Origin of the sequence: Reyranella sp., assembly GCF_030651995.1 — a bacterium.
Classification (GTDB): domain Bacteria; phylum Pseudomonadota; class Alphaproteobacteria; order Reyranellales; family Reyranellaceae; genus Reyranella.
The window spans coordinates 1-51,854 of record NZ_JAUSBN010000082.1 but is presented as its reverse complement, the minus strand read 5'-3'; the positions used below and the strand labels follow the sequence as shown (position 1 = coordinate 51,854).

Annotated in this window: 54 protein-coding genes, 1 tRNA gene and 1 pseudogene; 25 read left to right on the top strand and 31 right to left on the bottom strand. The window is 64.8% G+C overall.

Annotated features, from left to right (window positions below):
* Window positions 1–386: pseudogene (locus Q7V45_RS25315) on the bottom strand (hypothetical protein); the annotation flags it as partial.
* On the opposite strand from Q7V45_RS25315, the gene Q7V45_RS25310 reads away from it, so the two are divergent.
* Window positions 304–651, top strand: coding sequence for a peptidoglycan-binding protein (locus Q7V45_RS25310; RefSeq protein WP_304857123.1), 348 nt, complete (start codon window positions 304–306; stop codon window positions 649–651). The pseudogene Q7V45_RS25315 and the gene Q7V45_RS25310 overlap by 83 nt on opposite strands.
* On the opposite strand, the gene Q7V45_RS25305 is transcribed toward Q7V45_RS25310, so the two are convergent.
* The 3 genes from Q7V45_RS25305 to Q7V45_RS25295 are packed head-to-tail and all read right to left on the bottom strand — an operon-like array spanning window position 643 to window position 4,971.
* Window positions 643–1,479 (bottom strand): 4-(cytidine 5'-diphospho)-2-C-methyl-D-erythritol kinase, encoded by an 837-nt coding sequence (locus Q7V45_RS25305; protein ID WP_304857122.1) that lies wholly within the window; start codon window positions 1,477–1,479, stop codon window positions 643–645. The two genes, Q7V45_RS25310 and Q7V45_RS25305, sit on opposite strands and share 9 nt — an antisense overlap.
* A 16-nt stretch (window positions 1,480–1,495) precedes the next feature.
* Window positions 1,496–3,286 carry a tetratricopeptide repeat protein gene (locus Q7V45_RS25300; RefSeq protein ID WP_304857121.1) on the bottom strand — a complete coding sequence of 597 codons (1,791 nt, stop codon included), beginning with the start codon at window positions 3,284–3,286 and terminating at the stop codon, window positions 1,496–1,498.
* A gap of 5 nt (window positions 3,287–3,291) precedes the next feature.
* On the bottom strand, window positions 3,292–4,971 hold the full coding sequence (locus Q7V45_RS25295) for an electron transfer flavoprotein-ubiquinone oxidoreductase (RefSeq protein WP_304857120.1): 1,680 nt from the start codon (window positions 4,969–4,971) through the stop codon (window positions 3,292–3,294).
* A 94-nt stretch (window positions 4,972–5,065) separates the two neighbouring features.
* Here Q7V45_RS25295 and Q7V45_RS25290 point away from each other — a divergent pair, with 94 nt between their 5' ends.
* Together Q7V45_RS25290 and Q7V45_RS25285 are read left to right on the top strand one after the other, a co-directional pair.
* Window positions 5,066–6,094 (top strand): alpha/beta fold hydrolase family protein, encoded by a 1,029-nt coding sequence (locus Q7V45_RS25290; RefSeq protein WP_304857119.1) that lies wholly within the window; start codon window positions 5,066–5,068, stop codon window positions 6,092–6,094.
* Entirely contained in the window at window positions 6,091–6,951 is an 861-nt protein-coding gene (locus Q7V45_RS25285; RefSeq protein WP_304857118.1) for a uracil-DNA glycosylase family protein, read from the top strand. Before Q7V45_RS25290 ends, Q7V45_RS25285 begins: the two co-directional genes overlap by 4 nt.
* Before the next feature lie 285 nt (window positions 6,952–7,236).
* Here Q7V45_RS25285 and Q7V45_RS25280 read toward each other — a convergent pair whose 3' ends face one another.
* From Q7V45_RS25280 to aceB, 4 genes are all read right to left on the bottom strand, one after another.
* Complete coding sequence (locus tag Q7V45_RS25280) at window positions 7,237–7,656, bottom strand: N-acetyltransferase (protein WP_304857117.1); 420 nt, start codon at window positions 7,654–7,656, stop codon at window positions 7,237–7,239.
* Window positions 7,657–7,671: 15 nt separating this feature from the next.
* The gene (locus Q7V45_RS25275) at window positions 7,672–8,640 is read right to left on the bottom strand and encodes a 2-dehydropantoate 2-reductase (RefSeq protein ID WP_304857116.1); all 969 of its coding nucleotides are present in this window, start codon (window positions 8,638–8,640) and stop codon (window positions 7,672–7,674) included.
* A 10-nt stretch (window positions 8,641–8,650) separates the two neighbouring features.
* Window positions 8,651–10,183, bottom strand: a complete 1,533-nt coding sequence (locus tag Q7V45_RS25270) for an acyl--CoA ligase (RefSeq protein WP_304857115.1) — start codon at window positions 10,181–10,183, stop codon at window positions 8,651–8,653.
* A gap of 135 nt (window positions 10,184–10,318) precedes the next feature.
* The gene (aceB, locus tag Q7V45_RS25265; RefSeq protein WP_304857114.1) at window positions 10,319–11,938 is read right to left on the bottom strand and encodes a malate synthase A; all 1,620 of its coding nucleotides are present in this window, start codon (window positions 11,936–11,938) and stop codon (window positions 10,319–10,321) included.
* Window positions 11,939–12,026: 88 nt separating this feature from the next.
* Between aceB and Q7V45_RS25260 the strand changes: the two genes are divergently transcribed.
* The 6 genes from Q7V45_RS25260 to Q7V45_RS25235 are packed head-to-tail and all read left to right on the top strand — an operon-like array spanning window position 12,027 to window position 16,301.
* A complete protein-coding gene (locus tag Q7V45_RS25260) occupies window positions 12,027–13,214 on the top strand; it encodes a urate hydroxylase PuuD (protein WP_304857113.1) in 1,188 nt (395 codons plus the stop codon).
* Window positions 13,215–13,218: 4 nt separating this feature from the next.
* Window positions 13,219–13,680, top strand: a complete 462-nt coding sequence (locus tag Q7V45_RS25255; protein WP_304857112.1) for a hypothetical protein — start codon at window positions 13,219–13,221, stop codon at window positions 13,678–13,680.
* Window positions 13,677–14,057 carry a hypothetical protein gene (locus tag Q7V45_RS25250; protein ID WP_304857111.1) on the top strand — a complete coding sequence of 127 codons (381 nt, stop codon included), beginning with the start codon at window positions 13,677–13,679 and terminating at the stop codon, window positions 14,055–14,057. Before Q7V45_RS25255 ends, Q7V45_RS25250 begins: the two co-directional genes overlap by 4 nt.
* A gap of 9 nt (window positions 14,058–14,066) precedes the next feature.
* A complete protein-coding gene (locus tag Q7V45_RS25245; RefSeq protein WP_304857110.1) occupies window positions 14,067–14,834 on the top strand; it encodes a crotonase/enoyl-CoA hydratase family protein in 768 nt (255 codons plus the stop codon).
* 17 nt (window positions 14,835–14,851) lie between these two features.
* Complete coding sequence (locus Q7V45_RS25240; protein ID WP_304857109.1) at window positions 14,852–15,874, top strand: NADPH:quinone oxidoreductase family protein; 1,023 nt, start codon at window positions 14,852–14,854, stop codon at window positions 15,872–15,874.
* 49 nt (window positions 15,875–15,923) lie between these two features.
* Entirely contained in the window at window positions 15,924–16,301 is a 378-nt protein-coding gene (locus Q7V45_RS25235) for a hypothetical protein (RefSeq protein ID WP_304857108.1), read from the top strand.
* Between the two features lies 1 nt (window position 16,302).
* Here the strand turns inward: Q7V45_RS25235 and Q7V45_RS25230 are convergent, their stop codons facing one another.
* Genes Q7V45_RS25230 through Q7V45_RS27090 form a run of 3 tightly spaced genes read right to left on the bottom strand, consistent with a single transcriptional unit; the run spans window position 16,303 to window position 17,798 of the window.
* Window positions 16,303–17,112: a phytanoyl-CoA dioxygenase family protein gene (locus Q7V45_RS25230; protein ID WP_304857107.1), complete on the bottom strand. Its 810-nt coding sequence runs from the start codon at window positions 17,110–17,112 to the stop codon at window positions 16,303–16,305.
* Window positions 17,113–17,118: 6 nt separating this feature from the next.
* Entirely contained in the window at window positions 17,119–17,577 is a 459-nt protein-coding gene (locus Q7V45_RS25225; protein WP_304857106.1) for an acyl dehydratase, read from the bottom strand.
* Window positions 17,578–17,588: 11 nt separating this feature from the next.
* On the bottom strand, window positions 17,589–17,798 hold the full coding sequence (locus Q7V45_RS27090; RefSeq protein ID WP_370692659.1) for a zinc-finger domain-containing protein: 210 nt from the start codon (window positions 17,796–17,798) through the stop codon (window positions 17,589–17,591).
* Here Q7V45_RS27090 and Q7V45_RS25220 point away from each other — a divergent pair.
* Entirely contained in the window at window positions 17,797–18,816 is a 1,020-nt protein-coding gene (locus tag Q7V45_RS25220; protein WP_304857105.1) for an alpha/beta hydrolase, read from the top strand. The genes Q7V45_RS27090 and Q7V45_RS25220 overlap by 2 nt on opposite strands.
* Here Q7V45_RS25220 and Q7V45_RS25215 read toward each other — a convergent pair.
* From Q7V45_RS25215 to Q7V45_RS25200, 4 genes are all read right to left on the bottom strand, one after another.
* Window positions 18,797–19,114 carry a hypothetical protein gene (locus Q7V45_RS25215; protein WP_304857104.1) on the bottom strand — a complete coding sequence of 106 codons (318 nt, stop codon included), beginning with the start codon at window positions 19,112–19,114 and terminating at the stop codon, window positions 18,797–18,799. The two genes, Q7V45_RS25220 and Q7V45_RS25215, sit on opposite strands and share 20 nt — an antisense overlap.
* A gap of 142 nt (window positions 19,115–19,256) precedes the next feature.
* Window positions 19,257–19,784 carry a hypothetical protein gene (locus Q7V45_RS25210; protein WP_304857103.1) on the bottom strand — a complete coding sequence of 176 codons (528 nt, stop codon included), beginning with the start codon at window positions 19,782–19,784 and terminating at the stop codon, window positions 19,257–19,259.
* A gap of 8 nt (window positions 19,785–19,792) precedes the next feature.
* A complete protein-coding gene (locus tag Q7V45_RS25205; RefSeq protein WP_304857102.1) occupies window positions 19,793–20,257 on the bottom strand; it encodes a hypothetical protein in 465 nt (154 codons plus the stop codon).
* Between the two features lie 31 nt (window positions 20,258–20,288).
* The gene (locus Q7V45_RS25200; RefSeq protein ID WP_304857101.1) at window positions 20,289–20,669 is read right to left on the bottom strand and encodes a Rid family hydrolase; all 381 of its coding nucleotides are present in this window, start codon (window positions 20,667–20,669) and stop codon (window positions 20,289–20,291) included.
* A gap of 71 nt (window positions 20,670–20,740) precedes the next feature.
* Here Q7V45_RS25200 and Q7V45_RS25195 point away from each other — a divergent pair, with 71 nt between their 5' ends.
* Window positions 20,741–21,484, top strand: a complete 744-nt coding sequence (locus tag Q7V45_RS25195; protein WP_304857100.1) for an SDR family oxidoreductase — start codon at window positions 20,741–20,743, stop codon at window positions 21,482–21,484.
* A 51-nt stretch (window positions 21,485–21,535) separates the two neighbouring features.
* Window positions 21,536–23,047: a class I adenylate-forming enzyme family protein gene (locus Q7V45_RS25190; protein WP_304857099.1), complete on the top strand. Its 1,512-nt coding sequence runs from the start codon at window positions 21,536–21,538 to the stop codon at window positions 23,045–23,047.
* Between the two features lie 134 nt (window positions 23,048–23,181).
* Here the strand turns inward: Q7V45_RS25190 and Q7V45_RS25185 are convergent, their stop codons facing one another.
* Both Q7V45_RS25185 and Q7V45_RS25180 read right to left on the bottom strand, forming a co-directional pair.
* Complete coding sequence (locus tag Q7V45_RS25185) at window positions 23,182–24,189, bottom strand: Bug family tripartite tricarboxylate transporter substrate binding protein (protein WP_304857098.1); 1,008 nt, start codon at window positions 24,187–24,189, stop codon at window positions 23,182–23,184.
* A gap of 102 nt (window positions 24,190–24,291) precedes the next feature.
* On the bottom strand, window positions 24,292–24,915 hold the full coding sequence (locus Q7V45_RS25180) for a UbiX family flavin prenyltransferase (RefSeq protein WP_304857097.1): 624 nt from the start codon (window positions 24,913–24,915) through the stop codon (window positions 24,292–24,294).
* 569 nt (window positions 24,916–25,484) lie between these two features.
* Here Q7V45_RS25180 and Q7V45_RS25175 point away from each other — a divergent pair.
* Window positions 25,485–27,434: a potassium transporter Kup gene (locus tag Q7V45_RS25175; protein ID WP_370692658.1), complete on the top strand. Its 1,950-nt coding sequence runs from the start codon at window positions 25,485–25,487 to the stop codon at window positions 27,432–27,434.
* Between the two features lie 732 nt (window positions 27,435–28,166).
* A tRNA-Arg gene (locus tag Q7V45_RS25170) sits at window positions 28,167–28,243 on the top strand.
* A gap of 447 nt (window positions 28,244–28,690) precedes the next feature.
* Here the strand turns inward: Q7V45_RS25170 and Q7V45_RS25165 are convergent.
* Complete coding sequence (locus tag Q7V45_RS25165) at window positions 28,691–29,002, bottom strand: hypothetical protein (protein WP_304857096.1); 312 nt, start codon at window positions 29,000–29,002, stop codon at window positions 28,691–28,693.
* Window positions 29,003–29,120: 118 nt separating this feature from the next.
* Here Q7V45_RS25165 and Q7V45_RS25160 point away from each other — a divergent pair, with 118 nt between their 5' ends.
* Together Q7V45_RS25160 and Q7V45_RS25155 are read left to right on the top strand one after the other, a co-directional pair.
* Window positions 29,121–29,966, top strand: a complete 846-nt coding sequence (locus Q7V45_RS25160; RefSeq protein ID WP_304857095.1) for a hypothetical protein — start codon at window positions 29,121–29,123, stop codon at window positions 29,964–29,966.
* A 109-nt stretch (window positions 29,967–30,075) separates the two neighbouring features.
* Entirely contained in the window at window positions 30,076–30,246 is a 171-nt protein-coding gene (locus Q7V45_RS25155) for a hypothetical protein (protein WP_304857094.1), read from the top strand.
* 174 nt (window positions 30,247–30,420) lie between these two features.
* Here the strand turns inward: Q7V45_RS25155 and Q7V45_RS25150 are convergent, their stop codons facing one another.
* The 4 genes from Q7V45_RS25150 to Q7V45_RS25135 all read right to left on the bottom strand — a co-directional run bounded on the left by Q7V45_RS25150 (window position 30,421) and on the right by Q7V45_RS25135 (window position 35,243).
* Window positions 30,421–31,653 carry an acetyl-CoA C-acetyltransferase gene (locus tag Q7V45_RS25150; protein WP_304857093.1) on the bottom strand — a complete coding sequence of 411 codons (1,233 nt, stop codon included), beginning with the start codon at window positions 31,651–31,653 and terminating at the stop codon, window positions 30,421–30,423.
* Window positions 31,654–31,678: 25 nt separating this feature from the next.
* Window positions 31,679–32,464, bottom strand: coding sequence for an SDR family NAD(P)-dependent oxidoreductase (locus Q7V45_RS25145; protein ID WP_304857092.1), 786 nt, complete (start codon window positions 32,462–32,464; stop codon window positions 31,679–31,681).
* Window positions 32,465–32,683: 219 nt separating this feature from the next.
* A complete protein-coding gene (locus Q7V45_RS25140) occupies window positions 32,684–34,387 on the bottom strand; it encodes an ABC transporter substrate-binding protein (RefSeq protein WP_304857091.1) in 1,704 nt (567 codons plus the stop codon).
* The gene (locus Q7V45_RS25135; protein ID WP_304857090.1) at window positions 34,356–35,243 is read right to left on the bottom strand and encodes an IclR family transcriptional regulator; all 888 of its coding nucleotides are present in this window, start codon (window positions 35,241–35,243) and stop codon (window positions 34,356–34,358) included. The genes Q7V45_RS25140 and Q7V45_RS25135 overlap by 32 nt, the downstream gene beginning before the upstream one ends.
* A gap of 122 nt (window positions 35,244–35,365) precedes the next feature.
* Between Q7V45_RS25135 and Q7V45_RS25130 the strand changes: the two genes are divergently transcribed.
* From Q7V45_RS25130 to Q7V45_RS25120, 3 genes are read left to right on the top strand one after another with little or no spacing between them, the layout of a single operon-like run.
* Window positions 35,366–36,514, top strand: a complete 1,149-nt coding sequence (locus Q7V45_RS25130; protein ID WP_304857089.1) for a CaiB/BaiF CoA-transferase family protein — start codon at window positions 35,366–35,368, stop codon at window positions 36,512–36,514.
* A gap of 24 nt (window positions 36,515–36,538) precedes the next feature.
* Window positions 36,539–37,321, top strand: a complete 783-nt coding sequence (locus Q7V45_RS25125; protein ID WP_304857088.1) for an enoyl-CoA hydratase/isomerase family protein — start codon at window positions 36,539–36,541, stop codon at window positions 37,319–37,321.
* Window positions 37,322–37,324: 3 nt separating this feature from the next.
* Window positions 37,325–38,530: a CaiB/BaiF CoA-transferase family protein gene (locus Q7V45_RS25120; protein ID WP_304857087.1), complete on the top strand. Its 1,206-nt coding sequence runs from the start codon at window positions 37,325–37,327 to the stop codon at window positions 38,528–38,530.
* A gap of 58 nt (window positions 38,531–38,588) precedes the next feature.
* On the opposite strand, the gene Q7V45_RS25115 is transcribed toward Q7V45_RS25120, so the two are convergent.
* The 5 genes from Q7V45_RS25115 to Q7V45_RS25095 are packed head-to-tail and all read right to left on the bottom strand — an operon-like array spanning window position 38,589 to window position 44,501.
* The gene (locus Q7V45_RS25115) at window positions 38,589–39,083 is read right to left on the bottom strand and encodes a poly-beta-hydroxybutyrate polymerase N-terminal domain-containing protein (RefSeq protein ID WP_304857086.1); all 495 of its coding nucleotides are present in this window, start codon (window positions 39,081–39,083) and stop codon (window positions 38,589–38,591) included.
* A 59-nt stretch (window positions 39,084–39,142) separates the two neighbouring features.
* The gene (locus Q7V45_RS25110; RefSeq protein WP_304857085.1) at window positions 39,143–41,746 is read right to left on the bottom strand and encodes a cation-transporting P-type ATPase; all 2,604 of its coding nucleotides are present in this window, start codon (window positions 41,744–41,746) and stop codon (window positions 39,143–39,145) included.
* Window position 41,747: 1 nt separating this feature from the next.
* Entirely contained in the window at window positions 41,748–42,518 is a 771-nt protein-coding gene (locus tag Q7V45_RS25105; RefSeq protein ID WP_304857084.1) for an SDR family NAD(P)-dependent oxidoreductase, read from the bottom strand.
* Window positions 42,519–42,555: 37 nt separating this feature from the next.
* Window positions 42,556–44,274 carry a cation:proton antiporter gene (locus Q7V45_RS25100; protein ID WP_304857083.1) on the bottom strand — a complete coding sequence of 573 codons (1,719 nt, stop codon included), beginning with the start codon at window positions 44,272–44,274 and terminating at the stop codon, window positions 42,556–42,558.
* The gene (locus Q7V45_RS25095) at window positions 44,262–44,501 is read right to left on the bottom strand and encodes a helix-turn-helix domain-containing protein (protein WP_304857082.1); all 240 of its coding nucleotides are present in this window, start codon (window positions 44,499–44,501) and stop codon (window positions 44,262–44,264) included. Before Q7V45_RS25095 ends, Q7V45_RS25100 begins: the two co-directional genes overlap by 13 nt.
* Before the next feature lie 130 nt (window positions 44,502–44,631).
* Here Q7V45_RS25095 and Q7V45_RS25090 point away from each other — a divergent pair, with 130 nt between their 5' ends.
* The 3 genes from Q7V45_RS25090 to Q7V45_RS25080 all read left to right on the top strand — a co-directional run bounded on the left by Q7V45_RS25090 (window position 44,632) and on the right by Q7V45_RS25080 (window position 46,534).
* A complete protein-coding gene (locus Q7V45_RS25090; protein ID WP_304857081.1) occupies window positions 44,632–44,997 on the top strand; it encodes a universal stress protein in 366 nt (121 codons plus the stop codon).
* A gap of 21 nt (window positions 44,998–45,018) precedes the next feature.
* Complete coding sequence (locus Q7V45_RS25085; protein ID WP_304857080.1) at window positions 45,019–45,390, top strand: universal stress protein; 372 nt, start codon at window positions 45,019–45,021, stop codon at window positions 45,388–45,390.
* 454 nt (window positions 45,391–45,844) lie between these two features.
* Window positions 45,845–46,534: a superoxide dismutase gene (locus Q7V45_RS25080; protein WP_304857079.1), complete on the top strand. Its 690-nt coding sequence runs from the start codon at window positions 45,845–45,847 to the stop codon at window positions 46,532–46,534.
* A 90-nt stretch (window positions 46,535–46,624) separates the two neighbouring features.
* Here Q7V45_RS25080 and Q7V45_RS25075 read toward each other — a convergent pair whose 3' ends face one another.
* The 3 genes from Q7V45_RS25075 to Q7V45_RS25065 all read right to left on the bottom strand — a co-directional run bounded on the left by Q7V45_RS25075 (window position 46,625) and on the right by Q7V45_RS25065 (window position 47,947).
* Window positions 46,625–46,828 carry a hypothetical protein gene (locus tag Q7V45_RS25075; RefSeq protein WP_304857078.1) on the bottom strand — a complete coding sequence of 68 codons (204 nt, stop codon included), beginning with the start codon at window positions 46,826–46,828 and terminating at the stop codon, window positions 46,625–46,627.
* A 12-nt stretch (window positions 46,829–46,840) separates the two neighbouring features.
* Window positions 46,841–47,308 (bottom strand): copper chaperone PCu(A)C, encoded by a 468-nt coding sequence (locus Q7V45_RS25070; RefSeq protein WP_304857077.1) that lies wholly within the window; start codon window positions 47,306–47,308, stop codon window positions 46,841–46,843.
* A 228-nt stretch (window positions 47,309–47,536) separates the two neighbouring features.
* Window positions 47,537–47,947 carry a DUF2946 family protein gene (locus Q7V45_RS25065; RefSeq protein WP_304857076.1) on the bottom strand — a complete coding sequence of 137 codons (411 nt, stop codon included), beginning with the start codon at window positions 47,945–47,947 and terminating at the stop codon, window positions 47,537–47,539.
* Between the two features lie 293 nt (window positions 47,948–48,240).
* Between Q7V45_RS25065 and Q7V45_RS25060 the strand changes: the two genes are divergently transcribed.
* The gene (locus Q7V45_RS25060; protein ID WP_304857075.1) at window positions 48,241–48,960 is read left to right on the top strand and encodes a class I SAM-dependent methyltransferase; all 720 of its coding nucleotides are present in this window, start codon (window positions 48,241–48,243) and stop codon (window positions 48,958–48,960) included.
* Between the two features lie 6 nt (window positions 48,961–48,966).
* Here the strand turns inward: Q7V45_RS25060 and Q7V45_RS25055 are convergent, their stop codons facing one another.
* On the bottom strand, window positions 48,967–50,319 hold the full coding sequence (locus Q7V45_RS25055; RefSeq protein WP_304857074.1) for an MBL fold metallo-hydrolase: 1,353 nt from the start codon (window positions 50,317–50,319) through the stop codon (window positions 48,967–48,969).
* Between the two features lie 394 nt (window positions 50,320–50,713).
* On the opposite strand from Q7V45_RS25055, the gene Q7V45_RS25050 reads away from it, so the two are divergent.
* Together Q7V45_RS25050 and Q7V45_RS25045 are read left to right on the top strand one after the other, a co-directional pair.
* On the top strand, window positions 50,714–51,175 hold the full coding sequence (locus Q7V45_RS25050; RefSeq protein WP_304857073.1) for a hypothetical protein: 462 nt from the start codon (window positions 50,714–50,716) through the stop codon (window positions 51,173–51,175).
* A gap of 86 nt (window positions 51,176–51,261) precedes the next feature.
* On the top strand, window positions 51,262–51,854 hold a 593-nt coding region (locus tag Q7V45_RS25045), incomplete at its 3' end, for a MarC family protein (protein ID WP_304857072.1).

The window sequence follows — 51,854 nt, the reverse complement described above, 5'->3', positions numbered from 1 at the left end:
ACGTCCGCCGACATCCGGAAGTCGATGCCGCCACCGCCGGCACCGCCAAAGCCGATCCAGCTCGCCGCAACCGCGCCACCGCCGCCGCCGCCCACATCGGCCGACATCAGAAAGGCGATGCCGCCGCCGCCGGCGCCGCCGAAGCCGATCCAGCTCGCCGCAACCGCGCCACCGCCGCCGCCGCCCACGTCCGCCGACATCCGGAAGGCGATGCCGCCACCGCCGGCACCGCCGAAGCCGATCCAGCTCGCCGCAACCGCGCCACCGCCGCCGCCGCCCACGTCCGCCGACATCAGGAAGGCGATGCCGCCACCGCCGGCACCGCCAAAGCCGATCCAGCTCGCCGCAACCGCGCCACCACCGCCGCCGCCCACGTCCGCCGACATCCGCAAGGCAGCGCCTGTCGATCCCGATGCGTGGCCTGCAACCTCAGCCGGTCAGGTCAGGGCCGTCCAGGCGCTGCTGCGCGAGATGCGGTTCTACGAGCGCGCACCCGATGGCCGCATGGGCCCGGCGACGCGCGCGGCAATCCGCGAATACGAGGGGCTGGCCGGGCTCAAGGTCACGGGCCAGGCGAACCGGGAGTTGTTCAACTCGCTGAAGGAGATGCAGCTCCTGATGAAGCCCAAGCCGAAGGACAGCTCAAACTAGGCGGCCGGCGTGCCGCCACCACGACACAGGAAGCAGCGACGCGGCGCGCTGCGCTTCCTCGATGGTTGCATAGAGGCCAAAGCAGGTCGCACCGCTGCCGCTCATCGCGGCATGGGCGACGCCGTCGCTCCGCCTGAGCCGGTCGAGGACACCGGCGATTTCCGGCTGCAGCGAGATCGCGGCCTCGGTCAGGTCGTTGCCGCGTCGCCCGAGGTCCTCGGCCAAAGAACCAAGGTCCGGCCAGCCCTCGCCGATCGGTCGGGCCGCCGAGAAGCTGCCCTGCCGCGCGCCGAAGACGGCGGGCGTCGGCAGCGCGACGCCGGGATTGACCAGCAGGATGGCGCAGGCCGGCAGGGCCGGCGCCGGCGCAAGACGCTCGCCGATGCCTGAAGCCAGGGCAGGCCGGCCGGCGAGGCACATCGGCACGTCGGCACCCAGAGTCTCGGCGAGATCGAACAATTCCTCCTGTGGCATCGCGACACGCCACAGCTCGACCAGTGCGAGCAGGGTTGCTGCAGCATCGGCCGATCCACCGCCGAGCCCGGCCGCCACGGGGATGCGCTTGGTGAGACGAATGGCAGCGCGCGGCGCCACGCCGGCGCGGCCAGCAAGCAGGCGCGCGGCCTTCAGCACCAGGTTGTCGGGATCGCCTTCGAGGGAAGCCGCGACAGGTCCGACGATCTCGAGGGTCAGGTCGGAGGCAGGTGCGACCTCGATCTCGTCGGCAAGATCGGTGAAGGCGACCAGCGAATCGAGCAGGTGGAAGCCGTCGGCGCGACGTCCGACGACTTGCAGCCAGAGATTGACCTTGGCGCGCGCGCGCGGCACGGCCCCTGCCCTTCGATCAGCCGCCCTGCTTGGAGTCGGCAGCCTTCTCGTAGACGGTCGGCTTGTCGTTCGACGGGTTCAGCCCGTTGGCGATCTTGTCCTGGATGACCGGCACGCGATCCTTTTCGGGCTTCTGGTTCAGCGCGCGCTCCCACTGGAAGCGTGCCTCGCGACGGCGGCCGACATGCCAGTAGGCATCGCCGAGGTGATCGGTGATCGTCGCGTCGTCGCCCTTCTGCTCGGTCGCGCGCTCGAGCCACTCCACCGCCTTCTCGTACTGGCCGAGCCGGTAATAGGCCCAGCCGACGCTGTCGGTGATGGAACCGTCGTCCGGCCGCAGCTCGGTCGCGCGCTCCAGCATCTTCATGCCTTCCTGCAGGTGCAGGCCCTGGTCGATCCAGCTGTAGCCGAGATAGTTCAGCACGTAGGGCTGCTCCGGCGAGAGCTCGAGCGCCTTCTTCATGTCGGCCTCGGCCTTCGGCCAGTTCTTGGTGCGCTCGAGCACGATCCCGCGGCCGAAATAGACCTGCCAGTGGCGCTCGTCGGGCGTGCCCAGCCGGGAGATCGCCGTGTCGTAGGCGGCGACCGCCTCGGCAAAGCGGTCCTTGCTTCGCAACAGGTCGGCCAGGGTCAGCGCCGCGTCGATGCGATCGGGCTTCTCGGCCACCAGCGTCCTGAGGCGGGCGACGGCCTGGTCGAACTTGTCTTCCTGGGCGTCGAGCGCCGCCGTTCGCAGCCTCGCCTGCCAGTAGAGCGGCGAGTTCGGGCCGATCTTGCCCAGCGCGGCAACCGCCTTTGGGATCTGGTTGAACTGCTCGTACAGGCCCGCGATCATCAGCCAGGCGAAATCCTGGTCCGGCTTCAGCGCGGTGGCGAGCTGGTAGAAGATCAGCGCAAGATCGGTGCGCTGGTTGCGCGGATCGGAGGCGAGGATGCCGCCGATGTCGAACAGGATTTCGGCGATGCCCGAGGCCGGCGTCGGCGGCTTGGGCATGGGCGCATTGGGACCCATCAGCCCGTCCATGACGACGGAGTCGCTGTAGCGCGTGCCGTAGTTCTTCAGGATCTCCCGCGCTTCGGCGTCCTTGCCGAGACGCCGCAGCCCTTCGGCGACCGAGATCGTGGTGCGCAGCCCGTTGCGGTCGATCGACATGGCGCGCCGGTACTTCGCCTCTGCGGCAGCCTTGTCCCCCGCCATCTCGTCGATCTGACCCTCGACGACCAGTGACGGCGCCTCGGATCGCTCGCCGGCCGGGGGCTTCAAACGCACGAGCAGAGCCCGCGCGGCCGCGTAGTCCTTTTCGCCGGCCTTCAGCCACGCCATCACGTATTCGCGCAGCGCGCCCAGCTGATTCTCGGCGCCGATCTTGCTGAGCTGCTGTTCGGCGGCCTTGTATTCACCCTTCTTGATGGCCTGGATCGCCATCACGAGATTGGCGAAGCCGTCGCCCGGCCGTGTCGCCAGCACCGCCGGTGCCAGCTCGGCCGCCGAATCGATACGGCCGGCATACATGCGAAGGCGAAAGACGGCATAGATCAGCTCGGGGTCGAGCGGCGTCAGCGCCAGAGCCTGATCCATCTGGTCGGCCGCGGCGTCGTAATCGTGATCCTGTTCGCCGACCCGGGCGGCGAGGTAACGGCCCTGCAGCGAGATCGGCGCCAGCCGCTGGCCGGGCTGGACTGCCGGCGACCGCGTCGCCGGTGGCTTTGCGCCGCCCTGGGGCGCCGGGCCCTGCTGGGCCTGGCCGGAGACGGGAACAGCGAGCAGCAGCGCGGCGGAAAGCAGCGCGAAGGAGGTACGGTTCATGCAGCTCACATGTTGGGGTAATTGGGACCGCCACCGCCTTCGGGGACGCTCCAATCGATGTTCTGTGCGGGATCCTTGATGTCGCACGTCTTGCAGTGCACGCAGTTCTGCGCGTTGATCTGGAAGCGCGGCTGCCCATTGTCGGCCGTCACGACTTCGTAGACGCCGGCCGGGCAGTAGCGCTGCGCGGGCTCGGCATAGAGCGGCAGGTTGACGGCGATCGGGATCGACGGATCGCGCAGCTTCAGGTGAACCGGCTGGTCCTCCTCGTGGTTGGTGTTCGACAGGAACACCGAGGAGAGCTTGTCGAAGGAGATCACCCCGTCGGGCTTGGGATACTGGATCGGCTGGAACTCGCTGGCCGGCCGCAGCGTCTCATGGTCGGCCTTGTGATGGTGCAGGGTCCACGGCACGCGCAGCCCGAGATCGTGCAGCCACATGTCCATGCCGCCGTACAGCGTGCCGAGCGTGGTGCCCCACTTCAGCGCCGGCTTCACGTTGCGCACCTTGTCGAGGTCCTTCCAGACCCACGACGCCTTCAGCTTTACCGGATAGGCGATCAACTCGTCGCCGCCGGTCTTGCCGCCGGCAAGTGCCTCGAACGCCGCCTCGGCGGCCAACATGCCGCTCTTCACCGCGTTGTGGCTGCCCTTGATGCGCGGCACGTTGACGAAGCCCGCCGAGCAGCCGATCAGCGCGCCGCCGGGGAAGGTGAGCTTGGGCACCGACTGGATGCCGCCCTCGTTGATGGCGCGCGAGCCATAGACCAGGCGCTTGCCGCCCTTGAGATACTTGGCGACGTCCGGATGCGTCTTGAAGCGCTGGAATTCGTCGAACGGCGAGAGGTACGGGTTCTCGTAGCTGAGATGCACCACGAGGCCGATGGCGACGAGGTTGTCGCCGAAATGGTACATGAACGAACCGCCCGAGCTGCCGGTCTCCGACAGCGGCCAGCCCTGCGAGTGGACCACCAGGCCCTTGCGGAAGTTGGCCGGCTCGACCTGCCACAGTTCCTTGATGCCGATGCCGAACTTCTGCGGATCGACGCCGTCGCGCAGGTCGAACTTCGCCATGAGCTGCTTGGCCAGCGAGCCGCGCACGCCCTCGCCGATCAAGGTGTACTTGGCGTGCAGTTCCATGCCGGGCGTGTAGCTGTCCTTGTGGGTGCCGTCCTTGGCCACTCCCATGTCGCCGGTCGCGACGCCCTTCACCGAGCCGTCCTCGTTGTAGAGCACCTCGGCCGCGGCAAAGCCTGGATAGATCTCGACGCCCAGCGCCTCGGCCTGCTGGCCGAGCCAGCGGCAGACCTCGCCGAGGCTCACGATGTAGTTGCCGTGGTTGTTCATCAGCCGCGGCAGCAGGAAGTTGGGGAACCGGTAGGAACCGCTCTTCGTCAGGAACAGGAACTGGTCGTCGGTGACCTGGGTCTCGAGCGGCGCGCCCTTTTCCTTCCAGTCCGGGATGAGCTCGTTGAGGCCGATCGGGTCGACGACGGCGCCGGACAGGATGTGCGCGCCCAGTTCCGAACCCTTCTCGATCAGGCAGACGGAGACTTCGTGGTTGCGCTCCGCGGCGAGCTGCTTCAGGCGAATCGCTGCCGACAGTCCGGCCGGACCACCACCCACGATCACCACGTCGTATTCCATCGCCTCGCGCGTCATGCCCATCTCGCTCTGCAATTCCATTTTCCCGATGGACGCACGCCTGTCGGACGGCAATCCTTTGATTTAGATAGCGTGTCGGGGGCAGGATCGCTACCCGCTGAAAAGGGGAATTCCCGTGCCAGAGTTGATCGATATCGAGAGCCAGACCTTCTCTGCACGCGATTTCAGGCTGGAAAGTGGCAAGACGCTACCCATCCTCGAACTTGCCTACGAAACCTACGGCACCCTGTCGCCAGCCAAGGACAACGCCATCCTCGTCGTGCACGGCTACACCTCGTCCCATCACGCTGCAGGCAGGAATGCCGCCGGCAAGCAGGGCCGCGGCGTCGCCGAGGGGTCGGCCGGCTGGTTCGACGGGCTGATCGGGCCGGGCAAGGCCATCGACACCGACCGGCATTTCGTCGTGTCGGTGAACGCGCTGGGCTCCGCGCACGGCAGTTCCGGCCCCAATTCGATCGATCCCGGCACCGGCAAGCCCTACGGGCCGACCTTTCCCGAGGTCACCCTGCGCGACATGGTGGCCAGCCAGAAGCTGCTGGTCGATTCGCTCGGCCTGAAGAGCCTGGTGGCCGTGGTCGGTCCGTCGATGGGCGGCTTCCAGTCGTTCCAGTGGGCCGCCTCCTACCCCGGCTTCATGAAGGGCATCGCCGCCTCCGTCACCGCGCCGCGCGCGCCCGGCCGCCTCGGCGGCCTCGAGGCGCTGCAGAAGCGACTCGCCAGCGATCCGAACTGGAACGGCGGCTGGTACTACGAGAACGGCGGCATTGCCGGCACCCTGGAGCAGATCCGCTACGAGACGCTGCTGAACTACGGCCAGGGCGAAGCCGAGGCCAAGGTCGCCGCCAAGAGCTGGGCGCAGATCTACGACGGCCATTCGCTGGTCACCCTGCGGCGCGCGATCGACGGGTTCGACATCACCCGGCAGTACGACCAGCTGAAGAAGACCAAGGTCCTCTACGTCATCTCAAAGACCGACAGACTGTTCGACCTCACCGACTGCGCCGCCCACGCGCTCGACATGCGCAAGGCCGGCGTCGACCTCACCTATGTCGAGATGCCGTCGGACAAGGGCCACATGGCGAGCCATGCCGACGCCGCGATGTGGGCGCCGATCCTGGGTGCCTTCCTCAAGAGCCTGGCATGATCGAGGCGGCGTTCGCTCCGCAGGACGCCGCCGCGCTGCTGCGCTGGTACGTCGATCACGGGATCGACGAGACGATCGGCGAGGAGGCGATCGACCGCGTCGCGCTGCCGCCGCCGACGGCGGTTGCCGCCGCTCCAGCTGCCTCCGCGGGACCCGCCGCGTCGACACCTGCGGCGCCGACGCCGATCCGTGCGCCGACCGCACCGGCGGTCGCGCGCGCGCCCGTGCCGCTGGAATCACCGCAGCTCGCCGAAGACGCGCGCGAGGTCTCGCGCCGGGCGACCAGCATCGCCGAACTCGAAGAAGCCGTGCGCGCTTTCGAAGGCTGCGCGCTGAAGCGCACGGCCAAGAACACGGTGTTCGCCGATGGCGTCGCCGGCGCGCCGGTGATGATCGTCGGTGAAGCGCCGGGCGCGGACGAGGATCGGCTCGGCAAGCCGTTCGTCGGCGTGAGCGGCCAGCTCATGGACCGCATGTTTGCCGCCATCGGCATGAGCCGCGAGCGCGACCTCTACATCACCAACATTCTGTTCTGGCGGCCGCCGGGCAACCGCACGCCGACTTTGTCCGAGCAGGCGATCTGCCTTGCCTTCACCCGCCGCCACATCGAACTCGCCCGCCCGAAGATCGTGGTGCTGGCCGGCGGCACCGCGGTGAAGGCCGTGCTGAACACGACCGAGGGCATCACCCGCCTGCGCGGCAAATGGACGACGCTCACGCTCGACGACGGCAGCGAAGTCCCGGCCCTGCCGACCTTCCATCCCGCCTACCTGCTGCGCACGCCGGCCAGCAAACGCCAGAGCTGGGCCGACCTCCTGTCGCTCGACAAGCGGCTAAAGGAGCTGGGCGTTCGCTGAAGCCCGTCATCTCGGCCGAAGCCGAGCCCATCGAGCACCTCGGGATAAGCAAGTCGCTCTATCACGCTGTTTTAACTGGGTTTTTGGAGAAGGCTGGCGAGCCACGCCGATCCATCGACGGTCACCACGACACAAATTCCAGGAGGGCACCACCTCCGCTTCATTTGTTTCGTTTATTTCGTTAGTTTCGTTTATTTGCGGGGACGATGAGGTGAATGGGTCAGGTTGAAATGGAAAGTCTCTAAAATCTACAGTCCTCGGCTAGGGTTCCTCATCAAAGAGCGCTCAGAGCTTCTTCCTCAAGAAAAACTTCTTATGGCCCGGCGGGTAGTCGTCGAGGGTGGCGAAGACCTCGTAGCCGCGCTTCTCGTAGAACGGGCGGGCCTGCCAGGTGTGGGTGTCGAGATGGGCGGAGTGACAGCCGCGCGTGCGGGCATAGTCCTCGGCGGCGTCCATCAGACGCGTGGCGTGGCCCTGGCCGCGCAGCGCCTCGTCGACCCACAGGGTCGACACGAACAGCCAGTCCGACCATAGGTAGCCGAGCAGGCCGCCCAGGGTTTCGTCCTTCTCGCCTTTCAGGAAAATCTTGCAGGGATAGTAGTCGGACCTGCCGGTGCGGCTCGAATTGAACATCGACAGACGTTCGCCCACATAGCCCGCAGCGCGCGCATTGTCGGGATCGAAGACGAGCTCGACCTTTTCCATCAGCGCCCAGCCACCTCAGCGCATCACGGCACGCTGGCGGACCAGCGCCAGCACGCTGCGGCCGATCGGCATGTCGACGCCGACCCATTCCGACATCTCAACGACGGCGCCCAGAAGCGCCTCGATCTCGAGCGGCCGGCCGCGTTCGAGGTCCTGCAGCATCGATGTCTTGTGGGCACCCACTTCGGCACCGCCGGCGATGCGCTTGTCGACGTTGATGGCGAACTTCACGCCGAGCTTCTCGGCGACGGCCTGCCCCTCGACCATGAGAGCGCGGCAGACGGCATGCGTTCCTGGATCGCGGATCACCTTGTCGAGGGTCGCGCCGGTCAGCGCACTGATCGGGTTGAAAGCCATGTTGCCCCAGAGCTTGACCCACAGCTCGTCGCGGATGCGCGGGCGCACCGGCGCCTTGAGGCCGGCCTTGATCAGCAGTTCCGACAGCTTCGCCGCGCGCTCGCTGCGGCTGCCGTCCGGCTCTCCCAGCGTGAAGCGGTCGCCGTAGGTGTGGTGGATCACGCCCGGCTCGACCACGTCGGCCGCCGGATAGACGATGCTGCCCAGCACCTGCGAGGGCGGCAGCGCGGCCGTTAGCTCACCGCCGGGATCGACCGATTCGATGCGCTTGCCTTCGAACGCGCCGCCGAGCTTGTAGGTGTACCACCAGGGCACGCCGTTGATCGCCGCGACGATGGTGGTGTGCGGCCCGATCAGCGGCTTCAGCTGCTCCATGGCCGGCAGCAGCGAATGCGCCTTCAGGGTCAGGACGAGGTAGTCCTGCGGGCCGATCTCCTTCGGATCGGAGGCGACGCGCGGTTCCGTCACCGTCTCCTTGCCGTCGCTCAGCAGCACGAGCCCCCTGGTGCGCAGCGCCTCGCCATGGGGGCCGCGCGCGACCACGGTGACAGGCGTGCCGGCCATCTCGAGCTTGGCCGCCATCAGGCCGCCGATCGCACCGGCGCCGAAAACGCAGATCGAGGTCACGTCATCGTCCTCAGGCTTTTGCCTCGGCGAGGCCGAGCTTGGCGGCAAGGCCGATGCGCTGCAGCTTGCCGGTGGCGCCCTTGGGGATCTCGCTCACGAACACGACCTTGCGCGGCACCTTGAAGTCGGCTGCGTGCTTGGCCACGAAGTCGCGCAGCTCGCGCTCCGTCGCCTCCTGGCCTGCCCGCAGCACGACGACCGCGCCGACATCCTCGCCCAGCATGTGATGGGGGATCGCGAAGGTCACGCACTGCTCGACCGCCGGATGATCCATCAGGATCGTGTCGACCTCGATCGGGCTGATCTTCTCGCCGCCGCGGTTGATGATCTCCTTCAGGCGGCCGGTCAGGAACAGGTAGCCATCCTCGTCGAAGCGGCCCTGGTCGCCGGTGCGGAACCAGCCCTCGGCGAAGGCCTTCAGGTTGGCATCGGGATTGTTGTCGTACCCCGCCGTCACGTTCGGTCCCTGGATCACGACCTCGCCGATCGTGCCCTGGGGCAGGAAGTGGCCGGCCTCGTCCATGATGGCGATCTTGGGCCCCGCCGGCAGGCCGACGGCGCCGGGCTTGCGCTTGCCCGGGGGCAACGCGTTCGACGCCATCTGGTGGCTGGCCTCGGTCATGCCATAGGCCTCGATCACCGGGCAGTCGAAGGCGGCTTCGAGTTCCAGCATGACCTGCGGCGGCAGCGAGGCCGACGAGGAGCGGATGAAGCGCAGCCTGGCGGCCTTCGCCGCATCGGCGTGGCTGCGCAGCCGCGTCAGGATCGCCTGGTGCATGGTCGGCACGGCCGTGTACCAGGTGGGCTTCACCTCCTCGAGCTGGGCGAAGAAGCGCAGCGCGTTGAAGCCCGGCGTGCACGACACCGCGGCGCCGGCCCCCAGCGACGAGAGCGTCGCGGCGATCAGCCCGTGGATGTGGAACAGCGGCATGATATTCATGCAGCGGTCGCCCGGCGTCAGCGCCAGCGACTCCGCGATGTGGCGCGCCGAGGCCGCGAGGTTCGCCGTCGACAGCGGCACGATCTTCGGCCGTGCCGTCGTGCCCGACGTGTGGAGCACCAGGGCGATCTCGCCGTCGACCGACGTACCGGGGCTCGCGGCCTTGGCCGGCTTCAGCGCCGACACGTCGAGCGTGAAGCTGCCGGCCGGGCCGTCGGCGGTCGGGATCAGCTCGATGATCGGCACGCCGACCTTCTCGGCCATGCCGCGTACGGGGCTGTCCATGCCCTGCTGCACGATCACCGCCTTGGGCTTCAGGTCGTCGAGGTAGAACTCGAACTCGTCGGCACGATAGGCGGGATTGAGCGGCGCTGAGCTGGTACCGGAGGCGACGGCGATGAACGAGGACGCCATCTCCGGCCCGTTCGGTGCGACCATGGCGACGCGGTCGCCGCGGCCGATGCCGACGGCGTTCAGTGCCGCCAGCGTATCGTCCGTCAGCTTCTTCAGGCCGCCATAGGTGAGCCACGGCCGGCCCGGTGCGCCGATCGCCGGCGCATCGGGCTTGCCCGCGGAGGTGACGTCGTAAACGGTCTTGATCATCGTCTGTCCTCAGAGTCTCACTCGAAACGAATGCAGCCAAAAACAACAGGCTATGAACAGCCCCCGATAGCCTCACCCTGAGGAGCATCGCGCAGCGGTGCTCCTCAGGATGAGGTAAGTGCTTGATCAGCCCTCTCAGACCGCCGCTTTCTCGTCGGCAATGATGCGATCGTAGGCCGGCAGGGTCAGGAACTCGTAGAACTGCGGCTGCTCGACGAGGTCGATCATCAGCTGGGCCGCATCCTCGTAGCGGCCCTTGGCATAGGCCTCCTCGCCGATCTGCGCCTTCACCTTGTCGTTCTCCTCGCGCACGATCTGGCGCACGAGTTCCTTGGTGATGGCGCGCCCGTCGTCGAGCTTCTGGTTGTGGCGTACCCACTGCCAGACCTGCGCGCGGCTGATCTCGGCGGTGGCGGCGTCTTCCATCAGGTTGAACAGCGGCACGCAGCCGATGCCGCGCAGCCAAGCCTCGACATAGCCGATGCCCACGGCCACGTTCTGGCGCAGGCCCGCCTCGGTCTTCGGCCCGGTGGGGATCTGGATCAGGTCGGCCGCGGTGACGTGCACGTCCTGGCGCTTGCGCGCGATCTGGTTGGCTTCCTTCATGACCGCATCGAACTCGGCCTTGGCGATCGGCACCAGGCCGGGATGGGCGACCCAGGTGCCGTCATGGCCGTCACCGGCCTCGCGCTTCTTGTCGGCGTGGACGCGGCCCATCGCCTCCTCGTTGGCCTTCGGATCGTTCTTGATCGGAATCTGCGCCGCCATGCCGCCCATCGCATGCACTTCGCGGCGATGGCAGGTCTTGATCACGAGCTGGCTGTAGGAGCGCAGGAAGTGCGAGGTCATGCCGACCGTGCCGCGATCGGGCAGCACCGCCCACTCCTGCTCGCGGAACTTCTTGATGAAGGAGAAGATGTAATCCCAGCGGCCGCAGTTGAGGCCGGCGGAATGGTCCTTCAGCTCCCACAGGATCTCGTCCATCTCGAAGGTGGCGACGATCGTCTCGATCAGCACAGTGGCCTTGATCGACTTCTGCGGCACGCCGAGTGCGTCCTGTGCTGCGACAAACACGTCGTTCCACAGCCGCGCCTCGAGATGGCTCTCGAGCTTCGGCAGGTAGAAATACGGCCCGGTGCCGCGCGACAGCGCTTCCTTGGCGTTGTGGAAGAAGTACAGGCCGAAATCGAACAGCGAGCCCGACATCGGCTTGCCGTCCACGGTCATGTGCTTCTCCAGCAGATGCCAGCCGCGGGGGCGCACGAACAGAGTCGCGATCGTGTCGTTCAGCTTGTAGGCCTTGCCGCTGACCGGATCGACATAGTCGATCTGGCGGCGCACCGCGTCGGCCAGATTGTACTGGCCCTCGATCATGTTGGCCCAGGTCGGGGTCGAGGCGTCTTCGAAGTCGGCCATGAAGACGTTGGCGCCGCAGTTCAGCGCGTTGATGATCATCTTGCGGTCGACCGGCCCGGTGATCTCGACCCGGCGGTCGAGGATGTCCTTGGGCAGCGGCGCGACCGTCCAGTCGCTCTCCCGGATCTTGGCTGTCTCGGGCAGGAAGTCCGGCTTCTCGCCGGCGTCGAGGCGCTTCTGACGCTCGACGCGCAGGGCCAGGAGTTCCTCGCGGCGGGCGTTGAACTTGCGCTGCAGGTCGGCGACGAAGGCGACTGCCTCTTTCGTGAGCACCTTTTCGAAACCGGGCTTGAGGGCGCCGTCGATCGTCACACCTGCAGGAAGGTCCAAAGCCGCCATCGTCGTTCCCCTCGAAATTCTTTCGGTTTCAGTCGAAAGGGCGATTTACCGCCTTGAGGCGGTACCCGGCAAGGCGCTACGAGGGTTCATGGACGCCGCTTTCGTCGTAGACTGGCTGAATCTGCTGCTGCGCTGGGCTCACATGATCGTGGGCATCGCCTGGATCGGCGCCTCTTTCTATTTCATCTGGCTGGACAACCACCTGCACAAGCCGCTCGACCCGGCCGACGAGGCCAGGGGAATCGGCGGCGAGGTCTGGGCAGTCCATGGCGGCGGCTTCTACACGGCCAAGAAGTTCAAGGTCGCGCCGGAGCGGCTGCCGCCCGAACTGCACTGGTTCAAGTGGGAAGCCTATACGACCCTCGTCACCGGCTTCTTCCTGCTCTGCCTCGTCTATTACTACGGCGCCGAGGTCGCGCTGATCGACCCGGCGGTAATGCCGCTGACGCAGGCGCAGGCGATCGCCATCGGGCTCGGGTTCCTCGTGCTGGGATGGCTGGTCTACGACTTTCTCTGCCGCTCGACCCTGGGCCAGGACGACGTCGTGCTGGGCGGCCTCATCTTCCTCTACTGCGTCGCCGCCGCCTGGGCGCTCTGCCACATCTTCTCCGGCCGCGGCGCCTACATCCATTTCGGCGCGATGCTCGGCACCATCATGGTGCTGAACGTCTACTTCGTGATCATCCCGGGCCAGCGCGAGCTGGTGAAGGCCAAGGAGGAGGGCCGCATCCCCGACCCGATCCACGGGCTGCGTGGCCGCCAGCGCTCGGTCCACAACACCTATTTCACACTGCCGGTGCTGTTCACGATGATCAGCAACCATTATGCCGGCCTCTACGGCCACGAGTGGAACTGGGTGCTGCTGCTGACGATCTCGATCGCCGGCGCCCTGATCCGCGTCTGGTTCGTCCAGCGCCACAAGGGCAACGCCAACCCGCTGGTCCTTGCGGCGGGCTTCGTCTTCATCGCCTTCACGGCCCTGCTCGCCCTCCCGAGGCCGAGCGCCGACGGCGGCGGACCGGTGGCCTTCGCCGAGGTCCAGCCCATCATCCAGGCGCGCTGCACGTCCTGCCATGCCGCAAAGCCCACCCAGGAAGGCTTCCTGGCGCCGCCCAAGGGACTCCTGCTCGAGACTCCCGCACAAATTCACGCCATGGCCGCGGCCATCAACCAGCAGGCCGCCGCCTCGCGCGTCATGCCACCCGGCAACATGACGAACATCACCGATGCCGAGCGCCGCATGATTGCGCGCTGGTTCAAAGGCGGCGCACAATAGGCTCATGAACGTCCGCTCCCGCGGCTTGTCGTGGCGCCGTCTGCTGACGGCGGCGCTGGCGGCGGTCGCGATCTTCCTCTTCTGGACCCAGACCTCCGAACGCGGACAACGCGAAGTCGCGCGCGGTGCCACGATTTCCGCCGAGGCACGCGAGGCGGGCCAGGGCTGGGGCGCGAGCGTGGGCTTCGCCGACCAGCGGCGCCTCGACGATCATTACCAGAAGCATGGCAGCGAATTCGGGCGCATCACGAAGCAGGACTATCTCCGCCAGGCGCAGTTGCTGCGCGATGCGAAGGTCGGCGGACCTGTCCTCGAGACAGTGCGGCGGGATGGCGTCGTCACCCGTTTCGACCGTGACACTGGCGCCTTCATCGCGTTCAATTCCAACGGCATCATACGCACCTTCTTCAAACCCAACGACGGCGAGCGTTATTACCGTCGGCAATCCCAACGGGGGAACGATTGAAGCCGCCACCGCCACCCGGCCCGCCCGACGTCGCGGAACTGCAGGAGCTGATCGACCAGTGGGCTGCCTTTGCCAGAGATCTGGAACGGCAGGTCTACACGTTCGACCTCGACAACTGGCTGAACGATGTCGACGTGCGCGAGCTGATCCTCGAGGCGCTGCCGATGTTCGGCCGCGACGAGATGGGCGACCACGCGCTGAAGCTCGACGAGGCGGACCGGGCCTTCATGGCCGCGACGCGCGACTTCAAGCGCTGCGTCTGGGGACACGGCACCGCGCGCAAGGAAAAATGGACCCCCCAGGAGAACTGGTGGTACTTCCGCACACCGACCCGCTCCAACGCCCAGCTTGAAGACGAGCTCGCCACGGTTCGCTAAGACAATGGCATGAGCACGCCGAAAATTCTGGTCGAGGCCCAGGGGCCGGTGACCACCATCATCATCAACCGGCCGCAGGCCAGGAACGCGCTGGACAACGAGGCGGCGCACGGGCTGGCCGATGCCTTGCGCGCCTTCGATGCCGATGCCGAAGCCCGCGTCGCCGTGCTGACCGGCGCGGGCGGCGCCTTCTGCGCCGGCGCCGATCTCAAGGAGCTGGGATCGGGAACGGACTATTTTCCCTGGGCCGGCAGCGACCAGGGCCCGCTGCGGGCGCCCCTGTCGAAGCCGGTGATCGGCGCCATCGAGGGCCATGCCTGCGCCGGCGGCCTGGGCGTCGCGCTTTTCTGCGACATCCGCATCGTCGACGAGACGGCGACCTTCGGCGTCTTCTCGCGCCGCTGGGGCGTGCCGATGAGCGACGGCACGACCGTCCGCCTGCCCCGCATCGTGGGCCAGGGCCGCGCCATGGACATGCTGCTGACCGGCCGCGCCGTCGGTGCCGACGAGGCGATCGTGATCGGCCTGGCCACGCGCAAGGTGGCGCGCGGCACGACGCGCGCGGAGGCCGAGGCGCTGGCCCGCCAGATCGCGGGCTTCCCGCCGATCGCCATGACGTCGGACCGCCAGTCGGCCTATGAGAGCTTCGACCGCGACGAGGCGTCAGCGATCCGTCGCGAGATGGAACTGTCGCTCGAGGCACGGCGACGGGAATCGCAGAGCGGCGCGGCGCGCTTCGCCCAGGGCGAAGGCCGGCACGGCCAATTCAAGAAATAGTTCGAGAGGTAGAGAATATGCGGGCGCTGGTTTGTCATGCCTATGGTCCGATCGACAGTCTGAAGGTCGAGGACATTCCGCAGCCCGTGCCGAAGGCCGGCGAGGTGCTGGTCAAGGTCCGGGCCGCGGGGGTGAGTTTCGCCGCGATGCTGGGCGTGCAGGGCAAGCACCAGAACAAGCCGCCCATGCCCTATGTGCCCGGCAACGAACTGGCCGGCCATGTCGTGGCGCTGGGCGACGGCGTGACCAACGTTTCCGTGGGTGACCGCATCGCGACGGGCGTCAGCCAGGGTGCCTTCGCCGAGTACGCGACGGCGGCGGCCGCAAACCTCGTGCAGATCCCCGAGATCATGCCCTATGCCGAGGCGACCAATTTCCCGACGCTCTACCCCACGGCCTATGGCGCCCTGAAGTGGAAGGCCAACCTGCAGCCCGGAGAAGTGCTGCTGGTGCACGGCGCGGGCGGCGGCTCGGGCCTCACCGCCATCGAGGTCGGCAAGGCCATGGGCGCGATCGTGATCGCCAGCGCCGGCGGCGCCGACAAGCTGAAGGCCGCGCGCGAAGCCGGCGCCGATCATCTGATCGACTATCGCGCGGAGGATTTGCGCACCAAGGTACTGGAAGTTACCGGCGGCCGCGGCGCCGATGTCATCTACGATCCGGTCGGTGGATCGGCCTTCGATGCGTCGCTGCGCTGCGTGGCGCCCGAGGGCCGCCTCATCCCGATGGGCTTCGCCAGCGGCACCGTCCCGCAGATCCCGGCCAACATCCTGCTGGTCAAGAACGTGACGGTGATCGGCTTCTACTACGGCTACTGGAATGGCTGGGGCGGCAAGGGCGTGCCGTCGCCCAAGGAGGCAGAGGCCCTCGCCCGGCGCCGTGCGCTCGTGGCGGATGCGCAAAAGGAACTCACGCACTGGTTCACCGAGGGCAAGCTCAAGGCGACCGTGGCGGCAACCTACGATCTTGCAGATTGGGTGAAGGCTTTTCGCCTGATCGAGGAACGCACCGTCGTCGGCAAGGCTGTCCTGGTTCCGTAACGCGTAGGCGCTTGTCGGTCCTGCAGTCGTTCCGGCATAGTCCGTTGGCATGCCGGTCCAGTGGACAATCTCCAAGCCGCACCAACTGGTGATTGCTGTCGCGCGCGACGAGCTGCGACTCGCGGATGTCGAAGAGTATCTCGACGGCGTGACCGTCGCCGACGCCCTGCCCTACCGGAAGATCTTCGACACGACGGCTGCCCGCATGATGCTGAGCGACGCCGACATGATGGTGCTCGGCGCTCGCATCCGCGCCTATCAGAAGATGAGCAAGCTCGGCCCGCTTGCCATCGTGGCGGTCACCGAACGCGCCTACCAGCAGGCCAGACTGTTCGAGGTGCTGGCCGAAGGCGACCGTCCCGTGAAGATCTTCCGCGAACTGCACCTTGCCCGCGAATGGCTGGACGGGTTCGACTCAGGCTCCTGATTTACGCCGGCCAGACCTTGGGAAAGGTCTCGCATTCGAGCCGGTCGCCCGGCTTCAGCCCGTGCCCCTCGATCGGCGGCGAGATCTGTCCGGCGCGGGCGCCGTAGCGGGCATCGTCGCCGCACCAGCGCGTCGCATAAGCCCGACGGCGACGGGCGGTCGAGCGGTTGCCCGAGGCGCCGTGGAGCGTGAGCGCATGAAAGGCAATGACGTCGCCCGGCTCCATGTCCCAGGCGAGAAACTCGTGTTCGCTGCGCTCGGCATCGAGATCGGGCAGCGGCTCGAAGCGGCTGTCCTGGACCTGCAGGTCGACACCGCCCTGCTTGAAGAACTTGGGCTGGAACCAGCGTCCCCAGCGGTGCGAACCCTTCACGTATTCGACGCAGGTCTCGCGATCGACCGGATCGAGCGGGGTCCACAGCGAGATCACCTGCTCGCCGTCGATCGGATAGTAGGGCTGGTCGTGATGCCAGGGCGTGCGCTCCTGCGTACCCGGCTCCTTCACCAGGAGATGGTCGTGATAATAGACCACCTCCCTTGAGCCCATGAGCCTCGCCACGATTTCGCGCGCCGGCGACTCATAGACGAAGGCGCGGGCCGCCGGATGGCGCTGCCACAGCTGGAAGTCGACGAAGAACAGGCCGGGCGCGCCCTGCGGCGTGTTGATCCGCACCATCGGCCCGGGACTCGCCATGTCGTCGTCCACGGCTGCGCGCATCCGCTCGATCCATTCCAGGGGAATGGCGCCGCGCAGGCAGACGGCGCCATCCTCGCGGTAGCGGGCGATCTCGGCGTCGGTCGGCATCGGCATCGGAGGTCAGCTTCCCTGCAGCATGCGCAGCGGCGTGTAGACCAGCACCGTCTCGCCCTTCTGGTTCTTGACCAGGTTGGTGGTCCTCACCAGGGCGCGCATCGGGTCCTTGGAGGTCGGCTTGATCTCGGTGATCTCGATCTCGACGTGGAGCGTGTCGTTCACGTAGGTCGGCCCCTTGATGTCGAAGCCCATCGACAGGAAGGCAAGGCCGGTTCCCTGCAAGGTCGTCGGGATCACCAGCCCTTCGGCCATGGAGTAGACCAGGGCGCCCGGCACGGGATGCCCGCCGCGCATGGGCGCGTGCTCCCTGATGTATTCCCTGTTGGTGAACAACTCCTCGGAAAAGCCGCAAAGGGTCACGAAGTTCAGGAGATCGGACTCGAATATGGTTCGGCCATAGGTGACGAACTTCTCGCCGACCTTGAGGTCGCGCCAGTTCCAGCCTTCACCGAGCTGTTTCATGGGTCGTTCCTTCAGTGAGCGTGGGCGGGATGTGCGCCTTCGCGCAGCTTGTAGAGCCTGCTGCAGTAGGGACACTCGACGTGTCCTTCCGGGCCCAGGTTGAGGTACACTTTGGGATGGCCCAACGCGCCGCCCCCGCCATCGCAGGCGACGCGGTCAGTATCGACAGTGATGACTTCAAACGGCTCCGTCACAATCCCACTCCTGTTACGCCGGCGCATGATAGCGGCCTCCGCGGCCGCGGTCATGCTCTCCGCCTGCGCCCCGACGGTCGTTCCGGCGGGCGGCGCGGTGCAGACGCCGCAGCTGACCGACGACCGTTATGTCGCGGCAGACGGAACTTCGCTACCGCTGTCGATCTGGCCTGCGGCAAACGGCGCCCCCAAGGCGGTCATCCTGGCCCTGCATGGCTTCGGCGACTACCGCATGGCCTGGGAGGAGCCGGCAGGACTCTGGTCGGGCGCCGACATCACCACCTACGCCTACGACCAACGCGGCTTCGGCGGCAGCCCGACCCGCGGGCGCTGGCCGGGCACGGACACGCTGGTCGAGGATGCCAGGACAGTCGCGGCCCTGGTGCGGGCCCGACATCCCGGCGTGCCGTTCTACCTGGCCGGCGAGAGCATGGGCGGCGCGGTGGTGCTGGTGGCGGCCGATCGCGGGACCGAATCGGACGGGCTGATCCTGTCGGCCGCGGCCGTCCGCTCGCGGGACACGTTCGGACCGGTGGCCACCGCAGGCCTGTGGTTCTTTGCCCACACCATCCCCTGGATGCCCGCCGGACCGACCTCGATCGACTACCAGCCGACCGACAATCCCAGGACCATCGACAAGCTGCGCAACGACCCGATGATGCTGCGTCAGCCCCGCCTCGACATGGCCTACGGGCTGGTCGACCTGATGGACGACGCACGTGCTTCCGCTGCCCGGGTCCAGGAACCCTATCTCATGATGTACGGGCTGGGCGATCGCATCGTGCCGCAGGAACCGGTCAAGGCGGCCATCGAAATCATGCCGCCGCGGCCGGATTCGAAGCTCGCCTTCTACAAGAACGGCTATCACCTGTTGATGCGCGACAAGGCCGGACCGGCCGTGACGGCCGACGTCGTTGCCTGGATTCTGGATAACGAGGCCCAACTCCCGTCGGGGGCGGACGCCTCGAAATCCCTGCCCGAAATGTCGAACCTCTGGGGATCGAAGCGCAGCGGTCAGGCCCGCGCTAGGTCCCGCAGCGAATGACGACCGAGGCGGCGCCGCGGATCTCGGACATGTCGCCACGCGTCGGCATGTTTTCCATCTTCAGCGTGACATAGTTGCCGCCCGTGCTGTTGCACATCGCGACCGCACGGGTGTGACACGCGCCGGGCTCCTTGCAGCTGATCGCGATGGCGGGCTTGCCATCGGTCCAGGTCACCTGCGTGGCATTCGTTTCCGTCCGGGAATCGGGGCCGGGCGTACTCTTCGCCATGCTGCAGGCCGCGACCAGACTTGTGATGCCCATCACGAACATCCACTGCATCGTCGAGCGCGTCCTCATTGTCTCTCCCCCCGTCGCCCCATTAGAGGAGCGACGGACAGTACCGCGCGCTGCCGGACGGGTGCAAGGTCGGGCGCTTCGCAGCCTCCCTCGAAAAACGCCCGTAGCGCACCCTGTTTCCCTATCCGCCGGTCAATCGAGGCTATTTGCCCTTCAGCTTGAACTCGCGCCACAGCACGATGCCGCTGGCGTTGTCGAGCGCCATGCCATCGAGCTGCTTGTTCAGCTCGAAGGCCGTCGGACGCCAGATGAGGGTGCTCTCCCCGCTCGCGCCCTCAAAGCGGCCCGTGCCACCCGTCAGCCTGAACGTGCCGCGACAGCCGACGAGTTCGTAGCCCGCACAGTCCCATTCGCCCCAGGCGGTGGCGCCGTCATGGGCCGTGAAGCTGCAGGCCCCTGTGGCGCTGGTCTTGCGGCTGGCCTGGTCGATCTTCGACGACAGGGCGCAGCCGACGCGGCCGGCCTGCTGCGGTCCCTCGTCGGTCTCGACGAACATGGGACCAGCCAGGTTGCCGGCCACGACGAGCTGCTTCTCGCCGGCCCGCACGACCGAGCCGTTGGCGAGCACCACCGCGAAAGCATTGAAGGTCTGGGTCTCATCCTGCGCGACCGCCGGAGCGGCAGCCAGGAGAACGAGGGCGCCCGCGAGGGCGCGGCTGAACATCGTCATGGGCGGCCTCACTTGAAGTCGATGATGACGGCGTCGGCGCCGAGCGACACGGCGAGACCCTGGCGGCGCGTCTTGAGGTCGATCATCACGCCGTTGGTGTTCTCCAGCCACATCTCGCCCTTGCCCTTGTCGCCATAGGCCGCGCCATAGCGCGCCTGGCCGTAGGCGCCGGGAAACTGGCGCAGCTCCTTCAGATTGTAGACGTCGCCATAGGCTTCCATCTTGGAGACACCGAACCCGCCGACACCCAGGCCACCGACCGAGAAGCGGTAGCTGCGGCCCTCATAGTGCAGGGTGCCGCTGCCGACATTGCCACTGCCGAAGAAAGCCACCTGAACCTGCTCGATGTTGACGGTCCCGGACTTGACCCGCTGCTGGGCGATCGCCGGCGCCGCCAGCATCGTTCCCATGGCCCCCACGGACCCGACCAGCGCCTGTCGGCGCCCCAGCAACCCTGCTCTCTTCCCGCTCATCCAGCTCTCCCCGATCAACCGCCGCCCCTCATCACTCATCGACGACGGCCGTGGCCTCAATTTCGACCAGCAGGCCCGGCACGGCAAGGGCGCTGACGGCCACCAGCGTCGATGTGACCACCGCGCCCTTCAGCGACTTAGCCAAAGCCGTGCTCACGGCCCCCATGTCGCGGATGTCGGTCACGTAGATCGTCGTCCGCACGAGGTCGCCGAGCTTCGCCCCGGCGGACTTCAGCCCGGCCTCGATCTTGCGCATGGTGATCGTCGTCTGCTGGGCCGCATCCTTGCCCTGGACCTGTCCCTTGGGATTGAGCGAGGCCGTGCCCGACACGAAGACGAACGGCCCGCTCCTGACGGTGCGGACGTAGAAGCCCGCCACCTCGGTACCGTCGGGAAAGACTTTCTTGGCCATGCCTCGCTCCTGCTTCGATGCGCTATGGTGGCACTCTAGGCGGCCGTTCGCGCCGGGCAAAGGAGGAAGCCTTGTCACTCGATCGCTATCGCACCGCCATCGTCACCGGCGCGAGCCGCGGCATCGGCGCGGCGATCGTCCGCGAGCTCACGATCGGCGGGCTCGACGTCTATGCCGTCGCCCGCTCGGCCGAGGATCTGACCGACCTGGCGCAGGAAACCGGCTGCCGGCCGATGGCGCTCGACATCTCCCATCGCGACACGGTGCTGAGCGCCCTGGGCTCGCTCGACGCCGACATCCTGGTCAACAACGCCTCCGCCCCGGTGCGCGGCGGCCTGTCGTGGGAGACCGCCCCCGACGACATCGCCACGCTGATGGACGTCAACCTGCGCGGCACGCTCAACTGCCTCGCCGCCGTCGTGCCCGGCATGCGGGCCCGCGGGCTGGGCCATATCGTCAATCTCGGATCGACGTCAGGGACCTGGGCGCTGCCGGGCATGCCGGTCTATGCCATGACCAAGGCCGCCCTCCACAATCTCAGCCAGACGCTGCGCCTCGACCTGCATGGTTCGGGCGTCCGGGTGACCGAGATCTCGCCAGGCAGGGTCGAGACCGGCGCCCATCTCGACCTGATGGAGGATCGCGAGGAAGGACGTCGCCGGTTCTACGACGGCTTCGAGACGCTGCAGCCCACCGACATCGCCGAAGCGGTCATGTTCGTGCTGGGCGCCCCGCAGCGTATGGATGTGAGCTTCATGGAGATCGTGCCCACCGACCAGTCGTATGGCGGCTCGCAATTCCATCGCCGCCGCTGAAGTCCGGCACGTCACTTGCAGAACCATCTTCCGTCGACCAATCAGGGAATCATGAACCTCAAGAATCTCGCCGCCATCCTCGACCCGCAGGCACCGGCCGACCGCCCCTTCATCATCCAGGTTTCGCCCGAGGGCGATGAACAGCTCCGGCTGAGCTACGGCCAGGCGCGCACCCGGATCGCCGCCCTGGCACGCGGCCTGCTGAAGCGCGGGCTCGCGCGCGGTGAGGCCGTGGCCATCGTGGCGGCCAACAGCGCCGACTATCTCGTGCTCTACATGGCCACCATGGCGGCCGGGCTGGTGTCGGTTTGCGTCAATCACAAGCTGCCGCGCGAAACGGTCGCCCACATCATGAAGGACTCTTCCGTCAAGCTGGCGATCGCCGACGCCGAGCGCGCGCCGCTGGTCGGTTCGCTGGTGCCGACCGTCGCGATCGAGGAGCTCGACGGTCTGCTCGACGCGGGTGCGTTCGAGCCGGTCGACATGGCGCCCGAAGAGGTCGCCATGATCCTTTATACGTCGGGTTCGACCGGCCTGCCCAAGGGCGTGCCGCTGACCCATGGCGGCTATATCTGGGCGACCGGCGCCACGCCGGAGCAGCGGCCAGGCATCGAAGGCCAGAAGATCATCATCGCCGCGCCGCTGTTCCACATGAACGGCCTGTTCAGCGCCAAGATGGCGATGATCAACGGCGGCACGATCGTGCTGATGACGAACTTCACGGCCCGCGGCTTCATCCGCGCAATCGACCGCAATCGTGTCGCCATGATCACCTCGGTTCCGACCATGCTGGCGCTGGTGATGCGCGAAACCGAGGAACTCGCCAAGGCGGACCTCGGCTGCGTCACCACCGCGGTCACGGGCTCGGCGCCCTCGACGGCGGAATTCTTCGAGCAGATGCACCGGATGTTCCCCAATGCCGAGACGGCCAACAGCTGGGGCACCACGGAGTCCGGGCCGCTGGGCTTCGGACCGCATCCCGACAGCGTGCCGAAACCGATGGGCGCGCTGGGCTATCCGCGCGCCGGCATCGAGGTGAAGTTCGTCGGCGGCGCCGAGATCGGCCCCACGCAGGGCGTGCTGCACATCCGCACGCCGGCGCTGATGAGCGGGTATCTCAACCGCGAGGCCGATACGAAGAAACGCCTGATCGACGGCTGGTACGACACCGGCGACGTGATGCGCCGCGACGAAAACGGCTTCGTCTTCTTCGTCGGCCGCGCCGACGACATGTTCCAGTGCGGCGGCGAGAACGTCTATCCCGGCGAGGTCGAGAAGCTGCTGGGCCGTCATCCCGACGTGGCGCAGGCCTGCGTCGTGCCGGTGCCGGACGAGATCAAGTACCAGCTCCCCGTCGCCTTCGTCGTCGCGAAACCCGGCACGTCACCGACAGAGGAGGGACTTCGCCGCTTCGCCCTCGACAACGGCCCGGCCTACGCCCATCCGCGCGCCGTCTGGTTCGTCGACGAACTGCCGCTCGCAGGCACGAACAAGATCGACCGCAAGACCCTGGTCGACCGCGCGGTGGCGACCTACGCGCGCGACGACGCGAAGCGGGTTTAGTCCGTCGTCTCGACCGGAGCGCTTAGCGCGCAGTGGAGAGACCTTCTCTCCACCAAGAGCCGGCAATTCGCGGAGAGAAGGTCTCTCCGCTTCGCCTCGCTACGCTCGGCTACGGTCGAGACGACGGGGATTCTTCAGGAGTCCGCCGTGAACCCGATCTTCTTCACGATCGGGCCCCAGCGGTCGTAGCTCGACTTCAGGAGCGCGCCGAGTTCCTGCGGGGTCGAGGACTTCACCTCGAGGCCCATCACGGCGAGGCCGTCGATCACGTCCTTCTGGGCGAGCGCGGCGCGCAGGGCCTCGTTGGCGCGCATCACGACCGGCGCCGGGGTGCCGCCCGGGGCGAAGAAGCCGAACCACTCGGAGAAGACCAGGTCCTTGTAGCCCTGCTCGGCAAAGGTCGGCACGTTCGGCGCGAAGCGGTTGCGGGTCGCACCCGAGACGCCGAGGAGGCGTGCCTTGCCGGCGGCAACCTGCTGGGTGAACTCGCCGACCGGGCCGGAGACGGCCTGGATCTGGCCGCCGACCATGTCCTGCACCGCGGGCTGCGTGCCGCGATAGGCGACATGCTTGAGCTCGATGCCGCCCGCCTGGCCCAGCAGCACGCCGATGAAGTGCGGCACCGAGCCGGCCGCCGGCGATCCGTAGTTGGCCTTGTCCGGGTTGGCCTTGCACCAGGCCAGGAACTCCGGGATGTTCTTCACGCTCTCGGGCACGGCGGGGCCGACGCAGAAGCCGAAGTCGAAGATGCAGGCGAGCGTCACCGGGGTCACGTCGGTGAAGGCGTCGTAGTTGAGCTTCTTGTAGATGTGCGGATAGATCATCAGCATCGATGCCGGCGTCTGCAGGATCACGCTGCCATCGGTCGCCGCGCCCTTCATCGACTGGATGGCGATCTGCCCGCCGGCGCCCGCCTTGTTCTCGACGATGGCCGCCTTGGTATAGGCGCTGCCCTTGATCCCCTCGGCGACCCGGCGGCACAGCGTGTCGGAGGTGCCGCCCGGCGGGAAGCCGGTGACGATGCGCACGGATTCGAGCGGCGGGGTGCCCTGCGCGCCCGCACGGCCCGCGAGTCCCAGGGTGGCGAGCGCGGCGGCGGCGCCCGAAGCGCGGACGAAGCCGCGGCGGCTATGGTCGGTCATCTCATTCCTCCCGATCGGTTCTTGTGGGCGGAATGTCGCCCAAACGCGGCACGCCGCCAAGCCCAACCGGCAGCTCGGGCAAGGCTATTTGCAACCGCCCCATCACTTGCCGCTCCGGCGCCGGGCGACGGCCGGCTTCTCCCCGCGGGAGGGGCCGGTCCATCGCGGGAAGGTCCTGGTGTCGAGACCGAACAGGTCGAGCACCCGGGCGACGGAATGAGTCACGATCTCGTCGACCGTCTTCGGCCGCGTATAGAAGGCCGGCGACGGCACCGCGACGATGGCGCCCATCTCGGTGACGGCCAGCATGCTCTTGATGTGGCCGGCATGCAGTGGCGTCTCGCGGAACATCAGGACGACCCGCCGGCGCTCCTTCAGGCAGACATCGGCGGCTCGGGAGACGAGCCCTGAGGTCACCCCCGTTGCGATCTCGCTCAGGGTACGCACCGAACAGGGCGCCACGATCATGCCCATGGTCTGGAACGAGCCGCTCGAAATCGACGCGGCGATGTCCCCGGGGGCGTAGACGTGATCGGCCAGCGCCCGCAGCTCCGAAGCCGACACGTCGGTCTCGAGCGAGCGCGTCTGGTCGCCCGCCTTGGAAATCACGAGATGGCTCTCGATCTTGAGCGCGCGCAATGCCTCGAGCACGCGGATGCCGTAGACCGTTCCCGAGGCGCCGGTGATGCCGACCACCATGCGCCGCAGGGGTACGCTTGCTGTCATTCCAGAGCCCTCAGCCGCCGGTCGTGGTGTTGACTGTATGAAGCGCGTACTCGGACACGACTGGACCTCCCCAATTGCCTCGGTGATACGCGCAACAGCACAGGCTGGACTTGCGGCGGCGCGACCTTAGCAGGGGCGGTGAGGCGCTCAACCCTGGCCGCCGGCAGGGCCGACACGGTCGCTCCCGCTCTCAGAGCGGGTGCGTTGCGCAGCCGAGGCCCCTCCGGTATGGTCCGCCGCGCTGGACCCGTAGCTCAGCTGGATAGAGCGCTGCCCTCCGAAGTGGGCACCGTTCCTGAGTGGAAAAACCAATAAACAAGCGGATGTTCGGCCCTCAGGGCAGGTCCATTTGGCGCGTGCGCTCACACTGTGGTCACAGTGGGAAAACAGCATAATGGCAACCATCCGGAAGCATCGTCAGAAGTGGCAGGTACCGTTCCCGGGGAGCAGACCACTCTTGTCCAGTCATCAACCTTGGTCAATTTGCTCGGGCACTTGTTATTGGTTCGGCGCGGGAATAGACCGCTGCCGATCTCAGATGTGCCGTGCAGTGGCTAAAGGAGCGTATCGTGGCCGCAGAACGTCCTAGCGCTGGCGCAACAGCAGCCGAAAACGCATCCGGTTCGCCTGTTCGAACCGAAGACGACCACAGCCATAAACAGCAGACCAAGTTCGCGGCACTTCTTATTGGGGCTGTAGGTGTCGTGTACGGCGACATTGGCACAAGCCCGCTTTACGCTTTCCGAGAGGCAATGCTCGCAGCTGGCGCCACTACGGGGGGCGTTTCAAGGCCTACTGTCCTCGGCCTGTTGTCTCTCATTATATGGGCGCTAACGATTATCGTAACGCTAAAGTACATCGTTGTCCTTCTGCGCGCAGACAACGACGGAGAGGGAGGCACTCTTTCTTTGATGGCTCTTGCGCAGCGGGCTATGGGAAGGCGGACTAAAACAGTTTTTGTGCTCGGAATAATCGGCGCCGCTCTTTTCTATGGCGACGCACTGATTACGCCAGCAATCTCAATCCTTTCCGCTGTGGAAGGGCTGAAGCTTGTTCATCCCGCGACCGAGCATTTCATTCTTCCTCTCACAATCGTAATCATCTTCGGAATTTTTGTCGTTCAGAGTCGGGGTACTGCAACGGTCGCAAAATGGTTCGGCCCGATAACGCTTGTCTGGTTCGTTGCAATGGGGATTGGCGGTCTCCTTCATATCTCTGACGACCCCGGTGTTTTCGCTGCGCTCAGTCCCACGTATGCCGTACAGTTTATGCTGAACCACGGGCTCGTTGGCCTTGTGGCACTTGGAGCGGTGTTTCTCGCGGTTACAGGAGCCGAAGCTTTATACGCGGACCTCGGGCATTTTGGGAAAAAGCCGATCAGGATTGCCTGGGCACTTATCGTTTTCCCCGCCCTCGCGCTAAATTACCTCGGTCAGGGCGCAATGGTGCTTGCTGACCCGTCGCGCCTGGAAAATCCGTTTTTCTTGCTCTTCCCGGAATGGTCACTCTTGCCGATCGTCATTCTTGCGACGCTGGCAACTATAATCGCAAGCCAGGCAGTCATTACCGGCGCGTTCTCGCTGACGAGACAGGCCGTCCAGTTGCGCCTTTTGCCGAGGCTTGAGATCCGCCACACGTCGGTGGATCAAGAAGGCCAGATCTATATGCCGCAAGTGAACTACCTCCTGATGATCGGCGTAATTCTCCTGGTCGTGCTCTTCGGCTCGTCGAGCAAGCTTGCGACCGCATATGGCATTGCGGTTACTGGCACCATGGTTGTGACAGCATGTTTGGCGTTCATCGTCGTGTGGCGCCGGTGGAATTGGCCGCTTTGGGCGGCAGTCTCGGCGATGGCGCCGTTCGTCATCATAGACCTTGTTTTTTTCTCCGCGAACGCGCTCAAGATTCTCGAAGGCGGTTACGTGCCAATCATCTTCGCTGCCGGCATTATGTTGTGCATGTGGACATGGGTAAGGGGCACAAAAATCCTCACCGACAAAATCAGCCAGTCGGAAGTTTCACTCGATTTCCTAATCTCGAAACTTCGAGCTAAGCCGCCGCAGCGCATTCCGGGATTGGCGATTTTCCTTACAGCAGATCCGGATACCGCTCCGAGCGCACTACTGCACAGCCTCAAGCACTATAAGGTTCTCCATGAAAAGAACGCAATTCTCACGATCCGCTCCGCAACCATACCGCGCGTTCCTGACGAGGATCGTGTGAGGATTGAGATTATAGACGAGAATTTCTCAACTATAACTCTGCGCTTCGGCTACATGGAGGAGCCAAACATTCCAAGAGCACTCGTGCTTTGCCGTAAAAAGGGTTTCAAGTTCGACATCATGTCGACATCGTTCTTCCTATCTCGACGTTCCATCAAACCGTCAACACGAAGCGGTATGCCGCTTTGGCAGGATCAACTTTTTATAGCCATGGCAAATAGCGCCAGCGATGCGAGTGGCTACTTCCACCTTCCGACGGGCCGTGTCGTCGAGATTGGCGCCCAGATCAGCGTTTGACGATTAGCCTCTGAAATGAACTCAGGCCTACGCGAACCATCATGCTTACCCGAACACCCGCCCCATCTGCTCGCCCTACGGCAACTCGGCCACAGACATCAAGTCATTGATCGCTATGGCCGGCGGTCGCCCGGCAATGACGATTACAGGCTGTCGCGCATATGACCACGGCCAGTCATCCGGCGATTGGGCGCAATTCGCTTGCTCTGCGTAAACCTGCAAGTACGGACCATGTATCTGATTTAAAGACGAGAAACATAAACACCGTTACTAGTGTCTCCTGGTTGCCAAATAGCCAACTCATTCGTCGTTGAGATATCTAATCTGCGATAAAGACCGAGGTACTCGCTTCCATGGAAATTCCCATGGAAATCCGTTGTCCCGATCACGACGATAGACTCCAGTGTCTTTCCACCGTCCGCGTATCGGCAGTGGTTCAGAGCGGTGAGACAGGTCCCGGAATTTCGAATTCTTCATCCCGCTAGATTTGCGCCGATGAAACCGCATGGGGCTACCCCAGCAGGAAAATCACCCCCCCCCTTCCCGCCGTCCAGGTGGTCACAACGCGGTCACATTGAGGGGGTTTTTGCACTGGCAGGCAGGGAGGCTTCCGGCCGGCTCTATGGCGCCAGAAGTCACGAAAACGTTTTGTGGCTCCAAGAACCCGTTGTTACTGGCTTATCACACCTCGCGTTGCGCAGCAGAGGCCCCTCCGGTATGGTCCGCCGCGCTGGACCCGTAGCTCAGCTGGATAGAGCGCTGCCCTCCGAAGGCAGAGGTCGTGAGTTCGAATCTCGCCGGGTCCGCCAATCATTCCAATGACTTAGCCGTTGGCCTTCCGCGTGCCTCAACAGGTGGGGAAGCAGGCGGCAGGATTTCGCGGCGACGGACGCGCCCAAGCTACCGTTGTAAGTCCCTATTGGCGTCGATCTTGTGCCCGCCACTCCCATGCCAGCATGCAGCCGTGTGCATGAACACCTACGCCGTCAGCTGCCGAGCGAGTGGAAGCCGAAGCGGTAGTCGGCGCAAGGGTCGGCCTCACGCATGTCCATTTTCGAGGATTCTTGGACGGTCTGTCGAAAAAGCGAGCATCACGACATCAGGCGTCGAAGCAGGGCACTCGTGCGTTACAGCGGAGACTATGTCGAGCAAGAAGCGTTGGCGAAGGCGGATCGGCGGGGCATTCACGCGCACGACTGCGTGCCAGCGTGGGAGTGGAGGGCAAGTCAGCGAAAATAGTCAGGAAAGGCAAGGCCCTAGCACTGAGGCGCAATGCGCTGACGGTAGCCGTCATAATACTGGCTGCCGCAGGGGACCTGCTGCTGCACGACGTGGTCTGGATATCCGTTCTGACCGCGGTTAGTCACTGTCACCGTCGTATAGCGTTGACCTTTAGACTGATTGTTGGGCGGCCAGCTAGACTGATTGTTGGGCGGCCAGTTCTGCGCCTGCTGAGGGCCGTAACCGCTGTTGTCGTAGCCTCGCGGTGCCCCGGAGCCGTAGTCCTGGCCGACTGCCCCGGTGATGCCGAAACCTACTACGAGCATGAACGCCATAGAGAGCTTCATAATGTCCGTTCCTCCCGCATGATTCGTCCTTATAGGATAAGATGAGGACTTGGCCATTGAATAGGCTCCTGCGTGCATACGACCAATATCTGGCGAATGATTTTGGGGGGATAACATCGTGGTCGCTGACAGATCGTCTAGTTTCAGGATTCCGACGCAAGTCTCTGCCGTGAAGATGTCGGCATTGCTCGCCGTGGGTATTGCGCTCGTGGCGATGCCGGCCTGGTCACAGGGCGCGATGACACCGGGTGGCGGGGCCATGACGCCCCAGCCCCGCGTTGCCCCGGCGCCGCAGGCGCCCACCAGTATCCCACTGGGCCCAGTGGTGGCGCCCCAGTCACCTGTGATTCCGCCGGTGTCATCTGGCGCGCAGCCGGGAGCGGGTGGGCGCTCCATCAACAAGCCGATTTTCGAGGTAGACCGGCCCGGAGATTTTCGAGGTAAGATAGACCCTCGAGACCCAGTAGTGAATGGCATTGGCGCTTCGGGTGCAGACATCAAGAAGGGGTTGGCGACATCCGGTAGCCCGGTCATTCCTCAACGAACTGCCGGAGAACCGCTATCAGGCACATCTGTTGGTCTTGAAGGTGACCCAGGAAGCTTCGCCGCTGGCAAAGGCACGACCGACGCGGGCGGTAACGTGACTTTCAAGGACCTGAAACCGGGAAACTACAAAGCCCAGCTGCCGAACTCTGGATCCCAGGTCAGCACCGTGAGCATGACGACGTTCGTCAACGGCAAGCTGGCCTCGCGCGCCGACCTTCCGGTCGGAACCTCGGTGGGCACCTTTGCGGTCGCCAGCGCCAAGGACACCATCACCCTCAAGTTCGAGATTGTGCTAGCCGACGCCATTAAGGACATGTCCACCCATGGTGTGAAAGTAGCCCCGAGCACGGACGACCCGGCCAAGCCGGGCTCTCCCGTTAAGGCGGCGCCTGCGCCAGCGAAGCCCGCCACCAAGTAGGGGGCCTTTCTAGGGCAACTCCGGGCCGTGACGCCCGCGCAGCTTGCCCAGGCGCAGAAACTACAAAGCCCGGCTGCCGAACTCTGGATCCCAAGGCGGCACCGTGAGCATGACGACGTTCGTCAACGGCAAGCTGGCCTCGCGCACGGAGTTTTCGGTCGGAAGCTCGGTGGGCACCTTTGCGGTCGCCAGCGCCAAGGACACCACCACCCTCAAGTTCGAGACCAACATCGGCTCAATACCGAATGGCGTTGGCGCTCCGGGTGGCGGCAGATTTTGAGCAAATAGAACATAGCTCTTTCGGCCGTATCGGTCTTCTCGCACATTCGTCGCGAGATGACCTTCGGCCGGGCCGGGTAATGGCGGCGCTTGAGCAGGCCAGGCGTGCCATCCTGCGACGGGGAAATGTCCCGTCGCCCCCCAGGTCGTCGAGGCACTTCTCCCTGGGGATTTCTCAGATGCGCTCGATGATGATCGCCGGCGCCATGCCGCCGGCGGCGCACATCGTGACGAGACCGAACTGCTTGTTCTGCCTCTCGAGCTCGTCGAGGACGGTGCCGATCAGGATGGCGCCGGTCGCTCCGATCGGGTGGCCGAGCGCGATCGAGCCGCCGTTGACGTTGACCTTGTCGCGATCGAGATCGAGATCGCGCACGAACTTCTCCGAGACGACGGCGAAGGCCTCGTTGATCTCCCAGAGGTCGATGTCGCTCTTCTTCAAGCCGGCCTTCTCCAGGACCTTCCGGGCCGCCGGCACCGGCGCATTGAGCATCAGCTCTGGGCTGTCGCCCATGTTCGCCATGGCAACGACGCGGGCGCGCGGCTTGAGGCCGTGGGCTTTGGCATAGTCGGGCGACGCGAGCAGCACGGCGGCCGAGCCGTCGACGACGCCGGAGGAATTGCCGGCATGATGGACATGCTCGATCTTGAGGTCGGGATAGGCCTGCAGGATCAGCGAGCGATAGGTCATGCCCTTGTCGTCGAGCGGGACGTCGGCCATCGCCGCGAAGGCGGCCTTGAGGTTTGCCAGTCCCTCGCGAGTCGTCTGCGGACGCGGATATTCCTCGCGATCCAGGGCGAGCGTGCCGTCTTCCTTGTAGACGGGGATCAGGGACTTGTTGAAGCGGCCCTCGGCGATGGCGATCGCCGCGCGTTGCTGGCTGGTATAGCCCGCCTCGTCCAGCGCCTGGCGCGGGATCTTCTCCAGCGTGGCGATGGCGTCGGCGCAGATGCCCTGGTGCGTCTGGGGATGATGCAGGCGCAGGCGCAGATTGCCGTTGTCCATCACTGCCGGCCCGCTGCCGCGGCTGCGGTCCATGGACATCATCTCCGTACCGCCGGCGACCACCAGGTCTTCCATGCCCGACTTGATGCAGGCGGCGGCGAGGCTCACGGCGCTGATGCCCGAACCGCAGAAACGGTCGATGGTGATGCCGCTCGCCTTGACGTCATAGCCGGCATCGAGGGCAGACATGCGACCGAGATCGCCGCTCTGCTTCGAGACCTGGGCGGCCGTCCCCCAGATCACATCGCCGACCTCCTTCGTGTCGATCCCGTTGCGTTCGGCGATCGCCTTGAGAACGGTCGCGCCGAGCTGCTGCGGATGAACCTCCCACAGCGCACCCTTGCCTGCCTTGCCAACGCCGCGCGGCGTGCGGCAGGCATCGATGATCCATGCTTCGGTCATTGCTCTATCCTTTCCGGGTCTCGGCTCAGCGTGGCGCCATGCGGATGGCGCCGTCAACGCGGACGTCTTCGCCATTGAGGTAGCCGCACGTGATCATCGTATGGGCGACCTGTGCATATTCCTCGGGGCGTCCCAGACGCTTGGGGAACGGGACCGAGGCGGCCAGCGCCGCCTTGACGTTGTCCGGCGCACGCGCGAGCAACGGCGTGTCGAAGATGCCGGGCAGGATCGTATTGCAGCGAATTCCCTCATTGGAGAGGTCGCGCGCCACCACGAGCGTGATGCCGACGACGCCGGCTTTCGAGGCCGTATAGGCGACCTGGCCGATCTGGCCGTCCTCGGCCGCGACCGATGCGGTGTTGAGGATCACGCCGCGATCGCCGTCGGCCTGCGGGGCCAGCGTCAGCATGCCCGCCGCCGACTTGGTGATGCAGCGGAATGTGCCGATGAGATTGACGTTGATGATGCGCTCGAAGTTCTCCAGCGGATACTCCTTGGGGGCACCGGTCGTCCTGTCGAGCGATGCGGTCTTCTGCGCACCGCCGCCGACACCGGCGCAGTTCACCAGGATGCGCTCCTGCCCGTTGGCCGCCCGCGCCTTCGCGAACCCGGCCTCGACCTCTTCGGTCGACGTCACGTTGACCTTGCAGAAGACGCCGCCGATTTCCCGGGCGAGCGTCTCGCCCTGTTCCTCGTTGAGGTCGAAGATCGCGACCTTCACGCCGTGCGAGGCAAGCATGCGCGAGGTGGCGGCGCCGAGGCCAGACGCGCCGCCCGTAACGACCGCGGCCACTGTCTTATCGAGTTGCATGAGCGATGATTCCCCCGAGAAATGATGTCCTGAGTGGTTCGCGAGGATTGTTAGAGCATCGCGACCGCGGTTGGCCAGAGGTGTGTATCGGGCCCTCGAGCCGCGGAACCCGGCGTTGAGCGAGACAGCGTCGCGGGGAAGCTGGCCGCAGAGAAGAACGTTCTCTGCGGCAACGCCGGAGGCCATCCACGGAATCACCAGCGCCTGGGCGGCTCCGGGCTATTGATCCAGCCAGACATCTTCGAAGCGCCACCCATTGTAGTTGCTGTTGACCATGATCGTCAGGTCGCGGACCCGTGCCTGCCGGCAGGCAGCCGTGACATTGTGCGAGAAAATCGGCCGCACGATGTCCCGCGCCAGCTTGCGTTCGATCTCCCGCACCACGCTGCGGCGCTTTTCAACGTCGCGCTCGAGCGACTGGGAAGCAATGAGCTTCGTGAGTTCCGGATCGCAGTATCCGTTGAAATTGCGCGGTGAGTTGCAGCCGTAGTTCTCCACGAAATGCTGGTCGGGATCATCCAAAGAACTGCCGGTGGCATTCACGACGAGAAGATAGTTCTTCTGGTAGAGACGATTGAAGTAGACGGCGCTGTCGAGAAGCTCCATTTCGCCGTCGATATAGATGTGGCGCAGCTGATCGATCATGAGAACCGACAAGTCGCGATAGCTGGCGATGTTTCTGGTCGTGACCTTGAGCTTCAGCCGCTTGTCCGGGCCGTATCCCGCCTCGCGCATCAGCGCCCTGCCCTTCTCGCGCGACGCCTCGACGTCCGGCCCATAGCCCGGGAGGTCCGCCAGGGCCTCCGCACCGACGCCCCACACCCCCGCCGGCGGCGGCAACATCGCGCCTCCGATGACGTCCGCCCCGTCACTTATGATGTCGACCAGGGTCTTGCGGTCCAGCGTAAGGGCGAGGGCCGCGCGCGCGCGCTCATCATTGAACGGCGCCGCGTCCCGATTGAAGATCAGATTGTAGGTGACGCCCGTCGGTCGCACGGTGCACTGCGCGGTCGGCGTCTGCTGCATGATGTCCTTGTAGAGCGGCATGGTGACATCGGTCGGGAATGTCATGTCGGACCGGTCGGCGGTAAAGGCGAGCATGCGCGTTGCCCGGTTCGAGATGATGATGAACTCGATACCATCGAGATAGGGTCGCCCGGGCCGCCAGTACTCGTTGTTCTTCTCCAGTTTCACCCGCTCGTTGCTCTTCATCTCCACGAACTTGAAGGGCCCGGTTCCGATCGGGTGTCTCCGCATCTGCGCCGGCGCGACGTGACAGGGATAGATCGCGGACCAGCCGGCCGACAGCAGCGCCAGCAGCGACGGCTGGGGGTGCTTGAGATGGAAGGTCACCTGGAAATCGTTGTCGGATGTGACCTGCTCGACGTTCCCGTACCAGACACCGCGCGGATTGCGGCGGAGCTTGGCTTCACCCTTCTCCATCAGGAGGTCGAAGGTGCAGCGCACGTCGGCCGCAGTGAATGGCTTGCCGTCGTGCCATTTGACTTCACGTCGCAGATCGAAGCGCACCTGCTTTCCGTCTTCGCTGACCTGCCACCCGGTCGCCAGCTCGGGCCGGATGCTGTCGAAGGAGTTGCGCGCCACCGCCTGGTCGTAGATCACGAGGTTGTTGAACACCCCCATGAAGGGAACCACCACCGAGACGGTGATTTCCTCGAGCGGCGATGCGCTGGGGGGCGTATCCATGAGTTGCACCCGGAGCGTGCCTCCCGCCTTTTGCGCGTGGGCGATGCCATGGCCCGCCGCTATTCCCAGCAACGAGGCGAGCCCGAGAAAGAACACTCTCTTCAGATGCGCACGCATGGATGAGAATACGCTTGTCATTGGTAGCTCCCTTTCTCCTGCAAAGATCAAGGAACGATCTTGCCTGCTAGTCGTCATACAATGCCGTCCGAATGGCACCGACCTTCTTGACCGTCGCCCTCAGTGCGTCGGCATATGCCTTGAGGTTTCGATTGAAACGTGACTGCGGCCCGACCAGGTTGATGCCATAAAGATCGCCGAATATTTTGACTGAAAGCGCGATGCCCATGACATCCGGCGAGCTCTCACCAATATTGGTCCAGTAGCCGCGCTTGCGACCTTCTTCCAGGTCGCGCGAATACTGTCCGCGATTGCGAATCGTATCGTCAGTGAGCTTTGGATACTTCAGCTGCGCAAGCACGGCTTCACGCGAAGCATCGTCCATCGCAGCGACGATTGCCTTTCCAATAGAGGAGGCATGAAGCTCACGAACTGTACCGACCGCCATGGTGTAGCGGACGGCCTGCCGTGACTCGATAATCTCCAGATAGACGACAGCCAGCCCCTGAAGCTTGCCGAGGATGACCGTCTCTCCCGTGACATCGCGGAGAGACTCGAGGATTGGGCGGATGTGCGTCGCGATCGGGTCATGAAACCCGATCGATTCGGCGACCTGCCCCAGTCGACCGGTTGGATAAACGGCCCCGCGCGGCCTCAGATAGTAGAGAAATCCTCGATCCACGAGCGTACGCACGAGCGCAAAGCAGGTCGAAGTCGGCAGAGACAGCTCGCGCGCAAGATCCGATACGGTAATCGGTCGTTGTCGGCGCGCAAAACTCTCGAAAATGTCGAGCGTTCGATCGGCGGTTCTGACTGTCATCTTTTCCCTGATCGCTGTTCCCGACCCGGTATTGAGCCAGGGCATCAGAAAATTACGCCGCCGCGACCAGCGAGACAAAGGTCCAGTCGCGACCGAGCCATGTCCGCAGCCGATCCCACAGACAGCCACGACCATCGAAGCTCTGCCACCTCCGCGTTCGACGACTGGCTGCATGTGAAACAGCTTGCGAGACAATCAGGCGACTGTATACATATTTGTGCTAATGTTTTCCGAAATACGGAAGGCGAGAAATTCGAATGGGACCGCTGGCCGGCGTCAGGATCGTAGAGCTCGGAGGGATCGGCCCCACTCCCTTCGCGTCGATGCTGTTCGCAGAGATGGGCGCCGACGTGTTGCGCATCAGCCGTCGCGACAAGGCCGGCAGCAGCATGAATGCCTACGACAAGCGCCATCAATTGCTGAACCGCAGCCGCATGTCTGTTGCAATGGACCTCAAGACACCGAAGGCGGTGGAGCTGGTCAAGAAGCTGGTCGTCAAATCTGATGCACTCATCGAGGGGTTCCGGCCCGGCGTCGCCGAGCGGCTCGGCCTTGGTCCTGAGGAATGCCTGCGTCTCAACCAGAGGCTTGTCTATGGCCGCATCACGGGATGGGGTCAGGATGGCCCGCTGGCGGCTGAACCAGGCCACGACATCAACTACATAGCGTTGACCGGCGCTTTGCACGCGATCGGGAGGAAAGACGGCCCGCCGGTTCCACCTCTCAACCTGGTTGGCGACTTCGGCGGCGGGGCGCTTTACTTGGCCTTCGGCATTGTATGTGCGGTCTACGAAGCAAAGGTGTCCGGAAAGGGTCAGGTCGTGGACGCCGCCATGGTCGACGGTGTCTCCAGCCTCATGACGATGATGTACGGCATGCATGCCGCCGGCGTGTGGACGGATGACCGCGGTTCCAACCGGCTCGACTCGGGGACCCCCTGGTACGATGTCTATGAGACGTCCGACGGCAAATGGATATCCCTGGGCTGCAACGAGCCGCAATTCTACGACGCGCTGCTCGATCGGTTGGGGGCCGATCGGTCGGCGCTGCCGGCAGATCGGCACGATCGCAGAGGGTGGCCGGCCATCCGAACGTACTTCACGCGCAAGTTTCGCGAGAAGACGCGTGACGAATGGTGCTCGATCATGACCGGATGCGAGATCTGCTTCGCACCCGTGCTGACGATGGCTGAAGCGCCTTTGCACCCGCACATGAAAGCCCGCTCGACATTCATCGAACATGACGGCGTCGTACAGCCCGGCCCGGCACCACGCTTCAGTCGCACAAAGCCCGAGATCCGTCGGTCCGCCGGATCCGAAGAACCGCCGACAGAAGATGTCCTTCGCGAATGGGGCCTCACTTCTGCCGACGTGGCCGATCTACGCGCTGGCGGCGCCATCAGCTGATGCCAACAACGGGATAAACAGAGCGTGAGCACCGAGATCAAGGCTTTCGTCAACGACCATATCGGAACCATCATCTTCAATCGCCCCGAGAGCCGGAATGCCTTCACGCTGGAGATGCTGGAGGAGTGTTCGAGGATTCTGGCGGCCTTCCGCGATGATCCGGACGTCAGAGTGATCGTTCTGACGGGTGCCGGCGAGTCGTTCTGCTCCGGCGGCGACGTCAAGAAGATGGGACGCAGCACTTCGGTCATCCAACGCAAGTCGGACCTCTGGAAGCGCATGCAAACCGTCCCGAAGATGCTGGCCACCGTGGACAAGCCGGTGATCGCGATGATCAACGGTGACGCGGTCGGCGGAGGAATGGACATTGCGTTGATGTGCGACATCCGCGTGGCGTCCGAGAAGGCCCGATTCTCACAGGCGTATGTTCGTCTGGGCCTGGTACCTGGCGATGGCGGCGCCTTCTTCCTCGCCAGACTCATCGGACTCGGGCGCGCACTGGAAATACTCCTGACGGCAGACTTCGTCGACGCTCCGCAGGCCGAGCGCATCGGCTTGGTCAATCATTGTGTTCCTCATCACGAGCTCGAGCAGAAGGCCTATGGCATCGCCCGGAAGATCGCCGCCCTGCCTCCTCTCGGCGTGCAGACGTGCAAGCGCCTCACCTATGAAAGCTTTCAGAACGAAATGATCACTGCGCTGGAGCTGGCATCCTCGCAAGCCGCGATCATGGCGACGACCGCCGATCATAGGGAAGCGGTCAGCGCTTTTCGCGAGAAGCGGCAGGGCATCTACAAGGGAGAGTAAGTGATGACCGGACCACTCTCCGGCCTTCGGATTGTCGACCTCACTACGATCATGATGGGGCCCTGGTGTACGCGCATCGTTGCCGACCTTGGGGCGGACGTCATCAAGGTCGAGGCGCCGGAAGGAGATTCCAGTCGCTACGGCGGGAATGCGCGCAACCACGGAATGGGAGGAGGTTTCCAGCACACCGCCAAGCGCAAGAGGTCGCTCGTGCTGGATCTGAAGAAACCTGCAGCACGCGATGTAATCCTTAGACTGACGGCTGAGGCCGACGCCTTCGTCTCGAACATCCGGCCGGCCCCCCTCGACCGGCTGGGGTTGGGCTACGAAGCCGTCCGCAGGTCCAATCCCTCGATTATCTATCTCAGCATGGTTGGTTACGGCACCGGCGGTCGTTACGCAGGGCAGCCGGCCTATGACGACCTGATCCAGGCCGCGTCAGCGATCCCCACCCTGCTGCAGCGCTCGACCGGCGAGCAGCGTTTCATTCCGATGGCTGCGATCGATCGCATCGTCGGCACCGTGGGCGCCAATATGTTGCTCGCCGGCCTGCTGGCGAAGGCACGGACAGGCGTTGGCCAGAAGATCGAAGTGCCGATGTTCGAGACGATGGTGCAGTTCGTCCTCGCGGAGCACATGCAGGGTGCCACCTTCGATCCGCCAACCGGCCCGCCCGGGTATGCACGGACGCTGTCGCGTTCGCGACGGCCCTATGCCACCCAGGACGGATATCTGGCCGTATTGCCATATAATGATGGGCAATGGCGCCGCTTCTTCGAAGCTATCGGCAAGGGCCACTTGTTCACGGAGGATCCGCGTTTTGCCGACATCGTCGCTCGCACGGCGAACATCGATGCGCTCTACGACATGATCGCTGACGAGCTCAAGACCCGCCCGACGTCGAAGTGGCTGGAGCTTCTTCACAAAGCGGACATCCCCTGCATGGTGCCGCACACACTCGAGACATTGATGGAGGATCCACATCTGCACGATCGTGGGTTCTTCGAGATTCGCGAACATCCGTCCGAGGGCCGCATCCGGACTATGCGCGAGCCCAGCAGCTGGTCCGAAACGCCTCCGCCCGAGGATCGATTTGCGCCACGACTGGGACAGCATACTCGCGAGATTCTCGCTGAGGTCGGCTACGTGAACAGTGAAATCGATACCATGATCGCCGAGAAGGCCGCATTTGAGGAGCGTGATCGTTAGCTGGCGTCTCCTCATATCGGCACGTACACCACCCACTGGTTCGTCGATCGTTCGGCGCTTATGCGCGGACCGGACCCGATGCGACTTGGCCGGCACCTAACGTTAACAGCATATCAAGCGTCTGGCGGGCCAGAAAACGGGTGCGGTCGCCATCCTCGCGCCGCAGGCCGCGCATCGGTTCGGTGGCTTCGTCCCACCAGTCCTGCACGGCCAGGAATCCCTGTTGCCACAGCCGGAAGGGAAAGGTCTGCCAGCCGGGATGGGCAAAGCGCTTGTCGCAAGGCTTCGGCGGAAAGGGCGGAAGGCTGCCGGGGCTGGCGGCAAGCGCCATGACCTTCAACAGGTTCTGCCGGGCACCCTCGGCCAGTTCCATCTGACGCGCCGGCGAGCGCGCCAGATGTTGCGCCCAGTCACTCCACGCCTCGATGAAGGCATGGGGCGACACCCCGCCGCTCAGCTTCGCCAAAGCGCCACGCGCCGCACGTTCGAGGTTGTCATGCGGACGTTTCTGCGGCGGGGCTTGCAGGGGGAGCACGGTGGCGAGCAGCTGCACCGGAGGTTGGGCAGCGGCCGGAAGCGGTGTAGGAGGCGGCTTTCGTCTTGGTGGTTGTGTCATGACTTCAACCCCAGTCTGATCTGCTTCTCGATCTCGATCAGCGCGAAGAAGGCCGCCCCGATCCCGACGATCAGCAGGCCGTCGAACACCGGGACCGGCGCGGTTCCCAGCACGGCTTGCAAAGGCGGAAGGTAAGTGACGGCGAACTGGGCGGCCGTGATGATGATGACTACGGTCCAGACCACGCGGGTCCCGCGCGCGGCGGCCCATGTCAGTGAGGTGCTGTGGATATTGCGTATGAAGAAGAGGTGGAAGATCTCCAGCACGACCAACGTGTTCATCGCCATGGACTGCGCAAGCGGCAGGGAATAGCCCTTGTCGATGGCATAGGTGAAGATGCCGAAGACTGCCGCCAGGAACAGGGTCGCGACCAGGATCACATGCCAGATCAGTTCGCCCGACAGGATCGGCGCTTGGCGGGCGCGCGGAGGGCGGGCCATGGTGCCGGTCTCGGTCGGCTCGAAGGCAAGCGCGAGGCCCAGCGTGATCCCGGTGATCAGATTGATCCATAGGATCTGCACGGCCGTGATCGGCAAGGCGAGGCCCAGAAGCAGGGCCAGCACGATGACCATCGACTCGCCCGCATTGGTGGGCAGGGTCCAGCTGATCACCTTCTTCAGGTTGTCATAGACCGTCCGCCCCTCGCGCACCGCCGCGGCGATGGATGCAAAATTGTCGTCGGCCAGCACCAGGTCGGCGGCCTCCTTCGCGGCCTCCGATCCTTTCAGGCCCATGGCGATGCCCGCATCGGCTCGCTTCAGGGCGGGCGCATCGTTCACCCCGTCGCCGGTCATCGCGACCGACAGGCCGTTCGCCTGCAAGGCGGTCACTAGCCGCAGCTTGTGTTCGGGGCTGGTGCGGGCAAAGACGCTGGTGCCCACGACCTCCAGCGCCAGTTGCGCATCGTCCAGCTTGTCGAGGTCGTGGCCGGTCAGCACACGGTCCGGGTTTTCCAGCCCGATCTGGCGCGCGATGGCGGCGGCGGTGCCGGCATGATCGCCGGTGATCATCTTGACGCGGATCCCCGCCGCCCGGCATTCGGCAACAGCGGCAATCGCCTCGGGGCGGGGCGGGTCGATAAGACCGACAAGACCAAGGAAAGTCAGCCCGCCCTCCAGTGCCTGCTGGTCGATCCTGTCGCCCGGTTCTGTCCGCTCCGCGAAGGCCAGCACCCGCAAGCCCCGCTTCGCCAGCGCCTCGGCCCGGTCGTGCCAGTGGGCGGGGTCGAGTCCTGCGCACATCCCCAGCACCCGCTCGGGCGCGCCCTTCACGTGGATCAGACGCCCGGACGCGCCCTCGGTCAGCACGGCCATGAAGCGGTGGCGGCTGTCGAAGGGGATGGCATCCAGCCGCCGCGCGGTCTGATCGCCACCCGCCTTACCCGCAAAGGCCAGGAGCGCGCCTTCCATCGGATCGCCCTCGACCGTCCAAGTCCTGTCTTTGCGATGCAGACGTGCGTCGTTGCATAGGGCCGCCGCAAGCGCCAGTCGCCCCAGATCACCGGCAGGCGTGATCGCCCCTTCGGCGGCATAGCCTTCGCCCGCGACGGTGAAAGCGCCTTCGGCTGTCTCCGCGGCGGCCACCACCATCTCGTTGCGGGTCAGGGTTCCTGTCTTGTCGGTGCAGATGACCGAGACCGAGCCGATGGCCTCGATCGCCGGCAGGCGGCGAACGATGGCATTGCGCCGCGCCATGGCCTGTACGCCGATCGCCAGCGTGATAGTCATCACCGCCGGCAGGCCCTCGGGGATCGCGGCAACAGCCACGCTGACGATCACCATGAACAACTCGGCAAAGGGCATGTGGCCGACAAAGTAGCCATAGGCCAGAAGGAGCGCGGCGCAGAGCAGGATCAGGAACGACAGCCAGCGCGCGAAATGATCGATCTGCGCGACAAGGGGCGTGGTCAACTGCTCGACCTCTGCCAGGAGCCCGCCAATACGACCGATTTCGGTGTCTGCACCCGTGGCCACAACCAGCGCCCGTGCCGTGCCCTGCGTGACCAGCGTGCCCGACCACAGCATTGAGCGGCGGTCACCGAGTGCCGCATCTGCCGCGACCGGTTCCGGCCCCTTCTCGACCGGCACCGACTCCCCCGTCAGGATTGCCTCTTGCGCCGCGAGCCCGCGCGCCTCCAGGACGCGCAGGTCGGCAGGCACCTTGTCACCTGCCTCCAGCAGGACGATGTCGCCCGGTACAATGTCAGCCCCGTCCAGCGTCTCGCGGTGCCCGTCGCGCAGCACCGCAGCGCGAGGCGCCAGCATGTTGCGAATTGCAGCCATTGCGGCCTCGGCCTTGCCCTCCTGCACAAAACCGATCACCGCATTCGCCAGAACCACGGCCAGGATCACCCCGGTATCGACCCAGTGCTGCAAGGTCCCGGTCACCACTGCCGCACCCAGCAGCACATAGATCAGCACGTTGTGGAACTGCATCAGGAACCGCAGCACCGGCCCACGCCCCCGCACCTCGGGCAAGCGGTTCGGGCCATGCTTGGCAAGGCGCTGCACCGCTTCGGGCGTGGACAGGCCTTCAGGCGCAGCTTCCAGCGCCGCAAGGCAATCGGCGGCGGGGGTCGCGTGGGCGTTGGTTAAAGGCATATCATCGCGCCGTGTAGCCGCCGTCGATGACGATTTCCGCCCCGGTCACGAATTTCGCCTCGTCCGAGGCCAGCCAGACAACCGCCCACGCGACGTCGTCAGGTTCGCCCATGGTGCCGATCGGGTGGGCCGCCCCAGCCGCGGCCTTTGCCGCCTCCAGATCGGGGGCGGTGGAGCGCAGATGGTTTTCCACCATCGGCGTCCAGATATAGGCCGGGTGGATCGAGTTCACCCGGATCTTCTCGGGCGCATAAGTAATGGCGTCGTTCTTCGACATCAGCCGCACCGCGCCTTTCGAGGCATGGTAGGGCGCGATGCCGCCAATCCCGATCAGCCCTGCGATAGAGGATAGGTTGATGATTGACCCTGACTCCGCCAATCGCAGGTGCGGCATGGCGTGCTTGGTGCCGAAGAACACGCCCTTGACGTTCACCGCCTGGACCCGGTCCCACTCCGCCTCGGTCACCTGATCGGTAGGCTTGGGGCTGCCGGAGATGCCTGCGTTGTTGACGATCACGTGCAGCCCGCCGAACCGAGCGGCGGCCGCGTCGATGGCAGCCTTGACCGCCGACTCGTCTGTGACATCCACAGGCCAGAAGCCGACTTCGTGTCCCTCGGCCGTCAGCGCGTCGGCCAGTGCCTTTCCCTCTGTCTCCAGCACGTCGAAGATCGCGACCTTCGCACCTTCTTCCGCCATGCGCCGCACACAGGCGCGGCCGATTCCGACGGCTCCCCCGGTCACGATTGCCGACTTGCCGGAAAGTCTCTTCATGGCATGTGTCCTTTCGTTTCCAAATGGTTGCATATCATCATCCCGCTTCGCGACCCTCGGCCGCAATTTCGGGGAATGCGGTGCGCTCTTCTCCGGCGGCGCCGCACAAGAGTTCCACCGCACGGTCAGCGGCGTCCTGGAATGGCTCCAGCACCAGATCGACTCCTGCGCCGAACAGTATCTGTGTGTCGCCCGCACTGTGTGAGGCAGCTGCCATCCGTCCCGAGAAACCGGCAGAGCGGGCCAGCTGGATCAGGGTCCGACGGGTGTCTTCGTGACTTAGGCCTGTCGGGTGCGTCGGTACGGTCGACACCATCCACTCCGCCCCCCGGAACGGCAGTTCCGCGACAAACTCCGGGTCGCTGGCATCGCCGAAATCGGCCTCAAGGCCAAGGTCGCGCCACCGCCGCACCGCCTGCGGGTTGAAGTCGACGCCCAGCACCCGGATGCCCCGCTTCTTCAGGCGCAGCCCGATGGCGGTGCCGAACCGACCCAGTCCGAAGATGATTACCCGGTAACTGCTGGCGTTGTGCGCACCGGCCTCGATGGGCTCTCGCGGAGTTCCCCTGCGTTCAAAGATGCCAAGCAAGGGTTCGAACACCGCATAAAGTTGGTGCGAATAGGTGATCATGTAGGTCGAGGCCGCGATGGTTACGAGGCCCACCATGGTGACAAGGCCGAGTGCGTCCTCGGTCACATGGCCAAGTGAAACGCCCATGGCAACGAAGATCAGCGAAAATTCGCTGATCTGCGCCACGGTCAGCCCGGCCAGAAAGCCCGTGCGCTTGCGGTAGCCCATGGCCCCCATGATCGCGAGCACGATCAGCGGGTTGCCGATCAGGACAAAGAGCGAGAAGACGATGGCCCCGGTCGCATGCGCGCCCAGAAGCGACAGGTCGAGCGTTGCGCCAAGTGCGATAAAGAAGAACAGAAGCAGGAAGTCGCGCAAGGGTGCCAGCCGGGCGGCAATCGTCTCGCGGTAGGGGGTTGAGGCCAGCGCAACACCCGCCATCAGGCCGCCCACTTCCTTGCCCAGGCCGACGACATCTCCGATCGCGGCAAACATCGCGGCCAGGGCGATGGCGAAAATCACCAGAAGCTCAGGCGCGCGGGCAAGGCGCTCTGTCAGGGGATCGGCGGCATAGCGCACGAAAAGGACCACCGCCGCCACAAGTGCCAGCCCCGATGCCAGAACCATGACGACGGAGCCGCCTTCTGCCCCACCGTGACCCGGTGCACCAATGCCGATGGCCGACAGGACGATCATCGCCAGCACCACGACAAGATCCTGAACGATCAGGAATCCCAGCGCGATCTGACCGTGCAGGGCGTCGATCTCGCGTTTGTCGGACAGAAGCTTGACGATGATGATGGTCGAGGAAAACGTCAGGGCCACCGCGACATAAAGGCTGGTGACATGCCCGAGCCCCAGGCCAAGGCCGATCAGATAGCCGAAGAACGCGGTGAAGATGACCTGCCCGAGCCCAGTCATCACAGACACCACACCCAGTGACCGGATCAGCTTCACGTCCAGCTTGATGCCGACCAGAAACAGCAGCACCGCAATGCCAAGCTCGGACAGAAGGTCGATCTGCGCATCCGAACGCACGACATCCAGCGCCGAAGGCCCCGCGATCAACCCGACGGCGATGAAGCTGACGATCAGCGGCTGTCGCGCCAGCGTGCCGACGAGGCCGATAGCGGCAGCCATGACCAAGAGCAGGGAAACTTCGGCAAAAGAGGTCAGGATCGGCACTGTGCCTCTCCTCCTTGTCCATCGCCATTCGGGCCTGTCCAATGCTTCTTTGGTGCGGTCTGGTGGACCATCAGGAATTCGGCCAGGTCGGCGTCAGCGATGCGCCATCCCTTGCCGATGTCGATCGCCCGCAACTCGCCCACCTTGATCCAGTGGCGCACGGTCGCTTCGGCAACCTTCAGGCGCTCCGCGAGTTCCTTGACGGTCTGATACTGATCCTTCGGCATGGCATTCTGCCTGTTGTGAGGGGATGGTGAAGAATAGCGAAGGATTGTCTCGTTTGATTGACTTGCATCAATCAGCGATGCGATTTGACCTGTTTCCATTGACCTCATCTCGGGGACAGGAGGACACACCGTGCAGCGGACCATGTTGGCCACGGATTTTTCCGAACGGTCGGACCGTGCGCTGCGCCGTGCGGTGATCCTGACCCGCCAGCAAGGAGCCGCCCTCGAAATCGTGCACGTCGTCGACGATGACCGGCCACGCCGGCTCGTCGATCACGAGGTGAACGACGCCCGTCAACTGCTGGCAGAACTCGGCCGGAGTCTGAAAGATCTGGACGGTATCGCCTGCGCCACCGGGGTCCTGCTAGACGACCCCTTCGCCGGAATCGTCAAGACGGCTGCCAAGGCGTCTCCCGACCTCCTTGTCATCGGGCCGCATCGGCGCCAGATCCTGCGCGATGACTTTGTTGGAACGACAGCAGAACGCACGATCTGAGCGGTTCGTTGTCCTGTACTGATGGTGAATGGTCCACCCGTAGGCCCGTGGCGTCATGTTCTCATGACGACGGACCTGTCTGAACATGCAGGCAACGCGCTGAGACGCTGTCTTGCGGCCGGGCTTCCGGGCGATGCGGCGCGCTCGCTGCTCTACGTCTTCGATGCGCCCGCGTTGCGCCTTGCGATGTCCGGCAGCATGGGCAAGGAGGAACAGCGCGACTACCTTGAGGACCTCTGCCGCGAATCGGGGCTGGAATTGGCACAGTTCATCGGACGTGCCGGACTCGGACAGATCAGGCGGATCGTTCAGCCTGAAGAGGCGACGGTCGTCGGCGAACTCCAGAAAACTGCCGACAGGGTGAAGGCGGACCTGATAGTCGTCTCGACATAGGGCAAGGGGGCGGTCTCCCGCATGGTGCTGGGCAGCGTGGCGCTACAAGTGCTGAAGGACGCCCAACATGACGTCCTCGTCATGCCCATCGAGCTTACCTGATCATCGACAAGCACGGTTGGACGCCGTGCGCATCCGGCAACTGAAGACGTGCCCCGTCAATCGCCGGAAACTGACAAAGACATTCCGCCATTACCCTCCCGCCAACTGGACTCCGGCGTTATCAGCATCGAACGCGTCATAGTGCTATGGCGAAAGCGTAGTGCTCATCACTGTCGGTCGCGGCCTGCCATTGTTTCATCGATGTTTCACACTATTTGGCAAGGCTGTGTCTTGCTCTAGCGGCAATGCTGTGGGCTGTGCGGAGCCTCGCCCGGCAAATCTCGCTATGCATGCGCAGGTTGAACCAAGGTCAGGTGCGCCGCCACCGATACTCTCTAGAGAGGAGACAGCCATGATACCCCTTCCTCGACGCAATCTCATCGCCATGGGAACGGCCGCCCTTGCCGCCGTCACGGCCGCGCCCCGGCTCGCCACGGCGGCGCACCCTTTCACGCAGCCGCCCCTGCCCTTCGCCGAAAGCGCCCTGGCGCCCGTCATCTCCGCGCAAACCGTGCAGTTCCACTACGGCAAGCACCACGCGGCCTACTACGCCAATCTCAATCGAATGACCGAGAACACGCCTTATGCGGCGATGTCGCTCGAGGAAATCGTCGTCAAGAGCGCGGCCGACCCGCGCGACAAGGGATTGTTCAACCAGGCCGGCCAGTGCTGGAACCACGATTTCTACTGGAAAGTCCTGACGCCGGGCGGCAGCCGCCAGCCGACCGGCAAGCTCCGCACCGCCATCGAGCGCGACTTCGGCGGCTTCGACAAGTTCAGCCAGGCCTTCGCTGCACGGGCGAATGCAGTATTCGGAAGCGGCTGGGCCTGGTTGGTCGAGGACGGCGGAAAGCTCGCCCTGATGGAGACGTCGAACGCCGACACGCCGCTCGCACACGGCAAGCGTCCCCTGGCAACGATCGACGTGTGGGAGCACGCCTACTATCTGGATTACCAGAACCGTCGCGCCGATCACGTCGATGCCCTGCTCAAGACTCTCGTCAACTGGGACTTCGTGCGCGATCAGATGACGACGCAATAGTCGAGGTTCTGCGCGTCCATACTCCCGTAGTCCAACGCGGGGCCGGTCAATGGGCGCACGACTTCCCCGATCGAGCTATCGCCATCCGGTCTAGGAATACGATGTCTTGATCAGGGTCGCGAAGTCGACACCGGCGATGTTGACACCGATCGCGCCGAGCGCGGCAAGGTTGGCCCGGCCGCGCGGCGTGAACAGCCGCGCGCCGAGAGCATCGAAGACGCGTCCCGCCACGACGAGGACCGAGGCGGCAATCCGGCTCCCGACGAAGCGAACGATGCCGACGGGATGCACCAACCAGCCTCTCCTTCAATGATGGGACGTCGCCGCACCTGCGGTCTCGATCTTGAAGTCGACGTCGATGCTTCCGGCCTTCTCGAACACGAGCGTTACGGGGACCTTGGCGCCCTGGGTCAAAGGCGCCCTGAGTTCCATGAACATGATGTGGAAGCCGCCGGGCTTAAGCGTCACCGTCGCACCGGCGGGGATTTCGATCCCCTTCTCGACCTCGCGCATGCGCATGACGTTGCCGTCCATCTTCATCTCGTGAACCTCGACCTTCATCGAGGCCGGGCTGCGGGCAGCGATCAGCCGGTCCGGCGTGGTGCCGTTGTTGACGATCGTGAGAAAGCCGCCGCCCGCTCTTGCGGTCGGAGCGGTCGCCCGCGTCCACGGATGATCGATCTTCAGGGCGCCGAGCTTGTAGTCGTGCGCGAAGGTGGGTGGTGCAAACGCCAGGGCGGACAGCACCGCCAGAACGTATCGCCGCTTACTCATATCGAAGTCCTTTCTTGGTGAAGAGCAAAGGGTGTCGTCGCGACCTCCGGTCATCGCGCCGCGCAAGATCATTCGGAGTCGGCCTTCGCCTGCCGGTTCTCACGCACTCACCGGCGCCGGCGTCACACAGGGCCGGAAGGAAACGGGTGCCCGCAGGGGCGGAAGGCGGAACGACCGATGGCGCGAGCGCTGGCAAAAGCGCCAGCGGCGCGTACTGCACGATGAAGGTCAGTCGTTCGGCAGCGGAGGCGCGCGAGGTTGCTGCAGGCCGTCGCGCATGGCGCCGGGCGTCGGATGACGATGGTGAGCCGGCACCGCATCCGAGGTCGGAACCGGATCGACGAAGAGGGCCGCGACCGACGGACCCAGTAGCACTGGCGAATGGGCCAGGCCCAAACAGCAATCGTGAATCTTGGCTGCCGACGAACCGGAACTGTCCGACTCACCGTCCGCGCTGGACTGACAGATCGCGCCCCAAAGTCCAGCCGCCGCCTCAGGCCCCCCGGCGCGCAGCATCACCGAGTGCGCCAGCGGCTGCAGGATCGCCAGGGTGAGGGCAAACAGCGCCACCATCAGCGCAAGCGAGCGCAGTTGCGACGGAGGTTGCTGGGCTGGCATTGTCGGAAGTATGGCCGCCACGTCCGGGAATCACAAAGAAGGATTTGGACTACGATATCACATGGGCACCCTGGCCCACTTTCCGAAGACACAGAGCGTGACTTCGGACCGCCCTGCATCCCGCCGCAAAGGTGCTGTCTCGTTCTCCCGCGGGGTTCTTCAAAGCTGATGGCGTGACGACCAGACTGGCGCCGGTCTCGACCGGCGGTCGCAGCCACCACAAAGGAGGCCCCGGGCTTCTCCGGTGCCGGCATTCTCCCGAGGCATCGGGGCATTCTCTGGACTGCCCAAGATGGAAGTGTCAGTTTCCCGCCATGTCCCTGAAGCGAGCGGCGCGTGACGCTGTATATAGATTCGTCATCGACCCCATCCTGTGGCTCAGCCCGCGGGTCAGCACCTCCCACCTGCGCGCCGACAGCGTCTACAAGATCATTTCCGACCGCGCCGCCCAGCGCGCCGCCGACTATGTCGAGAAGCACCTCGACGTCGCGCTGATGTTCTCGGCGCGCGAGCTGTTGTGGGATTTCGCGATCTCGAAGGCGCCGCGCGACGGGCTCTACCTCGAGTTCGGCGTCATGACGGCCGCCTCGACCAACCATTTCGCCCGCCGTGTGGCCCGCGGCAACATCAAGATCTACGGCTTCGACAGCTTCGAGGGGCTGAAGGAGGACTGGCCGGGCACCGAGGCGCCGGCCGGCGCCTACCAGGTCAGCAAACCGACCGAGCTCGAACCCAATGTCGAACTGGTCGTCGGCTGGTTCGATGCCACCCTCCCCGGCTTCCTCGCGAGCCACAAGGGCCCGTGCTCGTTCCTGCACATCGATTGCGACACCTATCCCTCCACCAGGCTGGTCCTCGACCTGCTGGCCGACCGCATCGCCGCCGGCACCGTCATCGTTTTCGACGACTACATCGCCTTCCCCAACTGGGAGAACGGCGAGTTCAAGGCGTTCAGGGAATTCGTCGAGGCGCGCGGCTACAAGTACAGGTATCTGGCCTTCGCCAACCAGCAGTCGGCCGTGCAGATCCTCTAGCGCGCCTCAGCGCATCTTCACGTAGATCGACTTGGCGAGCTTGTAGAGCCGGGAGTCCTGCGCGGCAAAGCGCATGACGAAGTCGCGCGACTTGTCCTCGAGCGCGCTCACGATGTAGTCGAAGCCTGCCCGGCGGCGGTATTCGGCCAGATAGGCCCGCAGCTCGGCATCGGTCTCGGCCAGACCGTTGTCGCCGTATTTCGCCACGTAATAGTTGAAGCCGCCCTCCTGCAGCGAACGCACGCCGCCATGCAGGGTCGTCTTCACGTAGTTGCCGATCAGAAGGTCATCGAAGATGCGGTAGTCGATGCAGGTCATCAGGCTGCCGCGCGGCACGGCGAAGCTGATGCCGCGCTCCCGGGGCCCCCGCATCCTGATCGCATGATCCCGCCCGCCCACGCGGAAATTGACGAATCCGAAATAGTCCTGCACCGGATCCTTGCGCGCGAAATAGGCCTCGATCTTCTTCACGTCCGCGGCCTCCAGCGCATCGGACCAGTTGTCGCCGAACTCCTCCGGCGCCTTGGGAACGACGGTGATCGCCTCCGGAGCATGGGTCGTCCACGAGCCGTCCCGGCAATCGACCGTCGAGAAGGCGGGGATGAATCCCACGTCCGGCGACAGGCCCTTCTCGAAGGCATCCATCGGCGTCGTGTAGGCCTCGGCCCACATCGAATCCGTACGCTGATACTGGTGGAAAGCCGAGAAGGGGATCACCGTCCTGGCGCCGGCAGCCTTGGCGAGATTGGTGAGCTGCCCCCCGACCGACGGCTTGCGCGCGGCGCGCGGCGTCAGGAAATGCCCCTGCTCGTCGAAGAAGTTGATCATGTCGGCGTCGCCGTAACCCGACAGGGCGAGCAGGTAGGAGCGTTCGTAGTGCGAGGCGATGCTGCGGATGTAGCGCGTGCAGTCGCGCGTCCCGGCATCGTTGGTGTTGATGAAGAGACTGCCGCACGAGTCGATCAACAGGATCGAATCCTGGATGCGGGTGGTGATGCACTGGACCTTCACCTTGTCCGTGAGCTGAACCCACTTGCGATCGGGCAGCACGGTGAGATCGTAGCCGCCAGGCTGCAGGTCCTTCAGGATGCGCCCGTTCACGTGATCGGGCAGCAGGATCTTCTGACCCTTGAAGCGTTCGATCGTCACCGGATTCAGGTGATCCGGATGGCCGTGCGAAAACCAGATGTACTCGCACTTCAGGATGTCGTCCTTGAGCGCCCTGGGAATACGATGGCTGAGCACCCAGCTGCCGAAATAGGCGGGATCCTCGTCGCCGAACCACGGATCGGCGGCGAGCAGCGGCTTGCCGTCATAGACGATCAGGGTTGCGTTGCCAGTGGTCGTTACCTGGTTCATGACGACGTTTGATACCGTGGATGACAGTACCCGGCAAACGACGCGCATCGGGTGAAGATCGCGCGCGCCCGGACTGCCGCAGTATTGGCTGGATTTTTCATCATTTTCGATGCAATTTGTTTTCTTCGGAGCTTCCGGCGCGTGTCGCCCGTCGAAGGGGAGCCACGATGGAGCGCATGCGCAGCCATTGGGAAGTAATTGGATGACGAAGGCTGAAACGACGCCAGGCCGGCACCGGAGGCGATCACCCGGGTTGATCGCGCGCCGCAGACGACACGGGCGCTGGAGAAAGCCGGCGCCCGCTTTCGCGCTTTGCCTCCCGGCGGAAGCACGCCTCAAGCAGGTCGACGCCCTCTCCTCCTGATTTTTCCCTCCAGCCGCGGACCCGCCGGCCATGCCCCTGCACTGGACGATCGACTCGAGACTAAAGCTTTTCGCCGCAAAGGCCGAAGGCCATGTCACACTGGACGACGTGAACCGCATGCTCGACGCAATTGTCGGCGCGGAGGCCGTGGGCTACCGGAAGTTGTTCGATGGGAGCCAGGGCGACCCGCGGATGAGCCCGGCCGAACTTCTCCGCCTGGGCGTGCGCATGCGAGCGATCCACGCCACCGGAACCATGGGCCCGCTTGCCGTCGTGTTGCCGGCCAACAAATACTACCTGGTCGCGCGCTTACTCGGCATGATTGCGGCGGCCAAGCGGCCCATGCGCGTGTTCACGGAGCCGGACAAGGCGCGGCAATGGCTGGAGACGCGGTCCATTCGCGCCAAGGTGCCGGGCCTGCTCGCGAGCGAGCCGTCGAAAGATCTCCCTCGTTCGACCGGGAACGGGACCACCCCATCACAAGGCGGATGACGTAGCGGCCAAGCGAGCGGTCTGTTTACGCGAGCGACCCGGTCCGGCACTCTTCCCGCAGGAATAAACAGCCAGGGAAGCGTCGTTTGAGTCCGGTTTTTCTCCACGACTTCTTCTACGAGTTCGTCACCCTGTTCGTGATCCTGGATCCGTTCGCCACCGTGCCCATCTTCCTCATGGTCACGGCCGGCCTCGACCGGCGGAAGTCGCTGCTGGTCGCGGCCTACGCTTTGGGCGTCGCGTTCCTGATCCTGCTGTTCTTCATCGTGCTGGGGCGCACGCTCCTGTCGGCGCTCCATATACCCATGTCCTCGTTCCAGCTTGCGGGATCGCTCATCCTCCTGCTCTTCGGGCTCAAGATGGCGCTCGGCAAGGTGTCCGAGGAGGCCATGGACGTCCCTGCCGATGCGACGCCGCTCCAGCGGGCGATCTTTCCTCTGGCCATTCCCGGCATCGCCGGCGCCGGCGCGATCCTCACCGTCGTGCTGCTGACCGACAACAACGTGCGCTCGATCGGTGAACAGGTGTTAACGACGGGGATCCTGGCGCTCTGCCTCTGCCTGCTCTTCGCCGTCTACGCCCTCGCGGGCACCTTGTTCCGCCTGCTCGGAAAGGCAGGCATCGAGATCGTGACCCGCGTGTTCGGCCTCATCCTGTGCAGCATCGCCGTCACCGGCCT

Coding starts and splice junctions, on each gene's coding strand:
- Q7V45_RS25310 (WP_304857123.1), top strand. CDS start 304: ATGCCGCCACCGCCGGCACCGCCAAAGCCGATCCAGCTCGCCGCAACC.
- Q7V45_RS25300 (WP_304857121.1), bottom strand. CDS start 3,286: ATGAACCGTACCTCCTTCGCGCTGCTTTCCGCCGCGCTGCTGCTCGCT.
- Q7V45_RS25295 (WP_304857120.1), bottom strand. CDS start 4,971: ATGGAATTGCAGAGCGAGATGGGCATGACGCGCGAGGCGATGGAATAC.
- Q7V45_RS25285 (WP_304857118.1), top strand. CDS start 6,091: ATGATCGAGGCGGCGTTCGCTCCGCAGGACGCCGCCGCGCTGCTGCGC.
- Q7V45_RS25280 (WP_304857117.1), bottom strand. CDS start 7,656: ATGGAAAAGGTCGAGCTCGTCTTCGATCCCGACAATGCGCGCGCTGCG.
- Q7V45_RS25270 (WP_304857115.1), bottom strand. CDS start 10,183: ATGATCAAGACCGTTTACGACGTCACCTCCGCGGGCAAGCCCGATGCG.
- aceB (WP_304857114.1), bottom strand. CDS start 11,938: ATGGCGGCTTTGGACCTTCCTGCAGGTGTGACGATCGACGGCGCCCTC.
- Q7V45_RS25260 (WP_304857113.1), top strand. CDS start 12,027: ATGGACGCCGCTTTCGTCGTAGACTGGCTGAATCTGCTGCTGCGCTGG.
- Q7V45_RS25255 (WP_304857112.1), top strand. CDS start 13,219: ATGAACGTCCGCTCCCGCGGCTTGTCGTGGCGCCGTCTGCTGACGGCG.
- Q7V45_RS25245 (WP_304857110.1), top strand. CDS start 14,067: ATGAGCACGCCGAAAATTCTGGTCGAGGCCCAGGGGCCGGTGACCACC.
- Q7V45_RS25240 (WP_304857109.1), top strand. CDS start 14,852: ATGCGGGCGCTGGTTTGTCATGCCTATGGTCCGATCGACAGTCTGAAG.
- Q7V45_RS25235 (WP_304857108.1), top strand. CDS start 15,924: ATGCCGGTCCAGTGGACAATCTCCAAGCCGCACCAACTGGTGATTGCT.
- Q7V45_RS25230 (WP_304857107.1), bottom strand. CDS start 17,112: ATGCCGATGCCGACCGACGCCGAGATCGCCCGCTACCGCGAGGATGGC.
- Q7V45_RS25225 (WP_304857106.1), bottom strand. CDS start 17,577: ATGAAACAGCTCGGTGAAGGCTGGAACTGGCGCGACCTCAAGGTCGGC.
- Q7V45_RS25220 (WP_304857105.1), top strand. CDS start 17,797: ATGATAGCGGCCTCCGCGGCCGCGGTCATGCTCTCCGCCTGCGCCCCG.
- Q7V45_RS27090 (WP_370692659.1), bottom strand. CDS start 17,798: ATGCGCCGGCGTAACAGGAGTGGGATTGTGACGGAGCCGTTTGAAGTC.
- Q7V45_RS25215 (WP_304857104.1), bottom strand. CDS start 19,114: ATGAGGACGCGCTCGACGATGCAGTGGATGTTCGTGATGGGCATCACA.
- Q7V45_RS25210 (WP_304857103.1), bottom strand. CDS start 19,784: ATGACGATGTTCAGCCGCGCCCTCGCGGGCGCCCTCGTTCTCCTGGCT.
- Q7V45_RS25205 (WP_304857102.1), bottom strand. CDS start 20,257: ATGAGCGGGAAGAGAGCAGGGTTGCTGGGGCGCCGACAGGCGCTGGTC.
- Q7V45_RS25200 (WP_304857101.1), bottom strand. CDS start 20,669: ATGGCCAAGAAAGTCTTTCCCGACGGTACCGAGGTGGCGGGCTTCTAC.
- Q7V45_RS25190 (WP_304857099.1), top strand. CDS start 21,536: ATGAACCTCAAGAATCTCGCCGCCATCCTCGACCCGCAGGCACCGGCC.
- Q7V45_RS25185 (WP_304857098.1), bottom strand. CDS start 24,189: ATGACCGACCATAGCCGCCGCGGCTTCGTCCGCGCTTCGGGCGCCGCC.
- Q7V45_RS25180 (WP_304857097.1), bottom strand. CDS start 24,915: ATGACAGCAAGCGTACCCCTGCGGCGCATGGTGGTCGGCATCACCGGC.
- Q7V45_RS25165 (WP_304857096.1), bottom strand. CDS start 29,002: ATGAAGCTCTCTATGGCGTTCATGCTCGTAGTAGGTTTCGGCATCACC.
- Q7V45_RS25155 (WP_304857094.1), top strand. CDS start 30,076: ATGACGACGTTCGTCAACGGCAAGCTGGCCTCGCGCACGGAGTTTTCG.
- Q7V45_RS25150 (WP_304857093.1), bottom strand. CDS start 31,653: ATGACCGAAGCATGGATCATCGATGCCTGCCGCACGCCGCGCGGCGTT.
- Q7V45_RS25145 (WP_304857092.1), bottom strand. CDS start 32,464: ATGCAACTCGATAAGACAGTGGCCGCGGTCGTTACGGGCGGCGCGTCT.
- Q7V45_RS25135 (WP_304857090.1), bottom strand. CDS start 35,243: ATGGTCGTGGCTGTCTGTGGGATCGGCTGCGGACATGGCTCGGTCGCG.
- Q7V45_RS25130 (WP_304857089.1), top strand. CDS start 35,366: ATGGGACCGCTGGCCGGCGTCAGGATCGTAGAGCTCGGAGGGATCGGC.
- Q7V45_RS25120 (WP_304857087.1), top strand. CDS start 37,325: ATGACCGGACCACTCTCCGGCCTTCGGATTGTCGACCTCACTACGATC.
- Q7V45_RS25110 (WP_304857085.1), bottom strand. CDS start 41,746: ATGCCTTTAACCAACGCCCACGCGACCCCCGCCGCCGATTGCCTTGCG.
- Q7V45_RS25105 (WP_304857084.1), bottom strand. CDS start 42,518: ATGAAGAGACTTTCCGGCAAGTCGGCAATCGTGACCGGGGGAGCCGTC.
- Q7V45_RS25095 (WP_304857082.1), bottom strand. CDS start 44,501: ATGCCGAAGGATCAGTATCAGACCGTCAAGGAACTCGCGGAGCGCCTG.
- Q7V45_RS25085 (WP_304857080.1), top strand. CDS start 45,019: ATGGTGAATGGTCCACCCGTAGGCCCGTGGCGTCATGTTCTCATGACG.
- Q7V45_RS25080 (WP_304857079.1), top strand. CDS start 45,845: ATGATACCCCTTCCTCGACGCAATCTCATCGCCATGGGAACGGCCGCC.
- Q7V45_RS25070 (WP_304857077.1), bottom strand. CDS start 47,308: ATGAGTAAGCGGCGATACGTTCTGGCGGTGCTGTCCGCCCTGGCGTTT.
- Q7V45_RS25060 (WP_304857075.1), top strand. CDS start 48,241: ATGTCCCTGAAGCGAGCGGCGCGTGACGCTGTATATAGATTCGTCATC.
- Q7V45_RS25055 (WP_304857074.1), bottom strand. CDS start 50,319: ATGAACCAGGTAACGACCACTGGCAACGCAACCCTGATCGTCTATGAC.
- Q7V45_RS25050 (WP_304857073.1), top strand. CDS start 50,714: ATGCCCCTGCACTGGACGATCGACTCGAGACTAAAGCTTTTCGCCGCA.